The sequence below is a fragment of the Streptococcus mitis genome (assembly GCF_946190275.1).
Taxonomy (GTDB): Bacteria; Bacillota; Bacilli; order Lactobacillales; family Streptococcaceae; genus Streptococcus; species Streptococcus mitis_DC.
On sequence record NZ_CAMHZQ010000004.1, the window covers coordinates 1 to 56,118 of the forward strand.

The 56,118-nt window shown below is 40.5% G+C and carries 60 protein-coding genes, 1 tRNA gene and 1 pseudogene (1 of these 62 only partly in view); 47 read left to right on the forward strand and 15 right to left on the reverse strand.

Annotated features, from left to right (window positions below; genetic code table 11):
- The 4 genes from N8M20_RS10755 to N8M20_RS03305 all read left to right on the forward strand — a co-directional run.
- Positions 1-93 (forward strand): phage upper tail fiber protein (locus N8M20_RS10755; protein WP_419991751.1); only part of this gene is annotated, 93 nt, incomplete at its 5' end.
- 8 nt (positions 94-101) lie between these two features.
- Positions 102-458 (forward strand): hypothetical protein, encoded by a 357-nt coding sequence (locus tag N8M20_RS03295; protein WP_261079051.1) that lies wholly within the window; start codon positions 102-104, stop codon positions 456-458.
- A 14-nt stretch (positions 459-472) separates the two neighbouring features.
- Positions 473-805 carry a phage holin gene (locus N8M20_RS03300; RefSeq protein ID WP_261079052.1) on the forward strand — a complete coding sequence of 111 codons (333 nt, stop codon included), beginning with the start codon at positions 473-475 and terminating at the stop codon, positions 803-805.
- 2 nt (positions 806-807) lie between these two features.
- Positions 808-1,764: an N-acetylmuramoyl-L-alanine amidase family protein gene (locus N8M20_RS03305; protein ID WP_261079053.1), complete on the forward strand. Its 957-nt coding sequence runs from the start codon at positions 808-810 to the stop codon at positions 1,762-1,764.
- 480 nt (positions 1,765-2,244) lie between these two features.
- Here N8M20_RS03305 and N8M20_RS03310 read toward each other — a convergent pair.
- Positions 2,245-2,332, reverse strand: a tRNA-Ser gene (locus tag N8M20_RS03310).
- Between the two features lie 161 nt (positions 2,333-2,493).
- Here N8M20_RS03310 and N8M20_RS03315 point away from each other — a divergent pair.
- The 4 genes from N8M20_RS03315 (at position 2,494) to N8M20_RS03330 (ending at position 8,480) form a co-directional block, all read left to right on the forward strand.
- Positions 2,494-3,234, forward strand: coding sequence for a DeoR family transcriptional regulator (locus N8M20_RS03315; protein ID WP_172930857.1), 741 nt, complete (start codon positions 2,494-2,496; stop codon positions 3,232-3,234).
- Positions 3,231-4,142: a 1-phosphofructokinase gene (gene pfkB / locus N8M20_RS03320; RefSeq protein WP_139658474.1), complete on the forward strand. Its 912-nt coding sequence runs from the start codon at positions 3,231-3,233 to the stop codon at positions 4,140-4,142. Before N8M20_RS03315 ends, pfkB begins: the two co-directional genes overlap by 4 nt.
- Entirely contained in the window at positions 4,139-6,091 is a 1,953-nt protein-coding gene (locus N8M20_RS03325) for a fructose-specific PTS transporter subunit EIIC (RefSeq protein ID WP_261079054.1), read from the forward strand. Before pfkB ends, N8M20_RS03325 begins: the two co-directional genes overlap by 4 nt.
- An 85-nt stretch (positions 6,092-6,176) precedes the next feature.
- A complete protein-coding gene (locus N8M20_RS03330; RefSeq protein ID WP_314726172.1) occupies positions 6,177-8,480 on the forward strand; it encodes a DNA translocase FtsK in 2,304 nt (767 codons plus the stop codon).
- Between the two features lie 44 nt (positions 8,481-8,524).
- Here N8M20_RS03330 and N8M20_RS03335 read toward each other — a convergent pair whose 3' ends face one another.
- Entirely contained in the window at positions 8,525-8,959 is a 435-nt protein-coding gene (locus N8M20_RS03335) for a DUF6556 family protein (protein ID WP_261079056.1), read from the reverse strand.
- 138 nt (positions 8,960-9,097) lie between these two features.
- Here N8M20_RS03335 and N8M20_RS03340 point away from each other — a divergent pair, with 138 nt between their 5' ends.
- The 9 genes from N8M20_RS03340 to N8M20_RS03380 all read left to right on the forward strand — a co-directional run bounded on the left by N8M20_RS03340 (position 9,098) and on the right by N8M20_RS03380 (position 18,076).
- The gene (locus tag N8M20_RS03340; protein WP_261079057.1) at positions 9,098-10,240 is read left to right on the forward strand and encodes a cysteine desulfurase family protein; all 1,143 of its coding nucleotides are present in this window, start codon (positions 9,098-9,100) and stop codon (positions 10,238-10,240) included.
- A gap of 8 nt (positions 10,241-10,248) precedes the next feature.
- Positions 10,249-11,463, forward strand: coding sequence for a tRNA uracil 4-sulfurtransferase ThiI (gene thiI, locus N8M20_RS03345; RefSeq protein WP_261079058.1), 1,215 nt, complete (start codon positions 10,249-10,251; stop codon positions 11,461-11,463).
- A gap of 135 nt (positions 11,464-11,598) precedes the next feature.
- Positions 11,599-12,423 carry an alpha/beta hydrolase gene (locus N8M20_RS03350; protein ID WP_261079059.1) on the forward strand — a complete coding sequence of 275 codons (825 nt, stop codon included), beginning with the start codon at positions 11,599-11,601 and terminating at the stop codon, positions 12,421-12,423.
- A gap of 18 nt (positions 12,424-12,441) precedes the next feature.
- The gene (locus N8M20_RS03355) at positions 12,442-13,182 is read left to right on the forward strand and encodes an esterase family protein (protein WP_033683867.1); all 741 of its coding nucleotides are present in this window, start codon (positions 12,442-12,444) and stop codon (positions 13,180-13,182) included.
- Positions 13,183-13,194: 12 nt separating this feature from the next.
- Complete coding sequence (locus tag N8M20_RS03360) at positions 13,195-14,361, forward strand: ATP-grasp domain-containing protein (protein ID WP_261079060.1); 1,167 nt, start codon at positions 13,195-13,197, stop codon at positions 14,359-14,361.
- A gap of 159 nt (positions 14,362-14,520) precedes the next feature.
- The gene (gene gla / locus N8M20_RS03365) at positions 14,521-15,390 is read left to right on the forward strand and encodes an aquaglyceroporin Gla (protein WP_049491488.1); all 870 of its coding nucleotides are present in this window, start codon (positions 14,521-14,523) and stop codon (positions 15,388-15,390) included.
- 123 nt (positions 15,391-15,513) lie between these two features.
- Positions 15,514-16,239, forward strand: a complete 726-nt coding sequence (locus N8M20_RS03370) for a CppA family protein (protein WP_261079061.1) — start codon at positions 15,514-15,516, stop codon at positions 16,237-16,239.
- Positions 16,236-17,171, forward strand: coding sequence for a serine hydrolase domain-containing protein (locus N8M20_RS03375; RefSeq protein WP_261079062.1), 936 nt, complete (start codon positions 16,236-16,238; stop codon positions 17,169-17,171). The genes N8M20_RS03370 and N8M20_RS03375 overlap by 4 nt, the downstream gene beginning before the upstream one ends.
- Positions 17,172-17,179: 8 nt before the next feature.
- Positions 17,180-18,076 (forward strand): DMT family transporter, encoded by an 897-nt coding sequence (locus tag N8M20_RS03380; RefSeq protein WP_261079064.1) that lies wholly within the window; start codon positions 17,180-17,182, stop codon positions 18,074-18,076.
- A 147-nt stretch (positions 18,077-18,223) separates the two neighbouring features.
- Here the strand turns inward: N8M20_RS03380 and N8M20_RS03385 are convergent, their stop codons facing one another.
- Complete coding sequence (locus N8M20_RS03385) at positions 18,224-18,922, reverse strand: GntR family transcriptional regulator (protein ID WP_000936183.1); 699 nt, start codon at positions 18,920-18,922, stop codon at positions 18,224-18,226.
- 141 nt (positions 18,923-19,063) lie between these two features.
- Here N8M20_RS03385 and guaA point away from each other — a divergent pair, with 141 nt between their 5' ends.
- From guaA to N8M20_RS03435, 10 genes are all read left to right on the forward strand, one after another.
- Positions 19,064-20,626 carry a glutamine-hydrolyzing GMP synthase gene (gene guaA, locus N8M20_RS03390; protein ID WP_261079066.1) on the forward strand — a complete coding sequence of 521 codons (1,563 nt, stop codon included), beginning with the start codon at positions 19,064-19,066 and terminating at the stop codon, positions 20,624-20,626.
- A 357-nt stretch (positions 20,627-20,983) separates the two neighbouring features.
- The gene (locus N8M20_RS03395) at positions 20,984-22,270 is read left to right on the forward strand and encodes a peptidase U32 family protein (RefSeq protein WP_000169065.1); all 1,287 of its coding nucleotides are present in this window, start codon (positions 20,984-20,986) and stop codon (positions 22,268-22,270) included.
- A gap of 313 nt (positions 22,271-22,583) precedes the next feature.
- On the forward strand, positions 22,584-22,784 hold the full coding sequence (locus N8M20_RS03400) for a F0F1 ATP synthase subunit C (RefSeq protein WP_001054559.1): 201 nt from the start codon (positions 22,584-22,586) through the stop codon (positions 22,782-22,784).
- A 32-nt stretch (positions 22,785-22,816) separates the two neighbouring features.
- Positions 22,817-23,530 carry a F0F1 ATP synthase subunit A gene (atpB, locus tag N8M20_RS03405; RefSeq protein WP_000392863.1) on the forward strand — a complete coding sequence of 238 codons (714 nt, stop codon included), beginning with the start codon at positions 22,817-22,819 and terminating at the stop codon, positions 23,528-23,530.
- A 13-nt stretch (positions 23,531-23,543) separates the two neighbouring features.
- The gene (gene atpF, locus N8M20_RS03410; protein ID WP_000558549.1) at positions 23,544-24,038 is read left to right on the forward strand and encodes a F0F1 ATP synthase subunit B; all 495 of its coding nucleotides are present in this window, start codon (positions 23,544-23,546) and stop codon (positions 24,036-24,038) included.
- Positions 24,038-24,574, forward strand: coding sequence for a F0F1 ATP synthase subunit delta (locus N8M20_RS03415; RefSeq protein WP_261079067.1), 537 nt, complete (start codon positions 24,038-24,040; stop codon positions 24,572-24,574). Before atpF ends, N8M20_RS03415 begins: the two co-directional genes overlap by 1 nt.
- A gap of 14 nt (positions 24,575-24,588) precedes the next feature.
- On the forward strand, positions 24,589-26,094 hold the full coding sequence (atpA, locus tag N8M20_RS03420) for a F0F1 ATP synthase subunit alpha (protein ID WP_000996629.1): 1,506 nt from the start codon (positions 24,589-24,591) through the stop codon (positions 26,092-26,094).
- A gap of 15 nt (positions 26,095-26,109) precedes the next feature.
- The gene (locus N8M20_RS03425) at positions 26,110-26,988 is read left to right on the forward strand and encodes a F0F1 ATP synthase subunit gamma (RefSeq protein ID WP_000301215.1); all 879 of its coding nucleotides are present in this window, start codon (positions 26,110-26,112) and stop codon (positions 26,986-26,988) included.
- A 199-nt stretch (positions 26,989-27,187) separates the two neighbouring features.
- Positions 27,188-28,594: a F0F1 ATP synthase subunit beta gene (gene atpD, locus N8M20_RS03430; protein ID WP_000094357.1), complete on the forward strand. Its 1,407-nt coding sequence runs from the start codon at positions 27,188-27,190 to the stop codon at positions 28,592-28,594.
- A gap of 10 nt (positions 28,595-28,604) precedes the next feature.
- Positions 28,605-29,024 carry a F0F1 ATP synthase subunit epsilon gene (locus N8M20_RS03435; RefSeq protein ID WP_000068043.1) on the forward strand — a complete coding sequence of 140 codons (420 nt, stop codon included), beginning with the start codon at positions 28,605-28,607 and terminating at the stop codon, positions 29,022-29,024.
- A gap of 43 nt (positions 29,025-29,067) precedes the next feature.
- On the opposite strand, the gene N8M20_RS03440 is transcribed toward N8M20_RS03435, so the two are convergent.
- Positions 29,068-30,081, reverse strand: coding sequence for a lactonase family protein (locus N8M20_RS03440; protein ID WP_261079069.1), 1,014 nt, complete (start codon positions 30,079-30,081; stop codon positions 29,068-29,070).
- A gap of 196 nt (positions 30,082-30,277) precedes the next feature.
- Between N8M20_RS03440 and N8M20_RS03445 the strand changes: the two genes are divergently transcribed.
- The 6 genes from N8M20_RS03445 to N8M20_RS03470 all read left to right on the forward strand — a co-directional run bounded on the left by N8M20_RS03445 (position 30,278) and on the right by N8M20_RS03470 (position 37,043).
- Entirely contained in the window at positions 30,278-32,272 is a 1,995-nt protein-coding gene (locus tag N8M20_RS03445; RefSeq protein ID WP_261079071.1) for a peptide ABC transporter substrate-binding protein, read from the forward strand.
- A 117-nt stretch (positions 32,273-32,389) separates the two neighbouring features.
- The gene (locus N8M20_RS03450; RefSeq protein ID WP_261079072.1) at positions 32,390-33,556 is read left to right on the forward strand and encodes an AI-2E family transporter; all 1,167 of its coding nucleotides are present in this window, start codon (positions 32,390-32,392) and stop codon (positions 33,554-33,556) included.
- Positions 33,546-34,775 (forward strand): tetratricopeptide repeat protein, encoded by a 1,230-nt coding sequence (locus tag N8M20_RS03455; protein ID WP_261079073.1) that lies wholly within the window; start codon positions 33,546-33,548, stop codon positions 34,773-34,775. The genes N8M20_RS03450 and N8M20_RS03455 overlap by 11 nt, the downstream gene beginning before the upstream one ends.
- Before the next feature lie 138 nt (positions 34,776-34,913).
- Positions 34,914-35,555 (forward strand): amino acid ABC transporter permease, encoded by a 642-nt coding sequence (locus N8M20_RS03460; RefSeq protein ID WP_261079074.1) that lies wholly within the window; start codon positions 34,914-34,916, stop codon positions 35,553-35,555.
- A gap of 9 nt (positions 35,556-35,564) precedes the next feature.
- On the forward strand, positions 35,565-36,194 hold the full coding sequence (locus tag N8M20_RS03465) for an amino acid ABC transporter ATP-binding protein (RefSeq protein WP_000891754.1): 630 nt from the start codon (positions 35,565-35,567) through the stop codon (positions 36,192-36,194).
- Positions 36,195-36,203: 9 nt separating this feature from the next.
- Positions 36,204-37,043 carry an amino acid ABC transporter substrate-binding protein gene (locus N8M20_RS03470; RefSeq protein ID WP_261079075.1) on the forward strand — a complete coding sequence of 280 codons (840 nt, stop codon included), beginning with the start codon at positions 36,204-36,206 and terminating at the stop codon, positions 37,041-37,043.
- 61 nt (positions 37,044-37,104) lie between these two features.
- Here the strand turns inward: N8M20_RS03470 and lysS are convergent, their stop codons facing one another.
- The 5 genes from lysS to N8M20_RS03495 all read right to left on the reverse strand — a co-directional run bounded on the left by lysS (position 37,105) and on the right by N8M20_RS03495 (position 41,569).
- Complete coding sequence (lysS, locus tag N8M20_RS03475; protein WP_261079076.1) at positions 37,105-38,595, reverse strand: lysine--tRNA ligase; 1,491 nt, start codon at positions 38,593-38,595, stop codon at positions 37,105-37,107.
- A gap of 137 nt (positions 38,596-38,732) precedes the next feature.
- Positions 38,733-39,350 carry a histidine phosphatase family protein gene (locus tag N8M20_RS03480; protein WP_261079077.1) on the reverse strand — a complete coding sequence of 206 codons (618 nt, stop codon included), beginning with the start codon at positions 39,348-39,350 and terminating at the stop codon, positions 38,733-38,735.
- Positions 39,350-39,832, reverse strand: coding sequence for an aminoacyl-tRNA deacylase (locus N8M20_RS03485; RefSeq protein ID WP_261079078.1), 483 nt, complete (start codon positions 39,830-39,832; stop codon positions 39,350-39,352). The genes N8M20_RS03480 and N8M20_RS03485 overlap by 1 nt, the downstream gene beginning before the upstream one ends.
- A complete protein-coding gene (locus tag N8M20_RS03490) occupies positions 39,832-40,674 on the reverse strand; it encodes a DUF368 domain-containing protein (RefSeq protein ID WP_261079079.1) in 843 nt (280 codons plus the stop codon). The genes N8M20_RS03485 and N8M20_RS03490 overlap by 1 nt, the downstream gene beginning before the upstream one ends.
- 94 nt (positions 40,675-40,768) lie before the next feature.
- Positions 40,769-41,569 carry a glycoside hydrolase family 25 protein gene (locus N8M20_RS03495; RefSeq protein ID WP_261079080.1) on the reverse strand — a complete coding sequence of 267 codons (801 nt, stop codon included), beginning with the start codon at positions 41,567-41,569 and terminating at the stop codon, positions 40,769-40,771.
- 156 nt (positions 41,570-41,725) lie between these two features.
- Between N8M20_RS03495 and glmU the strand changes: the two genes are divergently transcribed.
- From glmU to N8M20_RS03530, 7 genes are all read left to right on the forward strand, one after another.
- Positions 41,726-43,105, forward strand: a complete 1,380-nt coding sequence (gene glmU, locus N8M20_RS03500) for a bifunctional UDP-N-acetylglucosamine diphosphorylase/glucosamine-1-phosphate N-acetyltransferase GlmU (RefSeq protein ID WP_261079081.1) — start codon at positions 41,726-41,728, stop codon at positions 43,103-43,105.
- A 9-nt stretch (positions 43,106-43,114) separates the two neighbouring features.
- On the forward strand, positions 43,115-43,660 hold the full coding sequence (locus tag N8M20_RS03505; RefSeq protein ID WP_261079082.1) for an NUDIX hydrolase: 546 nt from the start codon (positions 43,115-43,117) through the stop codon (positions 43,658-43,660).
- 11 nt (positions 43,661-43,671) lie between these two features.
- Positions 43,672-43,983, forward strand: a complete 312-nt coding sequence (gene macP, locus N8M20_RS03510) for a cell wall synthase accessory phosphoprotein MacP (RefSeq protein WP_000517861.1) — start codon at positions 43,672-43,674, stop codon at positions 43,981-43,983.
- Between the two features lie 16 nt (positions 43,984-43,999).
- On the forward strand, positions 44,000-44,692 hold the full coding sequence (locus tag N8M20_RS03515) for a 5'-methylthioadenosine/adenosylhomocysteine nucleosidase (RefSeq protein ID WP_261079083.1): 693 nt from the start codon (positions 44,000-44,002) through the stop codon (positions 44,690-44,692).
- Between the two features lie 76 nt (positions 44,693-44,768).
- Positions 44,769-45,260, forward strand: coding sequence for a chromosome segregation protein RocS (rocS, locus tag N8M20_RS03520; RefSeq protein WP_000021242.1), 492 nt, complete (start codon positions 44,769-44,771; stop codon positions 45,258-45,260).
- A gap of 251 nt (positions 45,261-45,511) precedes the next feature.
- The gene (locus tag N8M20_RS03525) at positions 45,512-46,102 is read left to right on the forward strand and encodes a 3'-5' exonuclease (RefSeq protein WP_237446799.1); all 591 of its coding nucleotides are present in this window, start codon (positions 45,512-45,514) and stop codon (positions 46,100-46,102) included.
- Between the two features lie 8 nt (positions 46,103-46,110).
- Positions 46,111-47,874: a glycerophosphoryl diester phosphodiesterase membrane domain-containing protein gene (locus N8M20_RS03530; RefSeq protein WP_261079084.1), complete on the forward strand. Its 1,764-nt coding sequence runs from the start codon at positions 46,111-46,113 to the stop codon at positions 47,872-47,874.
- A gap of 70 nt (positions 47,875-47,944) precedes the next feature.
- On the opposite strand, the gene N8M20_RS03535 is transcribed toward N8M20_RS03530, so the two are convergent.
- A complete protein-coding gene (locus N8M20_RS03535) occupies positions 47,945-48,244 on the reverse strand; it encodes a YbaB/EbfC family nucleoid-associated protein (RefSeq protein ID WP_000981526.1) in 300 nt (99 codons plus the stop codon).
- 192 nt (positions 48,245-48,436) lie between these two features.
- A complete protein-coding gene (locus N8M20_RS03540) occupies positions 48,437-49,693 on the reverse strand; it encodes a CAP domain-containing protein (RefSeq protein ID WP_261079085.1) in 1,257 nt (418 codons plus the stop codon).
- 247 nt (positions 49,694-49,940) lie between these two features.
- Between N8M20_RS03540 and N8M20_RS03545 the strand changes: the two genes are divergently transcribed.
- Together N8M20_RS03545 and N8M20_RS03550 are read left to right on the forward strand one after the other, a co-directional pair.
- On the forward strand, positions 49,941-51,338 hold the full coding sequence (locus tag N8M20_RS03545; RefSeq protein ID WP_261079086.1) for an N-acetylmuramoyl-L-alanine amidase: 1,398 nt from the start codon (positions 49,941-49,943) through the stop codon (positions 51,336-51,338).
- Between the two features lie 167 nt (positions 51,339-51,505).
- A pseudogene (locus tag N8M20_RS03550) lies at positions 51,506-51,949 on the forward strand (imelysin family protein); the annotation flags it as partial.
- A gap of 153 nt (positions 51,950-52,102) precedes the next feature.
- Here the strand turns inward: N8M20_RS03550 and N8M20_RS03555 are convergent.
- The 4 genes from N8M20_RS03555 to N8M20_RS03570 all read right to left on the reverse strand — a co-directional run bounded on the left by N8M20_RS03555 (position 52,103) and on the right by N8M20_RS03570 (position 54,199).
- Positions 52,103-52,462, reverse strand: coding sequence for a type II toxin-antitoxin system RelE/ParE family toxin (locus N8M20_RS03555; RefSeq protein ID WP_164226585.1), 360 nt, complete (start codon positions 52,460-52,462; stop codon positions 52,103-52,105).
- Positions 52,452-52,736, reverse strand: a complete 285-nt coding sequence (gene relB / locus N8M20_RS03560) for a type II toxin-antitoxin system RelB/ParD family antitoxin (RefSeq protein ID WP_023941319.1) — start codon at positions 52,734-52,736, stop codon at positions 52,452-52,454. The genes N8M20_RS03555 and relB overlap by 11 nt, the downstream gene beginning before the upstream one ends.
- A 189-nt stretch (positions 52,737-52,925) precedes the next feature.
- Entirely contained in the window at positions 52,926-53,168 is a 243-nt protein-coding gene (locus N8M20_RS03565; RefSeq protein ID WP_000710764.1) for a type B 50S ribosomal protein L31, read from the reverse strand.
- A gap of 95 nt (positions 53,169-53,263) precedes the next feature.
- Positions 53,264-54,199: a DHH family phosphoesterase gene (locus N8M20_RS03570; protein ID WP_261079087.1), complete on the reverse strand. Its 936-nt coding sequence runs from the start codon at positions 54,197-54,199 to the stop codon at positions 53,264-53,266.
- A gap of 103 nt (positions 54,200-54,302) precedes the next feature.
- Between N8M20_RS03570 and N8M20_RS03575 the strand changes: the two genes are divergently transcribed.
- From N8M20_RS03575 to rplS, 5 genes are all read left to right on the forward strand, one after another.
- Positions 54,303-54,746 (forward strand): flavodoxin, encoded by a 444-nt coding sequence (locus N8M20_RS03575; RefSeq protein WP_001162128.1) that lies wholly within the window; start codon positions 54,303-54,305, stop codon positions 54,744-54,746.
- Between the two features lie 115 nt (positions 54,747-54,861).
- Entirely contained in the window at positions 54,862-55,128 is a 267-nt protein-coding gene (locus N8M20_RS03580) for a chorismate mutase (protein WP_261079088.1), read from the forward strand.
- Positions 55,125-55,499, forward strand: coding sequence for a fluoride efflux transporter CrcB (gene crcB, locus N8M20_RS03585; RefSeq protein WP_261079089.1), 375 nt, complete (start codon positions 55,125-55,127; stop codon positions 55,497-55,499). The genes N8M20_RS03580 and crcB (N8M20_RS03585) overlap by 4 nt, the downstream gene beginning before the upstream one ends.
- Positions 55,493-55,822, forward strand: coding sequence for a fluoride efflux transporter CrcB (gene crcB, locus N8M20_RS03590; protein ID WP_033676994.1), 330 nt, complete (start codon positions 55,493-55,495; stop codon positions 55,820-55,822). The genes crcB (N8M20_RS03585) and crcB (N8M20_RS03590) overlap by 7 nt, the downstream gene beginning before the upstream one ends.
- 118 nt (positions 55,823-55,940) lie before the next feature.
- Positions 55,941-56,118, forward strand: the 5' portion of a protein-coding gene (rplS, locus tag N8M20_RS03595; RefSeq protein WP_001068669.1) for a 50S ribosomal protein L19. Its footprint extends 170 nt past the window's final position; the window shows 178 of its 348 coding nt (coding positions 1-178); its start codon is at positions 55,941-55,943; the stop codon falls past the right edge of the window.

Genomic DNA, 56,118 nt, shown 5'->3' on the forward strand with positions numbered 1-56,118 from the left:
CAACAAGCCCTCAAGTATTGGGCAGGAACACAAGCGCAGTACGATGCCCTTCCAACCAAAGATCCTAACACGATTTATGACATCTTTAAGTAGGTGTAGTTATGAAAGATAGAATAAGGATAATGTTAGGCGATCAGGAGATTGCCAAGAGATATATAGGTAGTAGACTGGTGTGGGAGAGCTTGAAAAGTGTTACCATAAAAAACGCGTATCTCTCTTTTTATGAAGATTATCGTATTTGGGTATCTAATAGAGATATAAAAACAACTCTTGAAAATAAGAAAATAACAAAAGTAAGAATAGGTACAAGCGAATTCCCGTTAATCACGACAAAATCGCCGTATATCTCTGATAGTTCGTGCATTTTTTATCTGAGTAGCGAAACAATTGAAAACTTCAAACGCGTAGGAGTCACAACGAGGATTATTAGCCTTGATATCACATTCTACTATGAATAAGAAAGGAAAAACACATGTCACAATTTAATGAATTGATTATCGCTTTTGCGACAGGCTTTTTAGCGGTAGCCGCAGGCAGTATCGTGAAAGCAGTGAAAGACTACCTTTTGCAAAAAGGTGGAGAAAAAGCTGTAAAAATCGCTGAAATTCTAGCTAAAAATGCAGTTCATGCAGTAGAGCAGGTAGCTCAAGAAACGGGCTATAAGGGTGATGAAAAGCTAGAACAGGCAAAAGTATACATGATTTCAGAGCTTAAAAAGTACAATGTCACTATGACGGATAAAGAGCTTGAAGTGTTTGTAGAGTCAGCAGTGAAGCAGATGAATGATGCGTGGAAAGGACAGTAATCATGGATATTGATACAAGTAGACTACGTACGGACTTGCCGATTGTTGGGTTTGAGCCGTACCGTCAAGTGCATGCTCACTCTACAGGGAACCGTAACTCAACCGCTCAAAATGAGGCGGATTATCACTACAGAAAGGACCCTGAACTTGGGTTCTTTTCTCATGTCGTTGGTAATGGTCGTGTTATGCAGGTAGGCCCTGTAAACAATGGCTCATGGGATGTTGGCGGCGGTTGGAATGCTGAAACTTATGCAGCAGTTGAATTGATTGAAAGCCATAAGACACAAGAAGAATTCGACCGTGATTATAGGTTATACGTTCCGCTTTTGCGAAATCTTGCGGACGAAGCAGGCTTGCCAAAAACGCTTGATACAGACGACTTGGCAGGTATCAAAACGCATGAATACTGTACCAATAACCAACCAAACAACAACTCAGACCACGTTGACCCGTATCCCTATCTTGCGAAATGGGGTGTTAGCCGTGAACAGTTTAAGCGAGATATTGAGAACGGCCTGGGCGCCGAAACAGGCTGGCAGAAGAACGATACAGGCTATTGGTACGTACACTCAGACGGAAGCTATCCTAAAGACAAGTTTGAGAAGGTTGATGGTACTTGGTACTACTTCGACGGGTCAGGCTACATGCTTGCAGACCGATGGAAGAAGCACACAGACGGCAATTGGTACTGGTTCGACAACTCAGGCGCAATGGCTACAGGTTGGAAGAAAATCGCTGAGAAGTGGTACTACTTCGATGTAGAAGGTGCTATGAAGACAGGTTGGGTCAAGTACAAGGACACTTGGTACTACCTAGACGGTAAAGACGGTAACATGGTATCAAATGCCTTTATTCAATCGGCTGATAAAAAAGGTTGGTACTACCTTAAAGCAGACGGAACAATGGCAGACAAGCCAGAGTTCACGGTTGAGCCAGAAGGCTTGATTACAACTAAATAATTTTAAAAAATAAAATGAAAGGAAACTTTCTAAATTGTTCTTTCTACCGCAAGCTCAGGCTTGCGGTTTTTTTGTTTGCTTAAAAATGGATTTAAAATCCAAGAAATGTAAATCGAATAAACGCATTTCAAATGCGTAAAATCATCTGCTTGTGAGAGTAGTGGTTTTGTTAAAAATAAAAACAGTGAGCAATCGCGTTTTTTTGTTCAAGAGTTATAAAAGGAGTTATAAAATTAAATATAGCTTGATTTAATAATGTACCAGAGACTCCCACCGGCTCCATTATTCCTTTGCATTCTTTTGCATTCCTTGGTAAAACGTTGTTAAATCAACGTTTTTTGTTTTTGTCTTTGGTATTCCTTGGTATTCTTTTGCGAAAAAAGGAGTCATAAACAGACCCTAAAACAGACCCTATTTTTAAAAAAGCGATAAAAAAAGATACAACATTTGTTGCATCCTAGAAATAATTTTTCTTTTCTACGGAAGACATGGGATTCGAACCCACGCACGCTGTTACACGCCTACCGCGTTTCCAACACGGCCTCTTAAGCCTCTTGAGTAATCTTCCAATACTTACTCAAATAGTCTACCATAAAGGCTCTTATCTTGCAATAAAAATTCTGGAAATAAGAAAAATGATAGATTTTGAAAGAAAATGATAAAAAATGCTTGACTTTGAAAGAAAGTGTGATAGAATGAATAGTGTAAACGATAACAGGAGGTGATTCAGTGTTAAAAACAGAGCGGAAACAACTGATTTTAGAGGAGTTAAATCAACATCATGTAGTTTCTCTAGAAAAATTAGTTAGTTTGCTAGAGACCTCAGAATCAACGGTTCGAAGAGACTTGGATGAGTTGGAAGCGGAAAACAAGCTTCGTCGCGTGCATGGCGGAGCAGAATTGCCCCATTCCTTGCAGGAAGAAGAAACCATTCAAGAAAAATCTGTCAAAAACCTTCAAGAGAAGAAATTGCTAGCTCAGAAGGCAGCCTCTCTCATTAAAGAAAAAGATGTCATCTTTATCGATGCTGGAACAACAACTGCTTTTTTGATTCATGAATTGGTCAATAAGAATGTTACAGTCGTGACCAACTCGATTCACCATGCCGCTCAGTTGGTTGAAAAGCAGATTCCAACTGTCATGGTTGGAGGAAGTGTCAAGATGGCGACAGATGCTAGTATCGGGGGCGTTGCTCTTAACCAGATTAACCAATTGCACTTTGACCGTGCCTTTATCGGGATGAATGGTGTGGACGATGGTTATTATACGACTCCTGATATGGAGGAGGGAGCTGTGAAGCGTGCTATTTTGGAGAATGCTAAACAGACCTACGTCTTAGTGGATTCATCAAAAATAGGACAAACTTGCTTTGCCAAGGTAGCACCACTCAAACGAGCTATTGTTATCACAAGTCAAGGGCATGAGCTCTTGCAGACTATTAAGGAGAAAACGGAGGTAATAGAAGTATGATTTATACAGTCACACTCAATCCATCCATTGACTATATCGTGCGTTTGGACCAAGTTCAAGTCGGTAGTGTCAATCGTATGGACAGTGATGATAAGTTTGCTGGTGGGAAAGGAATCAATGTCAGTCGTGTCTTGAAACGCTTGGATATTCCAAATACAGCGACTGGATTTATCGGTGGCTTTACTGGTAAATTTATCACAGATACTTTGGCAGAGGAAGAAATCGAGACACGTTTTGTCCAAGTAGCAGAAGATACTCGTATCAATGTCAAAATTAAAGCAGACCAAGAAACAGAAATCAACGGAACGGGTCCAACTGTTGAACCAGCCCAGCTAGAAGAGTTGAAAGCTATTTTATCTAGTTTGACTGCAGAAGATACAGTTGTATTTGCTGGTTCAAGTGCTAAAAATCTAGGCAATGTTATCTATAAAGATTTGATTGCCTTGACGCGTCAGACGGGTGCGCAAGTCGTTTGTGACTTTGAAGGACAGACCTTGATTGATAGTTTGGACTATCAGCCACTTTTGGTCAAACCAAATAATCACGAGCTTGGAGCTATCTTTGGAGTGAAACTCGAAAGTTTAGATGAAATCGAGAACTATGCTCGTCAGTTACTGGCCAAAGGAGCTCAAAACGTCATTATCTCCATGGCTGGGGACGGTGCACTTCTTGTCACATCTGAGGGAGCATACTTTGCTAAACCAATCAAGGGAACAGTGAAAAATTCAGTCGGAGCTGGTGATTCTATGGTCGCTGGATTTACAGGTGAATTTGTCAAATCTAAAGATGCAGTAGAAGCCTTCAAATGGGGAGTGGCTTGCGGAACGGCAACCACCTTCTCAGACGACTTGGCAACGGCGGAATTTATTAAAGAAACATATGAAAAAGTTGAGGTAGAAAAACGATGAAAATTCAAGACCTATTGAGAAAAGATGTTATGTTGCTGGATTTGCAGGCAACTGAAAAAACAGTTGTCATCGAAGAGATGATTAAAAGCTTGACAGACCACGGTTATGTGACAGATTTTGAAACTTTTAAAGAAGGAATTTTGGCGCGTGAAGCTCTGACTTCTACAGGTTTGGGTGACGGAATTGCTATGCCTCACAGCAAAAACGCTGCTGTCAAAGAAGCGACAGTTCTCTTTGCTAAGTCAAATAAGGGTGTTGATTATGAGAGCTTGGATGGACAAGCAACTGACCTCTTCTTCATGATTGCGGCTCCAGAAGGTGCTAATGATACCCACTTGGCTGCCTTGGCAGAATTGTCTCAATACTTGATGAAAGACGGCTTTGCTGATAAACTTCGTCAAGCAACATCAGCTGACCAAGTCATTGAACTTTTTGACCAAGCTTCAGAAAAAACTGAGGAACCTGTTCAAGTACCTGCCAATGACTCTGGTGACTTTATCGTTGCTGTTACAGCTTGTACGACAGGTATTGCCCACACTTACATGGCCCAAGAAGCTCTTCAAAAAGTGGCTGCTGAAATGGGGGTTGGTATCAAGGTCGAAACCAACGGTGCTAGCGGTGTTGGAAACCAACTAACTGCTGAAGACATTCGTAAGGCTAAAGCTGTTATCATCGCAGCAGACAAGGCAGTTGAAATGGATCGTTTCGATGGCAAACCATTGATCAATCGTCCGGTTGCTGACGGGATCCGTAAGACAGAAGAGTTGATTAACTTGGCTCTTTCAGGAGATGCGGAAGTCTACCGTGCCGCTAATGATGCAAAAGCTGCAACAGCCTCTAACGAAAAACAAAGCCTTGGTGGTGCCTTCTACAAACACTTGATGAGTGGTGTATCGCAAATGTTGCCATTCGTTATCGGTGGTGGTATCATGATTGCCCTTGCCTTCTTGATTGATGGTGCTTTGGGTGTTCCAAATGAAAATCTTGGTAATCTTGGTTCCTACCATGAGCTAGCTTCTATGTTCATGAAAATTGGTGGTGCAGCCTTTGGTTTGATGCTTCCAGTCTTTGCAGGTTATGTTGCCTACTCTATCTCTGAAAAACCAGGTTTGGTAGCTGGTTTCGTGGCTGGCGCTATTGCCAAAGAAGGTTTTGCCTTTGGTAAAATCCCTTATGCAGCAGGTGGTGAAGCAACTTCAACTCTTGCAGGTGTCTCATCTGGTTTCCTAGGTGCCCTTGTTGGTGGATTTATCGCAGGTGCTTTAGTTCTTGCTATCAAGAAATACGTTAAAGTTCCTCGCTCACTTGAAGGTGCTAAATCAATCCTTCTCTTGCCACTTCTTGGAACAATCTTGACTGGATTTGTCATGCTAGCTGTTAACATTCCAATGGCAGCAATCAACACTGCTATGAATGACTTCCTAGGCGGTCTTGGAGGAGGTTCAGCTGTCCTTCTTGGTATCGTCCTTGGTGGAATGATGGCTGTCGATATGGGTGGACCAGTTAACAAAGCGGCTTATGTCTTTGGTACAGGTACACTTGCAGCGACTGTTTCTTCAGGCGGTTCTGTAGCTATGGCAGCGGTTATGGCTGGAGGAATGGTGCCACCACTTGCAATCTTTGTCGCAACCCTTCTTTTCAAAGATAAATTTACTAAGGAAGAACGCAACTCTGGTTTGACAAACATCATCATGGGCTTGTCATTTATCACTGAAGGAGCGATCCCATTTGGTGCAGCTGACCCAGCTCGTGCGATCCCAAGCTTCATCCTTGGTTCAGCAGTAGCAGGTGGACTCGTTGGTCTTACTGGTATCAAACTCATGGCGCCACACGGAGGAATCTTCGTTATCGCCCTTACTTCAAATGCTCTCCTTTACCTCGTTTCTGTCTTGGTAGGAGCAATCGTAAGTGGTGTGGTCTATGGTTACCTACGCAAACCACAAGCATAAAAAATAGAAAAATGAAAAGATTGGACCGTTTGGTGCAGTCTTTTTCTCTTTCCGAAATGCCTGTGAAATATGGTATAATAGAAGAATGGCAAACAAGAATACAAGTAAAACAAGACGGAGACCGTCTAAAGCAGAACTCGAAAGAAAAGAAGCGATTCAACGAATGTTGATTTCGTTGGGAATCGCGATTTTATTGATTTTCGCAGCCTTGAAATTAGGAGCTGCAGGTATCACTCTTTACAATTTAATTCGCTTGCTGGTGGGTAGCCTAGCTTATCTAGCAATATTTGGTATTCTGCTCTACCTCTTCTTTTTCAAGTGGATACGAAAACAGGAAGGGCTCCTATCTGGCTTTTTCACCATATTTGCTGGCTTGCTCTTGATTTTGGAGGCCTACTTAGTTTGGAAATATGGTTTGGATAAGTCCGTTCTAAAAGGAACCCTGGCTCAGGTTGTGACGGATTTGACTGGTTTTCGAACGACCAGTTTTGCTGGAGGGGGCTTGATTGGTGTTGGACTCTATGTGCCAACTGCCTTTCTCTTTTCAAATATCGGCACTTACTTTATTGGTTCTATCTTGATTTTAGCAGGCGCTCTCCTAATCAGTCCTTGGTCTGTTTACGATATTGCTGAATTCTTCAGTAGAGGATTTACCAAATGGCGGGAAGGGCATGAGCGTCGAAAAGAGGAACGCTTTGTCAAACAAGAAGAAAAAGCTCGCCAAAAGGCTGAGGAAGAGGCTAGATTAGAAAAAGAAGAGGCTGAGAAAGGCTTGCTTAATATGCCTCCTGTCGATATGGAAACAGGTGAAATTTTGACAGAAGATGTTGTGCTTGACGTTCCACCTATTCCAGAAGAAGAGTGGGTGGAACCAGAAATCATCTTGCCTCAAGCTGAACTTGAATTCGCTGAACAGGAAGATGGCTCTGATGATGAAGATGTTCAGGTCGATTTTTCAGCCAAGGGGGCTCTTGAATACAAACTTCCAAGCTTACAACTCTTTGCCCCAGATAAACCAAAAGACCAGTCTAAAGAGAAGAAAATCGTTCGTGAAAACATCAAAATCCTAGAAGAAACCTTTGCTAGCTTTGGTATCAAGGTAACGGTTGAACGGGCCGAAATTGGGCCATCAGTGACCAAGTATGAAGTCAAGCCAGCAGTAGGTGTAAGGGTCAACCGCATTTCCAATCTCGCAGATGACCTCGCTCTAGCCTTGGCAGCCAAGGATGTCCGAATCGAAGCACCTATCCCTGGGAAATCTCTAGTCGGAATTGAAGTCCCTAACTCTGAGATTGCGACAGTTTCTTTCCGAGAACTATGGGAACAATCTCAAACGAAAGCAGAAAATCTCTTGGAAATTCCTTTAGGGAAGGCAGTTAATGGCACCGCAAGGGCTTTTGACCTTTCCAAAATGCCCCACTTGCTCGTCGCAGGTTCAACGGGTTCAGGGAAGTCAGTAGCGGTTAACGGCATTATCGCTAGCATTCTCATGAAGGCGAGACCAGATCAGGTTAAATTTATGATGGTTGACCCTAAGATGGTTGAGTTGTCTGTTTACAATGACATTCCCCATCTCCTGATTCCAGTTGTGACCAATCCACGCAAAGCCAGCAAGGCCCTGCAAAAGGTTGTGGATGAAATGGAAAATCGTTATGAACTCTTTGCCAAGGTGGGGGTTCGTAACATTGCAGGTTTTAATGCTAAGGTAGAAGAGTTCAATTCCCAGTCTGAGTATAAGCAGGTTCCGCTACCGCTCATTGTCGTGATTGTGGATGAGTTGGCTGATCTCATGATGGTGGCCAGCAAGGAAGTGGAAGATGCCATCATCCGTCTTGGACAGAAGGCGCGTGCTGCAGGTATCCACATGATTCTTGCAACTCAGCGTCCATCCGTTGATGTCATTTCTGGTCTGATCAAGGCCAATGTCCCATCTCGAGTGGCTTTTGCGGTATCATCAGGAACAGACTCCCGTACGATTTTAGATGAAAATGGAGCTGAGAAACTGCTTGGTCGAGGAGATATGCTCTTTAAACCGATTGATGAAAATCATCCAGTTCGTCTACAAGGCTCCTTTATCTCGGATGATGATGTTGAACGCATCGTAAACTTTATCAAGGCTCAGGCAGATGCGGACTACGATGAGAGTTTTGATCCAGGTGAGGTTTCTGAAAATGAAGGTGAATTCTCAGATGGTGAAACTGGTGGAGATCCGCTTTTTGAAGAAGCCAAGGCTTTGGTCATTGAGACCCAGAAAGCTAGTGCGTCCATGATTCAGCGTCGTTTGTCAGTTGGATTTAACCGTGCGACCCGTCTCATGGAAGAGCTTGAGATGGCAGGTGTTATTGGTCCAGCTGAAGGTACCAAACCAAGAAAAGTTTTACAACAATAAAAAAATAGCTTCTTTCCAAATTTGGAAGGAGGCTATTTTAGTGATTATTGATTAGTTTTATTTTCCGAAGTTGGGGTATTGGACTGTTTTTCGTTTTCAGTAGCAGGTTTACTTGGAGTAGGAGCAGGAGTAGAAGAATCCTGAGTTGATGTTTTCTGCTCTTCTTTTTTCTCTTCCTTGACGCTAGATTTTGGTGTTTCTTCTTGTTGTGCTTTTTCTTGAGAAGTGTTGTTTTCCTTATTGGGACTAGTGTTTTCCTTAGGGGATTCCTTTTGAATTTCTTTGACAATGGTTGTCGTCTGGCTTGTCGCAGGTTCTTTTTTAGTATTTTTGTTATTATCCAAGGCGTTCATGATCGTGATACTTGCGGTAATCAAGCCAAGGATACTAGCGATAGTCGCAACGATTTTTTGAAAGACTGTAAAGCCTTTTTTGATGTGTTCTGTTTTTGGTTTTGAAGTTCTACGATAATTAGACATGCATTCTCTCCTTTAATTAAAATTTATTATACCGCATTTCTTTAAAAAAATCTTAAAAAAAGAGGAATTGCCCTTTCTTGTCGCAAGCTCCGTTTCATGATACAATAGAAGGAGTGATTTTAGAAAGCGTGAGAAAACATGATTTACTTTGATAATTCGGCGACGACCAAGCCCTATCCTGAAGCCCTTGAAACTTATATGCAGGTCGCTTCAAAAATTTTAGGAAATCCATCTAGTCTCCATCGTTTGGGAGACCAGGCAACACGGATCTTAGATGCTTCTCGCCAACAGATTGCAGATTTAATCGGTAAGAAAAGCGATGAAATCTTCTTTACTTCTGGTGGGACAGAAGGAGATAACTGGGTCATCAAGGGTGTGACCTTTGAAAAGGCTCAGTTTGGAAAACACATCATTGTATCAGCCATTGAACATCCGGCAGTCAAAGAGTCAGCCCTCTGGTTGAAAAGTCAAGGATTTGAAGTAGATTTTGCTCCAGTTGATAACAAAGGATTTGTAGATGTTGAAGCGTTATCAGATTTGATAAGACCTGATACGACCCTCGTCTCTGTCATGGCAGTGAACAATGAAATCGGCTCTATCCAACCTATTGAGGCTATTTCAGAACTCTTGGCAGACAAGCCAACTATTTCCTTTCATGTTGATGCAGTTCAGGCACTTGCTAAAATTCCGACTGAAAAGTATCTAACTGATAGAGTGGATTTCGCGACTTTTTCTAGTCACAAGTTCCACGGAGTTCGTGGTGTTGGTTTTGTCTATATCAAGTCTGGTAAGAAAATTACGCCACTGTTGACTGGTGGTGGTCAGGAGCGTGATTACCGTTCGACAACTGAAAATGTGGCAGGGATTGCTGCGACAGCCAAGGCTCTCCGTTTGTCTATGGAAAAGCTAGATATCTTTACTAGCAAGACTGGGCAGATGAAGGCAGTGATTCGCCAAGCTCTTCTCGACTATCCGGATATTTTTGTCTTCTCTGATGAGGAAGATTTTGCCCCTCATATCCTGACTTTTGGAATTAAGGGTGTTCGTGGTGAGGTCATTGTTCACGCCTTTGAAGACTATGATATTTTCATTTCCACAACCTCGGCTTGTTCATCCAAGGCTGGGAAACCTGCAGGCACCTTGATAGCCATGGGAGTGGATAAGGATAAGGCCCAGTCAGCTGTGCGTCTTAGCCTAGACCTTGAAAATGATATGAGTCAGGTCGAGCAGTTCTTGACCAAGCTAAAATTAATTTATAATCAAACTAGAAAAGTAAGATAGGAGCATTCATGCAGTATTCAGAAATTATGATTCGCTACGGAGAGTTGTCAACCAAGGGTAAAAACCGTATGCGTTTCATCAATAAACTTCGTAATAATATTTCGGACGTTTTGTCTATCTATCCCCAAGTTAAGGTAACAGCAGATCGCGACCGTGCCCACGCTTACCTCAATGGAGCTGATTACACAGCAGTAGCAGAATCACTCAAGCAAGTCTTTGGAATTCAGAATTTTTCTCCAGTGTATAAGGTTGAAAAATCTGTAGAAGTTCTGAAGTCTTCTGTGCAAGAGATTATGCAGGACATCTACAAGGAAGGTATGACCTTTAAGATTTCTAGTAAGCGTAGCGACCACAACTTTGAACTTGATAGTCGTGAACTCAACCAAACGCTTGGAGGGGCTGTTTTCGAAGCAATTCCAAATGTGCAAGCTCAGATGAAAAATCCTGACATCAATCTTCAGGTGGAGATTCGTGAGGAGGCGGCTTATCTTTCCTATGAAACCATTCGAGGAGCAGGTGGATTACCTGTGGGAACTTCTGGTAAAGGCATGCTCATGTTGTCAGGAGGGATTGACTCACCTGTAGCAGGTTATCTAGCTCTTAAACGTGGGGTAGATATTGAGGCCGTTCACTTTGCCAGCCCACCCTACACTAGTCCAGGCGCCCTCAAGAAAGCGCAGGATTTGACTCGTAAATTGACCAAGTTTGGTGGCAATATCCAGTTTATCGAAGTACCTTTCACTGAGATTCAAGAGGAAATCAAGGCTAAAGCTCCAGAAGCCTATCTTATGACCTTGACCCGTCGTTTTATGATGCGGATTACCGACCGTATCCGTGAGGTCCGAAATGGTTTGGTTATTATCAATGGGGAAAGCCTTGGTCAAGTAGCTAGCCAAACCCTCGAAAGCATGCAGGCTATCAATGCAGTTATCAACACTCCCATCATTCGTCCTGTGGTTACCATGGACAAGTTGGAAATCATTGACATCGCCCAGGAAATCGATACCTTTGACATTTCAATCCAACCGTTTGAAGACTGTTGTACGATTTTTGCACCAGATCGCCCAAAGACTAATCCTAAGATTAAGAATGCAGAGCAGTATGAAGCACGTATGGATGTTGAAGGCTTAGTTGAGCGAGCTGTGGCTGGAATCATGATTACTGAGATTACACCTCAAGCTGAAAAAGATGAAGTAGATGACTTGATTGACAATCTGCTCTAATCAGAAAATCCAAAAGAATTTAGAAAATTAAATGAAAAAGTTAGTTTTTAATCCAAAAATGGAAGAAAAACTGACTTTTTTTCTTAAACTGTGATATAATAAGAATAAATTTTGAATATAGAGAGTTTTCTGACAATGAATCAATCCTACTTTTATCTAAAAATGAAAGAACACAAACTTAAAGTTCCTTATACAGGTAAGGAGCGCCGTGTACGTGTTCTTCTGCCAAAAGATTATGAGAAAGACACGGACCGTTCCTATCCTGTTGTATACTTTCATGACGGGCAAAATGTTTTTTATAGCAAGGAGTCTTTCATTGGTCATTCATGGAAGATTATCCCAGCTATTAAGCGTAATCCTGATATCAGTCGCATGATTGTCGTAGCGATTGATAATGATGGTATGGGGCGGATGAATGAGTATGCAGCTTGGAAGTTCCAAGAATCTCCTATCCCAGGGCAGCAGTTTGGCGGTAAGGGTGTGGAGTATGCCGAGTTTGTCATGGAGGTGGTCAAGCCTTTTATTGATGAAACTTATCGTACAAAAGCAGACCGCCAGCATACAGCCATGATTGGTTCCTCACTAGGAGGCAATATTACTCAGTTTATCGGTTTGGAATACCAAGACCAAATTGGTTGTCTAGGTGTCTTTTCATCTGCCAACTGGCTTCACCAAGAGGCCTTTAACCGCTATATCGAGCGCCAGAAACTATCGCCTGACCAGCGGATCTTTATCTATGTAGGAACAGAAGAAGCGGATGATACGGACAAGACCCTGATGGCTGGCAATATCAAGCAAGCCTATATTGACTCATCGCTTCGCTATTACCATGATTTGATAGCAGGGGGAGTTCATTTGGATAATCTTGTCTTAAAAGTTCAGTCTGGTGCCCTACATAGTGAAATCCCTTGGTCGGAGAATTTACCAGACTGTCTGAGATTTTTTGCAGAAAACTGGTAAAGTAAGAAAGGAGAAAATATGCATATTGAACATCTTAGCCACTGGAGTGGCAATCTTAACCGTGAAATGTACCTCAACCGTTATGGTCATGCTGGGATTCCAGTTGTGGTCTTTGCTTCATCAGGTGGTAGTCACAACGAATACTATGATTTTGGCATGATTGATGCCTGTGCTTCCTTTATAGAGGAAGGCCGTGTCCAGTTCTTTACCCTATCTAGTGTGGATAGTGAGAGCTGGTTGGCCACTTGGAAAAACGGTCATGACCAAGCAGAGATGCACCGTGCCTACGAACGCTATGTGATTGAGGAGGCCATTCCTTTTATCAAGCATAAGACAGGTTGGTTTGATGGCATGATGACGACAGGTTGCTCGATGGGTGCCTACCATGCACTCAATTTCTTCCTCCAGCATCCAGATGTATTTACCAAAGTGATTGCCCTCAGTGGTGTTTACGACGCACGTTTCTTTGTCGGTGATTACTACAACGACGATGCTATTTACCAAAACTCGCCAGTTGATTATATCTGGAATCAAAACGACGGCTGGTTTATTGACCGTTACCGTCAGGCAGAGATTGTGCTGTGTACGGGTCTTGGAGCCTGGGAACAAGATGGTTTACCATCCTTTTACAAGCTCAAAGAAGCCTTTGACCAGAAACAAATTCCAGCCTGGTTTGCTGAATGGGGACATGATGTCGCCCACGACTGGGAATGGTGGCGCAAACAAATGCCTTATTTCCTTGGCAATCTCTATTTATAAAAGGAGTGACCTATGAATTACCTTGTTATTTCTCCCTATTATCCACAAAACTTTCAACAGTTTACTATTGAGCTAGCCAATAAAGGAATCACTGTCTTGGGAATTGGTCAGGAACCATACGAGCAATTGGATGAACCTTTGCGTAATAGCCTGACAGAATATTTCCGTGTTGACAATCTTGAGAACATAGATGAAGTCAAACGTGCAGTTGCTTTTCTATTTTATAAGCATGGCCCAATCGACCGTATCGAGTCCCACAATGAATATTGGTTAGAGTTGGATGCAAGTCTTCGTGAGCAATTCAATGTTTTTGGTGCCAAACCAGAGGATCTCAAAAAGACGAAATTTAAGTCTGAAATGAAGAAGCTTTTTAAAAAAGCAGGTGTCCCTGTGGTTCCTGGAGCTGTTATCAAGACGGAAGCAGATGTTGATCAAGCAGTGAACGAAATCGGCCTTCCAATGATTGCCAAACCTGATAATGGAGTGGGAGCAGCCGCAACCTTTAAACTTGAGACGGAAGACGATGTCAATCACTTCAAGACTGAGTGGGATCATTCAACTGTTTATTTCTTTGAAAAATTTGTCACTTCCAGCGAAATTTGTACCTTTGATGGTCTAGTGGATAAGGATGGAAAGATTGTCTTTTCAACGACCTTTGACTACGCCTATACACCGCTTGATCTCATGATTTACAAGATGGACAATTCTTATTACGTTCTCAAGGATATGGATCCTAAATTACGTAAATATGGTGAGGCAATTGTCAAAGAATTTGGTATGAGAGAACGGTTCTTCCATATTGAGTTCTTCCGTGACGGGGACGACTACATTGCCATTGAGTACAATAACCGTCCTGCAGGTGGTTTTACAATTGATGTTTATAATTTTGCTCATTCCTTGGACCTCTATCGTGGCTATGCGGCTATTGTCGCGGGAGAAGAGTTCCCAGTGTCAGAGTTTGAACCGCAGTATTGTTTGGCTACTTCTCGCCGTGCAAATGCTCACTATGTCTATTCTGAGGAGGACTTGCTTGCCAAATACAGTCAGCAGTTCAAGGTTAAAAAAATCATGCCAGCTGCCTTCGCAGAACTTCAAGGAGATTACCTTTATATGCTGACAACTCCGAGTCGACAAGAAATGGATCAGATGATTAAGGACTTTGGTCAGCGTCAGGCTTGAGAGACTAACGGATTAAGGAAATTCACTCCCTTAATCCTTTTGTTTTTTATAAGAAATAAAACCGCTTTCTTATATAATCTTTCGGAAAAGTAGTTGCTAAAAGATATAAAAATTGATAGAATAAGGATTGTCTAAAAAATTTTAAGGAGAATCTATCAAATGGATTTCACATGGGCAATTAAATATGCCACTGAATTTTTGGGAACTGCTATTTTGATCATTCTTGGAAATGGTGCAGTTGCCAACGTTGAACTTAAAGGTACGAAAGGTCACCAAAGTGGCTGGATCGTTATCGCTGTTGGTTATGGTATGGGGGTTATGATCCCAGCATTAATGTTTGGTAACGTATCTGGAAACCACATCAACCCAGCCTTCACTCTTGGACTTGCAATCAGCGGTCTTTTCCCTTGGGCACAAGTTGCGCCTTATATCATTGCACAAGTTTTGGGTGCTATCTTTGGTCAAGCCTTGGTTGTGGCAACACACCGCCCATACTACTTGAAAACTGAAAATCCAAACAACATTTTGGGTACTTTCTCAACAATTTCAAGTTTGGATAATGGTACAAAAGAATCACATTTTGCAGCAACTGTTAATGGTTTTGTAAATGAGTTTGTTGGATCATTTGTTCTTTTCTTTGCAGCCCTTGGAATGACTAAAAACTTCTTTGGTTCTGAAGTGCTTCAATACATGAAACAAATGGCTAGTCAAGCAGGTCAAAATGTTGACTTTTCTGATTTAGCAATCAAAGCCCAAGTAGCACCACATACTGCTTCAGGACTTTCAGTAGCTCACTTGGCACTTGGATTCCTTGTTATGGCTTTGGTAACATCACTTGGTGGACCTACAGGACCTGCCTTGAACCCAGCCCGTGACTTGGGACCACGTCTCCTTCATGCTTTCCTTCCAAAATCAGTTCTTGGTGAGCACAAAGGCGATTCAAAATGGTGGTATTCTTGGGTACCAGTAGTAGCACCGATCGCAGCAGCAATTGCGGCAGTAGCTATCTTCAAATTCCTTTACCTATAAGAAATTGAAACCGGGGAAATCCTCGGTTTTTTAGATGAAATTTTACGAAAAAAAGTAAATCTGAGCATAATTTCTTGTAAAAAATTCTAAAATCCTTTAAAATAAAAAGTGATGGAGGAATTTATGAATGTAAATCAGATTGTACGGATTATTCCTACTTTAAAAGTTAATAATAGAAAATTAAATGAAATATTTTATATAGGAACCCTTGGCATGAAGGCCTTATTAGAAGAGTCAGCCTTTCTGTCACTAGGTGATCAAACAGGTTTAGAAAAGCTGGTTTTAGAAGAAGCTCCAAGTATGCGCACTCGTAAGGTAGAGGGAAGAAAAAAACTGGCTAGATTGATTGTCAAGGTGGAAAATCCCTTAGAAATCGAGGCCTTATTAGCTAAAACAGATTCGATTCATCAATTATATAAAGGTCAAAATGGCTACGCTTTTGAGATTTTTTCACCCGAAAATGATTTGATTTTGATTCATGCAGAAGATGACAGAGCAAGTCTAGTAGAAGTAGAAGAAAAGCCTAGATTTCAAACAGATCTGGAGTCAATTTCTTTAAGTAAATTTGAGATTTCTATGGAATTACATTTCCCAACCGATATCGAAAGTTTCTTGGAATCATCTGAAATTGGGGAATCCCTTGATTTTATTCCAGCACAGGGGCAGGATTTGACTGTGGACAGTACGGTTACCTGGGACTTATCTATGCTTAAGTTCTTGGTCAACGAATTAGACATAGCAAGTCTTCGTAAGAAGTTTGAGTCTACAGAATATTTTATTCCTAAGTCTGAAAAATTCTTCCTTGGAAAAGATAGAAATAATGTTGAATTGTGGTTTGAAGAAGTATGAAGTGGACCAAGATTATTAAAAAAATAGAAGAACAAATCGAGGCAGGGATTTATCCCGGAGCCTCTTTTGCGTATTTTAAGGACAATCAATGGACGGAGTTCTATTTAGGCCAGAGTGACCCAGAGCATGGCTTGCAGACTGAGGCAGGACTCGTTTATGACATAGCTAGTGTCAGCAAGGTTGTTGGGGTTGGCACCGTTTTTACCTTCTTGTGGGAAAACGGTCAATTAGATATTGACAGACCAGTAACCGATTTTTTAGCTGAGAGTGATTATCCAGACATCACTATTCGCCAGCTCTTAACCCACGCTACAGATCTTGATCCTTTTATTCCCAATCGTGATCTTTTAACAGCTTCTGAATTAAAGGAAGCTATGTTTCATCTCAAGAGACGAAGTCAGCCAGCCTTTCTTTATTCGGATGTCCATTTTTTACTTTTGGGCTTTATTTTGGAAAGAATCTTTGATAAGGATTTGGATGAGATTTTACAGGAACAAGTTTGGAATCCTTGGAGAATGACGGAAACTCAATTTGGGCCTGTTGAGCTTGCTGTTCCAACCGTCAGAGGTGTCGAGGCAGGTCTGGTACATGATCCCAAGGCTCGCCTCCTGGGCAGACATGCAGGGAGTGCTGGTTTGTTTTCGACTGTAAAGGATTTACAAATCTTTTTAGAACACTATTTAGCAGATGATTTTGCAAGAGATTTGAGTAAAAATTTTTCTCCTTTGGATGACAAGGAACGTTCTTTGGCATGGAATGTGGAAGGAGATTGGCTAGACCATACGGGCTATACAGGTACCTTTATCATGTGGAATCGTCAGAAGCAAGAAGCGGTCATTTTCCTATCGAATCGTACCTATGAAAAGGATGAGAGGGCTCAATGGATTTTAGACCGCAATCAAGTGATGGACTTGATTCGCAAAGAAGAGTAAGGAGAGACATGTCAAATAGTTTAAAAGGGACTTTATTAACAGTTGTGGCTGGGATTGCTTGGGGCTTGTCAGGAACGAGTGGCCAATACCTGATGGCACACGGAATTTCGGCTCTGGTTTTGACCAACTTGCGTCTTTTAATCGCTGGTGGAATTCTCATGCTCTTGGCTTATGCTACTGCAAAGGATAGAATGCTGGCCTTTTTAAAGGATAGAAAAAGTTTGCTGTCTCTTCTCATTTTTGCTCTAATTGGCCTCTTCCTCAATCAATTTGCTTATCTAACTGCTATTCAGGAAACCAATGCAGGGACTGCGACGGTGCTTCAGTATGTTTGTCCTGTTGGAATTTTGATTTATAGCTGTATCAAGGATAAGGTGGCACCGACACTGGGAGAGATTGTTTCTATCATATTAGCCATAGGAGGAACCTTCCTGATTGCAACTCATGGGCAGTTGGACCAGTTATCCATGACACCTTCTGGCTTATTCTGGGGGCTCTTTTCTGCTCTGACTTACGCCCTTTATATTATTTTACCCATAGCCTTGATTAAGAAGTGGGGGAGCAGTTTGGTCATCGGTGTGGGAATGGTAATAGCAGGTTTGGTCGCCCTTCCTTTTACAGGGGTTCTACAGGCCAATATCCCGACTAGTCTTGATTTTCTCCTTGCTTTTGCGGGTATTATCCTTATCGGGACTGTCTTTGCCTATACAGCTTTCCTTAAAGGAGCCAGTTTGATAGGACCGGTCAAGTCAAGTTTGTTGGCTTCAATTGAGCCAATATCGGCGGTTTTCTTTGCCTTCTTAATAATGAATGAACAATTTTATCCCATTGATTTTCTTGGTATGGCAATGATATTATTTGCTGTAACCCTGATTTCGTTGAAAGATTTACTCTTAGAAAAATAAAAAGACTCTTTGTCCGTGACAGAGAGTTTTTGCATAGTATTTTATACTCAATGAAAATCAAAGAGCAAACTAGGAAACTAGCCGCAGGCTGTACTTGAGTACGGCAAGGCGACGTTGAAGCGGTTTGAATTTGATTTTCGAAGAGTATTAATTGTTTTCAAGATAAAATTCAAAGCGTTCGCCTACATACTGACTTTTTACGTATTCAAAAGCTGTCCCGTCTTCTAGGTAGGAAACCTGAGTCAGCCCAAGAATAGCATGTCCTTTTTCAACTTCCAAATAGTGAGCGATTTTTTCCTTAGCAAGGCGAGCATAGATGGTCTGTTGTGATTTGCCGATACGATAGCCATGTTTTTGTAGAGTCTGGAAGAAATGACTAGTAATTTCTTCTTTTTTAAAGTCCTTAATGAATTTTTCAGGAATAGAAGCAACTTCATAAACCAGAGGGACTTGGTCGGCATAGCGGACCCGTTCCATTCGGATAATATTCTCCGTTGGAGAAATTCCTAGCTTGGCAACTTCCTGCTCATTGGGAATAGTTTTTCTGTAGGAAATGAGTTGGCTAGAGGGTACTTTACCTTGGGACTTAACAATTTCAGTAAAACTGGTTGTCCCTCGCATCTTTTCTTGTACACGTGTACTGGATACAAAGGTGCCACTTCCAACTCTGCGCTCTAAAACACCTTCTTCGACCAAGAGGGAAATAGCTTGTCGGAGGGTCATGCGACTGACCGCAAACTGCTCTGCTAAGTCTCGTTCACTAGGAAGCCTCTCCCCAATAGCCCAACGATGTTCGTCAATATCCTTTTTAATCTGATCATGGATTTTCATATAAGCAGGTAGCATATTTTTCACTTCATTTCTATCTTTTCTCTATTGTACCTCAATAAACTAGAAAAAGTCAATCTTCGCCTTGTTTAGTTGGTAATTCGCCCTTATTTGTGATAGAATATTGAAAAAAGATATTTCTTTTGAGAAAGGAAAAAGATGAGCAACATTTCAACTGATTTGCAAGATGTAGAAAAAATCATCGTATTGGACTATGGTAGCCAGTACAACCAGCTGATTTCACGCCGTATCCGTGAGATTGGCGTTTTTTCAGAACTAAAAAGTCATAAAATTTCAGCTGCTGAAGTTCGTGAAATTAATCCTGTAGGAATCATCCTTTCAGGTGGTCCAAACTCTGTATATGAAGATGGTTCATTCGATATTGACCCAGAAATCTTCGAACTCGGAATTCCTATTTTGGGAATTTGTTACGGTATGCAGTTATTGACCCATAAACTTGGAGGAAAAGTTGTTCCTGCAGGTGATGCTGGAAATCGTGAATACGGTCAGTCAACCCTAACACATACACCATCAGCGCTTTTTGAATCAACACCTGATGAACAAACTGTATTGATGAGCCATGGTGATGCGGTTACTGAAATTCCTGCTGACTTTGTTCGTACAGGTACATCAGCTGACTGCCCATACGCAGCCATCGAAAATCCAGATAAACACATTTACGGTATCCAATTCCATCCAGAAGTTCGTCATTCTGTATACGGGAATGATATCCTTCGTAACTTTGCCCTTAACATCTGTAAGGCTAAAGGCGACTGGACAATGGATAACTTCATCGACATGCAGATCCAAAAAATCCGTGAGACTGTCGGTGGTAAACGTGTCCTTCTTGGTCTATCAGGTGGTGTTGACTCTTCAGTTGTTGGAGTTCTTCTCCAAAAAGCGATTGGCGATCAATTGATCTGTATCTTCGTGGATCACGGTCTTCTTCGTAAAGGAGAAGCGGATCAAGTTATGGACATGCTTGGTGGTAAGTTTGGTTTGAATATCGTCAAAGCAGACGCTGCTAAACGTTTCCTTGATAAACTTGCTGGCGTTTCTGATCCTGAACAAAAACGTAAAATCATCGGTAACGAGTTTGTCTATGTCTTCGATGACGAAGCAAGCAAGCTCAAAGATGTGAAATTCCTTGCTCAAGGTACCTTATACACAGACGTTATCGAGTCTGGTACAGATACAGCTCAAACTATTAAGTCACACCACAACGTGGGTGGTCTTCCAGAAGACATGCAGTTTGAATTGATCGAACCACTCAACACTCTTTATAAGGACGAAGTTCGTGCCCTAGGTACAGAGCTTGGTATGCCAGACCACATCGTATGGCGCCAACCATTCCCAGGACCAGGACTTGCTATCCGTGTCATGGGAGAAATTACTGAAGAAAAACTTGAAACAGTTCGCGAATCAGACGCTATCCTACGTGAAGAAATTGCCAAAGCTGGACTTGACCGCGATATCTGGCAATACTTCACAGTGAACACAGGCGTTCGTTCAGTCGGTGTTATGGGTGACGGTCGTACATATGACTACACAATTGCAATCCGTGCCATCACCTCTATCGATGGTATGACAGCTGACTTTGCCAAAATTCCTTGGGAAATCCTTCAAAAAATCTCAGTACGTATCGTAAACGAAGTGGACCACGTTAACCGTATCGTCTACGATATTACAAGTAAACCACCTGCAACCGTTGAGTGGGAGTAGTCATCTAAGGACTGATTTATGTAGTTTAACGAGCCAGTATCATTGGATACTGGTTTTTACTTTATCTGGATTTTTGACCACTTGTTAAAACTAGGTTAATTTTCGACAATTTATCAGTCATTATGAAAATCTTATACTCAATGAAAATCAAAAAGCAAACTAGGAAGCTAGCCGCAGGTTGCTCAAAACAGTGTTTTGAGGTTGCAGATGGAAGCTGATGTGGTTTGAAGAGATTTTCGAAGAGTATTAAAAGATTAGAATTGTCAAAACAATCTGTCTAGGCTTGATTTTATCGCTTATTTACTATAAAATGAGAAGGAAAAACGTCAAACTTTTATATTGCAAATAGGAGAAAACATGACAAAAACATTAAAACGTCCTGAGGTTTTATCACCTGCAGGGACTTTAGAGAAGTTAAAAGTAGCTGTTCAGTATGGGGCAGATGCTGTCTTTATCGGTGGTCAGGCCTATGGTCTTCGTAGCCGTGCAGGAAACTTTACCTTTGAACAGATGGAAGAAGGTGTCCAGTTTGCGGCCAAGTATGGTGCTAAGGTTTATGTGGCTGCCAATATGGTTATGCACGAAGGAAATGAAGCTGGTGCTGGTGAGTGGTTCCGTAAACTACGTGATATCGGCATTGCGGCAGTTATCGTGTCTGATCCAGCCTTGATTATGATTGCAGCGACTGAAGCACCAGGCCTTGAAATTCACCTTTCAACTCAAGCCAGTGCGACTAACTATGAAACTCTTGAGTTCTGGAAAGAACTGGGCTTGACTCGTGTCGTTTTGGCGCGTGAGGTTTCAATGGAAGAATTGGCAGAAATCCGCAAACGTACAGATGTTGAGATTGAAGCCTTTGTCCACGGAGCCATGTGTATTTCTTACTCTGGTCGTTGTACTCTTTCAAACCACATGAGTATGCGTGATGCTAACCGTGGTGGATGCTCTCAGTCATGCCGTTGGAAATATGACCTCTACGATATGCCATTTGGGAAAGAACGCAAGAGTTTGAAAGGTGAAATTCCTGAAGAATTTTCAATGTCAGCTGTTGATATGTCCATGATTGACCATATCCCAGATATGATTGAAAATGGTGTGGACAGTCTGAAGATCGAAGGACGTATGAAGTCTATTCACTACGTATCAACAGTAACCAACTGCTACAAGGCAGCTGTTGATGCTTATCTAGAAAGTCCAGAGAAGTTTGAAGCTATCAAGCAAGACTTGATTGATGAGATGTGGAAGGTTGCCCAACGTGAATTAGCAACAGGTTTCTACTACGGTACACCATCTGAAAATGAACAGTTATTTGGTGCTCGTCGTAAAATACCTGAGTACAAGTTTGTCGCTGAAGTGGTTTCTTATGATGATGCGACACAAACAGCAACCATTCGTCAACGGAATGTCATTAACGAAGGAGACCAAGTAGAGTTTTATGGCCCAGGTTTCCGTCACTTTGAAACTTATATCGAAGATTTGCATGATGCCAAAGGCAATAAAATTGACCGCGCTCCAAATCCGATGGAACTCTTGACAATCAAGGTTCCACAACCTGTTCAAGCAGGAGACATGGTTCGCGCTCTCAAAGAGGGTCTCATCAATCTTTATAAGGAAGATGGAACCAGCGTCACAGTTCGTGCTTAATAAACATGTAGGAGATGAAAGCTTTCTAGTTGCTTTCCCTTTAATCCTACTTACTAAAGAGCATTAGATTAAAGAAAATATATTAATTTTCATCCGAGATTACATCTCGGATTTTTCAATATTTTTCAGAAAGGTCTAGATAATGGTCGGATTTATTACAAGTTTTTTACAAAGTTTTCTATATAATAGGCTTAAAAATAGTAAAATTGTAAATAATTTTCATTAAACGCTTTCAATGTTAGTAAAAAGTTGACAAATCCAATTTTTAGGACTAAACTAAGTAAGTAAATTTTAATTAAAAGGAGAATTCGTCATGAATTTAACATTTTTCGGTCTATGTCTTGCCTGTATGGGTGTGTCTCTTGGTGAGGGTATGTTGATGAATGGTTTGTTGAAATCAGTAGCTCGCCAACCAGATATTATCGCTGAGTTTCGTAGCTTGATGTTTTTAGGGGTTGCCTTTATTGAAGGAACTTTCTTCGTAACTCTTGTCTTCTCATTTATTATTAAATAACGAAATATAAATTGGAGAAGGGAGAATGTTAGATGGAAGAAAGTATCAATCCAACCATCAATATTGGTCCTGTTACCTTTGATTTAACTTTGACAGCCTTGACTTTGCTGTCTGTGTTTCTGATTTTTGCATTTATCTATTGGGCAAGTCGTAATATGACCTTGAAACCCAAAGGTAAACAAAATGTACTAGAGTATCTCTATGATTTTGTAATTGGATTTACAGAACCTAACCTTGGTTCCCACTACATGAAAGATTACTCACTCTTTTACTTATGTTTATTTCTTTTTATGGTCATCGCCAATAATCTTGGTTTGATGGCTAAACTTCAAACAACAGATGGGACAAACCTTTGGACATCGCCAACTGCAAATCTTTCATTTGACCTTGTCTTGTCTTTCTGTATTATTGTGATGGCGCACATTGAGGGGATTCGTCGTCGTGGGATTAAACAATACCTAAAAGGTTTTGTAACTCCTGCATTTATGACACCGATGAATCTACTTGAAGAAGTCACGAATTTCCTTTCTCTTGCTTTGCGGATTTTTGGGAATATCTTTGCAGGTGAAGTAATGACAAGCTTGCTTCTCTTACTTTCACATCAGGCTATTTTTTGGTATCCAATCGCATTTGGGACAAACTTAGTTTGGACTGCATTTTCCGTGTTCATTTCTTGTGTACAGGCCTATGTCTTTACACTATTATCCTCTATGTACCTAGGAAATAAAATTAATGATGAAGAGTAGAAAGGAGTAACTGATGCACGTAACAGTAGGTGAATTAATTGGTAATTTTATTTTAATCGCTGGCTCTTTTATCCTTTTGCTAGTCTTGATTAAAAAATTTGCATGGTCTAATATTACAGGCATTTTCGAAGAAAGAGCTGAAAAAATTGCTTCAGATATTGACAGAGCTGAAGAAGCACGTCAAAAAGCAGAAGTATTGGCTCAAAAACGCGAAGATGAATTGGCTGGTAGCCGTAAAGAAGCTAAGACAATCATTGAGAATGCGAAAGAAACAGCTGAGAAAAGTAAAGCTAGTATTTTAGCAGATGCTAAACTAGAAGCAGGACGCTTAAAAGAAAAAGCAAACCAAGAAATTGCTCAAAACAAAGCTGAAGCTTTACAAAGCGTTAAGGGTGAGGTAGCAGATTTGACAATCAGCTTAGCTGGTAAAATCATCTCACAAAACCTTGACGGTCATGCCCATAAAGAACTCATTGATCAGTATATCGATCAGCTAGGAGAAGCTTAATGGACAAGAAAACAGTAAAGGTAATTGAAAAATACAGCATGCCTTTTGTCCAATTGGTACTTGAAAAAGGAGAAGAAGACCGTATCTTTTCAGACTTGACTCAAATCAAGCAAGTTGCTGAAGAAACAGGTTTACCTTCTTTTTTAAAAAAAGTGGCAGTAGACGAGTCTGATAAGGAAAAAACAATTGCTTTCTTCCAAGACTCTGTGTCACCTTTATTGCAAAACTTGATCCAGGTTCTTATCTACAATCACAGAGCAAACCTCTTTTATGATATGCTTGTAGATTGCTTGAACCGACTTGAAAAAGAAACAAATCGATTTGAAGTGACGATTACTTCTGCTCATCCTCTAACTGATGAACAGAAGAGTCGCTTGCTCCCTTTGATTGAGAAAAAAATGTCTCTTAAAGTAAGGAGTGTAAAAGAACAAATCGATGAAAGTCTCATTGGTGGTTTTGTCATTTTTGCCAATCACAAGACAATTGATGTGAGTATTAAACAACAACTTAAAGTTGTTAAAGAAAATTTGAAATAGAAAGTGGTGTTCTTTTGGCAATTAACGCACAAGAAATCAGCGCTTTAATTAAGCAACAAATTGAAAATTTCAAACCCAATTTTGATGTGACTGAAACAGGTGTTGTAACCTATATCGGGGATGGTATCGCGCGTGCTCATGGCCTTGAAAATGCCATGAGTGGAGAGTTGTTGATTTTTGAAAACGGCTCTTATGGTATGGCTCAAAACTTGGAGTCAACAGACGTTGGTATTATCATCCTAGGTGACTTTACAGATATCCGTGAAGGCGATACAATCCGCCGTACAGGTAAAATCATGGAAGTCCCAGTAGGTGAAAGTCTGATTGGTCGTGTTGTGGATCCGCTTGGTCGTCCAGTTGATGGTCTTGGAGAAATCCACACTGATAAAACTCGTCCAGTAGAAGCGCCAGCTCCTGGTGTTATGCAACGTAAGTCTGTATCAGAACCATTGCAAACCGGTTTGAAAGCTATTGACGCCCTTGTACCGATTGGTCGTGGTCAACGTGAGTTGATTATCGGTGACCGTCAGACAGGGAAAACAACCATTGCGATTGATACAATCTTGAACCAAAAAGGTCAAGATATGATCTGTATCTACGTAGCGATTGGACAAAAAGAATCAACAGTTCGTACGCAAGTAGAAACACTACGTCAGTACGGTGCCTTGGACTACACAATCGTTGTGACAGCCTCTGCTTCACAACCATCTCCATTGCTCTTCCTAGCTCCTTATGCTGGGGTTGCCATGGCAGAAGAATTTATGTATCAAGGGAAACATGTTTTGATCGTTTATGATGATTTATCAAAACAAGCGGTAGCTTATCGTGAACTGTCACTCTTGCTTCGTCGTCCTCCAGGTCGTGAAGCCTTCCCAGGGGATGTTTTCTATCTTCACAGCCGTTTGCTTGAGCGCTCAGCTAAAGTTTCTGATGAACTTGGTGGTGGATCTATTACAGCCCTGCCATTTATCGAGACACAAGCAGGAGATATCTCTGCCTATATCGCAACCAACGTGATTTCTATCACTGATGGACAAATCTTCCTTGGCGATGGTCTCTTCAATGCGGGTATTCGTCCAGCCATCGATGCGGGTTCATCTGTATCACGTGTGGGTGGTTCTGCACAAATCAAAGCTATGAAGAAGGTTGCTGGTACACTTCGTATCGACCTTGCTTCATACCGTGAGTTGGAAGCCTTCACTAAGTTTGGTTCTGACTTGGATGCAGCAACACAGGCTAAATTGAACCGTGGACGTCGTACAGTTGAAGTCTTGAAACAACCTGTTCACAAACCATTGCCTGTTGAGAAACAAGTAACCATTCTTTATGCTTTGACACATGGTTTCTTGGATACTGTTCCAGTAGATGATATTGTTCGTTTCGAGGAAGAGTTCCATGCCTTCTTTGATGCTCAACATCCAGAGATTTTGGAAACCATTCGTGATACAAAAGACTTGCCAGAAGAAGCAGTCTTGGATGCTGCGATTACAGAGTTTCTCAATCAAACCAGCTTCCAATAAGAATAGAGGTGTCAGATGGCAGTATCTCTAAATGATATTAAAACAAAAATCGCCTCAACAAAAAATACGAGTCAAATCACTAATGCCATGCAAATGGTATCGGCTGCTAAGCTAGGTCGCTCTGAAGAAGCAGCTCGTAACTTCCAAGTCTATGCTCAGAAAGTTCGCAAACTTTTGACAGATATTCTTCATGGTAATGGAGCTGGTGGTTCAACCAATCCGATGTTGATTAGCCGTCCCGTGAAGAAGACAGGCTATATCGTCATTACTTCAGATCGCGGTTTGGTTGGAGGTTATAATTCTTCTATTCTGAAAGCCGTTATGGAGTTGAAGGAAGAATACCATCCAGACGGTAAAGGTTTTGAAATGATCTGTATCGGTGGAATGGGAGCTGATTTCTTTAAGGCTCGTGGTATTCAACCACTTTATGAATTACGTGGCTTGGCAGACCAACCTAGCTTTGATGAAGTTCGTAAGATTATTTCAAAAACTGTTGAAATGTACCAAAATGAACTCTTTGATGAGCTTTATGTTTGCTACAACCACCATGTCAATACGCTAACCAGTCAAATGCGTGTGGAACAAATGCTTCCGATTGTTGACTTGGATCCCAATGAAGCGGATGAAGACTACAGCTTGACTTTTGAATTAGAGACAGGCCGAGAAGAAATTTTGGAGCAGTTGTTGCCTCAGTTTGCAGAAAGTATGATTTACGGGGCTATTATCGATGCCAAGACAGCTGAAAATGCTGCCGGTATGACAGCCATGCAAACAGCGACAGATAATGCTAAGAAAGTCATTAATGATTTGACAATTCAGTATAACCGTGCCAGACAGGCGGCGATTACACAAGAAATTACAGAAATCGTAGCGGGTGCTAGTGCCTTAGAATAGGCTCTAGTCCAGCTCGTATGAAAATGAACTTATACTCAATGAAAATCAAAGAGCAAACTAGGAAGCTAGCCGCAGGCTGCTCAAAACACTGTTTTGAGGTTGCAGATAGAGCTGACGTGGTTTGAAGAGATTTGCGAAGAGTATTAGGACCTAGTTGAGCTAGGAACCGACAGTATCTTATATAGAATAGGAGAAGGAGATGAGTTCAGGTAAAATTGCTCAGGTTATCGGTCCCGTTGTAGACGTCTTGTTTGCAGCAGGGGAAAAACTTCCTGAGATTAACAATGCACTTGTCGTCTACAAAAATGACGAAAGAAAAACAAAAATCGTCCTTGAAGTAGCCTTGGAGTTGGGAGATGGTATGGTCCGTACTATCGCCATGGAATCAACAGATGGGTTGACTCGTGGAATGGAAGTATTGGACACAGGTCGTCCAATCTCTGTACCAGTAGGTAAAGAAACTTTGGGACGTGTCTTCAACGTTTTGGGAGATACCATTGACTTGGAAGCTCCTTTTACAGAAGACGCAGAGCGTCAGCCAATTCATAAAAAAGCTCCAACTTTTGATGAGTTGTCTACCTCTTCTGAAATCCTTGAAACAGGGATTAAGGTTATCGACCTTCTTGCCCCTTACCTTAAAGGTGGTAAAGTTGGACTTTTCGGTGGTGCCGGAGTTGGTAAAACTGTCTTGATTCAAGAATTGATTCACAACATTGCCCAAGAACACGGTGGTATTTCAGTATTTACTGGTGTTGGGGAACGTACTCGTGAGGGGAACGACCTTTACTGGGAAATGAAAGAATCAGGTGTTATCGAGAAAACAGCCATGGTATTTGGTCAGATGAATGAGCCACCAGGAGCACGTATGCGTGTTGCCCTTACTGGTTTGACAATCGCTGAATACTTCCGTGATGTAGAAGGCCAAGACGTGCTTCTCTTTATCGATAATATCTTCCGTTTCACTCAGGCTGGTTCAGAAGTATCTGCCCTTTTGGGTCGTATGCCATCAGCCGTTGGTTATCAACCAACCCTTGCTACGGAAATGGGTCAATTGCAAGAACGTATTACATCAACCAAGAAGGGTTCTGTAACCTCTATCCAGGCTATCTATGTGCCAGCGGATGACTATACTGACCCAGCGCCAGCAACAGCCTTCGCTCACTTGGATTCAACAACAAACTTGGAACGTAAGTTGGTACAATTGGGTATTTATCCAGCCGTTGACCCACTTGCTTCAAGCTCACGTGCCTTGGCACCTGAAATCGTTGGAGAAGAGCACTATGCAGTTGCTGCAGAAGTAAAACGTGTCCTTCAACGTTACCATGAGTTGCAAGATATCATTGCTATCCTTGGTATGGATGAGCTTTCTGATGAAGAAAAGACCTTGGTGGCTCGTGCCCGTCGTATCCAGTTCTTCTTGTCACAAAACTTCAACGTTGCGGAACAATTTACTGGTCAGCCAGGTTCTTATGTTCCAGTTGCTGAAACTGTTCGTGGCTTTAAGGAAATCCTTGATGGTAAACATGACCACTTGCCAGAAGATGCCTTCCGTGGTGTAGGTTCTATCGAAGATGTGATTGCCAAAGCTGAAAAAATGGGATTTTAAGAGGTGATCTATGGCTCAGTTAACTGTCCAGATCGTGACACCAGATGGTCTCGTCTATGATCACCATGCCAGCTATGTATCGGTTCGAACTCTGGATGGTGAGATGGGGATCTTGCCACGACATGAAAATATGATTGCGGTTTTAGCAGTTGATGAAGTAAAGGTAAAGCGTATTGATGATGAAGATCACGTGAACTGGATTGCAGTAAACGGGGGCGTTATTGAAATTGCCAATAATACCATCACAATCGTTGCGGATTCTGCAGAACGTGCTCGTGATATCGATATCAGTCGTGCAGAACGTGCCAAACTTCGAGCAGAGCGTGAAATTGAAGAAGCACAAGACAAAAACTTGATTGATCAAGAACGTCGTGCGAAGATTGCACTGCAACGTGCCATTAACCGTATTAATGTCGGAAAAAGACTATAAGAAAAAATGAACTTGAGTTATCAAGTTCATTTTTTATGGTTTCTTAAGGGGCAAAACTGATGCAGACTGCTTCTGGAACATGGAAGTCATTAGAAAGTTCTGCTAGACGTCCAGTTTCAGAATTGCGTTTAAAGACGGTTACATTGTCAGAGTCCTGATGGACAGCAATGACAAATTCTTGGTCTGGTGTCAAATCAAAATCACGTGGAGTCTGACCATGTGTAGGAACGATTTCTAATAACTCTAAGCTACCGTCTGCAAGAATTGTATATACTGCGATAGAATCATGACCACGGTTAGAAGCGTAGAGGTATTTACCATCTTTAGAGAGACGAATAGCAGCAGTACCATTAAAGCCTTCATAACCGTCTGGTAGAGTTGAAATGACTTGCATGCGTTCAAATTCGCCAACACCATCGTAGATTAGAACCTCGATAGTGCTATTGAGTTCACAAATGAGATAAGCGATTTTATAATGGTTATGGAAAATAATATGGCGTGAGCCTGCTCCTGGCTGGCTATGATAGGTATAGAGCTTAGATAATTTTCCTTCTGGATCAAGATCATAAGTAATTACTTGGTCAGTACCCAAGTCGCAGGTCACTAGATAGTGGTCAGGTGTTAAATCTGTATAGTGAACATGTGGAGAAGCTTGATTTTCATGTGGACCTTGGCCACTGTGTTGATCAACATCACTAAGTAGAAGACGACCATCTTCCTGACGTTTATAAACAAGGACCTGTCCCTTGTGGTAGTTGGCCGCATAAACCAAATCACGCTTTTCATCAACGGCAACATAACAGTGGGGGGCTCCTTCTTCAACGACATGATTTAATAAAGTCCCGTCAGTTTGATAGGCTGCAATTCCTCCCTTATCGTCTTGACTACCAACAGTGTATAAATGTTGGTGCTGGTCAAAGGCAAGGTAGGTTGGGCTTGGCTCAGTAGCAAAAAGTTCTAGATTTGAAAGCTGACCAGTTTCTGTATCAAAGTCTGCCTTGTAAATCCCTTGAGAAGTACGACGTGTATAAGTTCCAAAATAAACAGTTTCTTTCATAACTTTACCTCTATATAAAGATAAGACTATTATATCACAAAAACAAGCCAATTAAAGACATCCAATTAGATGTAAGCACTTTAAAAAAATAATTGATTGTTTTTTTGAAAAATATAATAATATTGAGATTGTTTTCCTTACTTTTCTTCTTAAAAGTGCTATAATGAATCTATCAAATTTTAAAAGGAGTTTGACTATGAAAAATCGTGTTTTCTTAGCAGCAGGAGTTGCTGTACTCTCGGCAGCTGTCCTAGCAGCGTGTTCATCTGGTAATGGTAATAAAGAAGCAACTAAACCAGCAACTAAACCAGTTACTTATGCCTATGTATTCTCATCAGATCCTGTTACTTTGGATTATACAGTTTCTGGAAATGTCAGCACTAAACAGGTCACAGGTAACGTTATTGACGGTTTGCTTGAAAATGACCAATATGGGAATCTTGTTCCATCAGTTGCAGAAGATTGGACTGTTTCCAAAGATGGTTTGACCTATACCTATAAAATCCGTCAGGGTGTCAAATGGTATACCAATGAGGGGGAAGAGTATGGTGAAGTCAAGGCTCAAGACTTTGTAACTGGTCTGAAGCATGCAGCAAATAAAAAATCACAGGCTCTTTATCTCGTACAGGATTCTATCAAAGGATTGGATGACTATGTAAATGGGAAAACAACAGATTTTTCTACTGTTGGGGTAAAAGCAACTGACGATTATACTGTAGTCTATACTTTGAATCATCCAGAATCTTTCTGGAATTCAAAAACAACAATGGGAGTCCTTGCACCAGTTAATGAAGACTTTTTAGCTTCTAAAGGAGATGACTTTGGTAAACCAACGGATGTAACGAGCATTCTATACAATGGGCCTTATCTCCTCAAAGGTCTTACATCTAAGTCTTCTATCGAAATGACTAAAAACCAAAACTACTGGGATAAACAAAATGTCTTTATTGATGATATCAAGTTATCTTTCTTTGATGGTCAAGATGCAGACTCTCTAGGTCGCGGTTTTGATGAGGGACATTATCCAGCTGCTCCACTCTTTAAAAACTCTGCCAACTATGAACGTCTAAAAGAAAAGTACAAGGATAATATTGTATATGGTCAACAAAGAGGTGGCGTATTCTATATGTCTACTAATATTGATCGTGTGTCATACAATCACACTGCTAAAACAAGTGATACAGAAAAAACTTCTACTAAGAAAGCCTTGTTAAACAAAGATTTCCGTCAAGCCTTGGCTTTTGCGGTAGATCGTAAAGCAGGGATCTCTCAAGTATTTGGTGATGAAGTAGGACCTCGTAAGTTACGGACAAGTTTCACTCCTCCAACATTTGTTCAAGTAGGAGATCAAACATTTGGTCAAGTCACTAAGACAGAATTGGATAAATTGGATAATGTCTGGAAAGATGTTAGTCTTGATGATGCCCAAGATTCACTTCATAATGTAGACAAGGCTAAAGCTAAGTTTGAAGCTGCTAAGAAAACCCTTCAAGCTGATGGAGTCCAGTTCCCAATTCATTTAGATTTGCCAATTTCTTCATCAAATCCAGATTTTATTCGTCAGGTTCAGTCTTATAAACAATCCATTGAGGAAGCCTTAGGCTCTGACAATGTAGTTGTTGATATTCAACAAGTTTCTGATGACGAATTGGGCAGTATGACTGTCCTAGCTACTTCCAATACCAATACCGACTGGGATATTAATGCAGTCAGTGGTTGGACTCCAGACTTTGCAGATCCATCGACTTATCTAGATGTATTTGATCCAACTTCAGGTCCAAGTCTCCTAAGTGCTCTTGGTGTGGCACCAGGAACAGACAATCCAGTTATTAAAACAGTTGGATTGGATAAATACAAAGAACTGATTGATGATGCAAATAGTGAGAAAACAGACCTTCAAAAACGTTATTCCAAATATTCTAAGGCTCAAGCTTGGTTGTCAGATAGTGCACTTGTTATTCCAGTATACTCTGATGGTGCTCAAATGCTAGTGACGAAAATGGTTCCTGGCAGTGGTGCCGGTGGCTGGGTAGGTGACAAGACTAGTGAAAATAGCTACAAGTATCTGAAAATCCAAGATAAGATTGTCACTACTAAAGAAATGGATGAGTTCCGCAAGAAATTTGCTGATGAAAAAGCCAAATCCAATGCTGATTATCAGAAGAACTTAGACCGTCATATTCAAGACTAATCGAATCTCCTCTTTTGAGGAGATTTTTTATGTCGCGGTCTCCATGTAAGCACTTTAAAAAAGAGTTATTTTGATTTAAAAATGGTATAATGGGAGAACAATAGAAAGGAAGTATTTATGGAGCAAAAAGAGAAACATTTTAGCCTATCTTGGTTTTTCAAGTGGTTTTTGGATAACAAGGCCATTACGGTATTTTTGGTAACCTTATTATTGGGACTGAATCTTTTTATTTTAAGTAAGATTAGTTTTCTATTTTCACCTGTTTTAGACTTTTTGGCAGTCGTGATGTTGCCAGTTATTCTATCTGGTTTGCTATATTATTTATTAAATCCTATTGTTGATTGGATGGAGAAGCATAAGGTTAATCGTGTCATAGCAATCAGTACTGTTTTTGTGATTATCGCTCTTTTTATCATTTGGGGCTTGGCAGTAGCGATTCCAAATCTGCAACGTCAGGTCTTAACATTTGCAAGAAATGTACCAATCTACCTTGAAGATGCTGATAGGGTTATTGATGATTTGGTAACCAAGCGTTTACCAGATGATTTCAGGCCTCAGTTAGAACAAGTTTTGACAAACTTCTCTAGTCAGGCTACAGTTTGGGCGAGCAAGGTTTCTTCTCAGGCAGTAAACTGGGTGAGTGCCTTTATTAGCGGGGCTTCTCAAGTGATTGTTGCCTTGATTATCGTTCCGTTCATGCTCTTTTATCTCTTACGTGATGGAAAAGGACTACGTCACTATTTGACCCAATTCATGCCAACGAAATTGAAAGAACCTGTTGGACAAGTTTTATCAGATGTGAATCAGCAGTTGTCCAACTATGTTCGAGGGCAAGTGACAGTGGCTATTATTGTTGCGGTAATGTTTATGATCTTCTTCAAGATCATTGGTCTACGCTATGCGGTTACGCTGGGTGTTACTGCTGGTATTCTAAATCTGGTTCCTTATCTTGGTAGCTTCTTAGCCATGCTCCCTGCTCTAGTATTGGGTTTGATTGCTGGTCCAGTCATGCTTTTGAAAGTAGTGATTGTCTTTATCGTAGAACAAACTATTGAAGGCCGTTTTGTCTCTCCATTGATTTTGGGAAGTCAATTAAACATCCATCCTATTAATGTTCTCTTTGTCTTGTTAACTTCGGGCTCTATGTTTGGTATCTGGGGAGTCTTGCTTGGTATTCCGGTTTATGCCTCTGCTAAGGTTGTCATTTCAGCTATTTTCGAATGGTATAAGGTAGTCAGTGGTCTATATGAAGTAGAGGGAGAGGAAGTCAAGAGTGAACAATAGTCAACAGATGTTACAGGCTTTGGAAGAGCAAGATTTAGCCAAGGCTGAGCATTATTTCGCCAAAGCTTTAGAAAATGATTCAAGTGACCTTCTGTATGAGTTGGCAACTTATCTTGAAGGGATTGGTTTTTATCCTCAGGCCAAGGAAATTTACCTGAAAATCGTAGAGGATTTCCCAGAGGTTCATCTTAATCTAGCAGCAATTGCTAGCGAGGATGGTCAAATTGAGGAAGCCTTTGCCTATCTTGAGGAAATCCAAGCTGACAGTGACTGGTATGTTTCGGCTTTGGCTCTAAAAGCAGACCTTTACCAGTTGGAAGGTTTGACAGATGTGGCGCGTGAGAAATTGCTGGAGGCTTTGAGTTATTCAGATGATCCTCTCTTGATATTGGGTTTGGCAGAATTAGATAGTGAATTGGAAAATTACCAAGAGGCCATTCAAGGCTATGCCCAGTTAGATAATCGCTCGATTTATGAGCAAACGGGCATTTCCACCTATCAACGAATTGGCTTTGCCTATGCCCAGTTAGGGAAATTTGAAACGGCCACAGAGTTTTTAGAAAAAGCCCTGGAGTTAGAATACGATGATCTAACAGCTTTTGAGCTGGCCAGCCTTTACTTTGATCAAGAAGAATATCAAAAAGCTGTCCTCTACTTTAAGCAGATCGATACCATTTCTCCTGCCTTTGAAGGTTATGAGTATGGATATAGCCAGGCCTTACATAAGGAACACCAAGTTCAAGAAGCCCTGCGTATCGCTAAGCAAGGCTTGGAGAAAAATCCTTTTGAAACAAGACTCTTGTTAGTAGCTTCACAATTTTCCTATGAATTGCATGATGCTAGTGGAGCAGAGAACTACCTCCTTACTGCTAAAGAAGATGCTGAGGATACGGAAGAAATCTTACTCCGTCTAGCAACTATTTATCTGGAGCAGGAGCGTTATGAAGACATTCTAGACTTGCAAAGTGAGGAGCCAGAAAATCTCTTGACCAAGTGGATGATTGCTCGTTCCTATCAAGAAATGGACGATTTGGATACTGCCTATGAGCTTTACCAAGAGTTGGCAGAAGATTTAAAGGACAATCCAGAGTTTCTGGAACACTATATCTATCTCTTGCGTGAATTGGGCTACTTTGAGGAAGCAAAAGTCAATGCACAAGCTTACTTAAAACTGGTTCCAGATGATGTGCAAATGCAAGAATTGTTTGAGAGATTGTAAGAATATATTTTTAAAACTGTATCTTATCATTTTTGATAGATATAGTTTTTCTTTTTAAAGAGAATTTTTTTACAAAAATTCTTGGTTATTTTGTTTATTTATGCTATAATAGGAGCAATTATTTTTAGGAGGTGCAGTATGTCTTATTTGTTTGAGATATTACCGAGTTTATTGAGCGGTGCAAGCATGACTTTGCAGGTTTTTGCACTGGTCTTGATTTTTTCTATTCCCTTGGGTGTTTTGATTGCCTTTGCCTTGCAAGTCCATTGGAAGCTCCTCCATCATCTGATTAACATTTACATTTGGATTATGCGAGGCACACCCTTGCTCTTGCAATTGATTTTTATCTATTATGTTCTCCCAAGTGTTGGGATTCGTTTGGATCGTCTTCCTGCGGCTATTATTGCTTTTGTTCTCAATTATGCGGCTTACTTTGCTGAAATTTTCCGTGGAGGGATTGATACCATTCCTAAAGGTCAATATGAGGCTGCTAAGGTCTTGAAGTTTAGTCCTTTTGCCACAGTGCGCTATATTATTTTGCCTCAGGTGACCAAGATTGTTCTTCCTAGTGTCTTTAATGAAGTCATGAGTTTGGTCAAGGATACATCTCTGGTCTATGCTCTAGGAATTTCAGATCTTATCTTAGCTAGTCGAACAGCTGCAAATCGTGATGCTAGTCTGGTTCCTATGTTCTTGGCAGGTGCTATTTACTTGATTTTGATTGGTATTGTGACCATTCTTGCCAAAAAAGTTGAGAAGAAGTACAGTTACTATAGATAGGAGGCTGCCATGTTAGAATTACGAAATATCAATAAGGGATTTGGTGAAAAGCAAATTTTATCTAATTTCAGTCTAAACATTCCTGAAAAGCAAATCCTAGCTATCGTTGGACCTTCTGGTGGAGGTAAGACAACTCTCTTACGCATGCTTGCGGGTCTTGAAACCATCGATTCAGGGCAAATCTTTTATAATGGAGAACCTTTAGAACTGGATGAATTGGAGAAGCGCAATCTACTAGGATTTGTATTCCAAGATTTTCAACTTTTCCCTCATTTATCAGTTCTAGACAATTTGACCTTATCGCCTGTGAAAACAATGGGAATGAAGCAGGAAGAGGCAGAGAAGAAGGCGCGTGGTCTTTTGGAACAATTAGGACTGGCAGGACATGCAGATGCCTATCCATTCTCACTATCAGGTGGGCAAAAGCAGCGGGTGGCCTTGGCGCGTGCTATGATGATTGACCCAGAAATCATTGGCTACGATGAACCAACTTCGGCACTAGATCCAGAATTGCGCTTGGAAGTGGAAAAACTGATCTTGCAAAATAGGGAACTTGGGATGACGCAGATTGTGGTTACCCACGATTTACAATTCGCTGAAAATATCGCAGATCAGATTCTCAAGGTTGAGCCCAAGTAGGAGGTGCCGATGACTAATAAGAAAATTGCTTTGGTATTGGTTTCGTTCCTGACTCTCTTTTTAACGGCCTGTACTCAGAAGGCTAGCGATCCAAAGCAGGATAACTGGGATAAGTATCAAGAGCAGGGAATCATTACTATTGGTTTTGACAATACATTCGTACCTATGGGATTTGAAGAAAAGAATGGCCAATACACAGGCTTTGATATTGACTTGGCGCAAGCAGTTTCTGAAAAATTAGGTTTTAAAGTTCAATTTCAGCCAATTGACTGGGATATGAAGGAGACAGAACTGCAAAATGGAACTATTGATGCCATCTGGAATGGCTATTCTGCCACTGATGAACGCCGAGAGAAGGTTGCTTTTAGCATTCCTTATATGGAAAATCAGCAAGTTCTGGTTGCGAAGAAAAGCCAGAAAATTCATTCAGTAGAGGATATGAAGGATAAGACTTTGGGAGCCCAAGCCGGTTCCTCTGGTTATTTGGATTTTGAAGCCCAGCCAGACTTACTGAAAAATCGTGTAAAAGACCAGAAGGCTAATCAGTACCAGAGTTTTAATGAGGCCTTGATTGATTTGAAAAATGACCGGATTGATGCCTTGTTGATTGACCGAGTGTATGCTAATTATTACCTCCAGTCTGAGGGTATATTAAATGACTACAATGTCTTTTCAGCTGGATTTGAAAGTGAATCCTTTGCGGTCGGAGTTAGACCAGCTGACAAAAGATTACTGCAAGCTTTAAATCAAGCTTTTATCGCACTATACCAAGAAGGAAAGTTCCAAGAAATCAGCCAAAAATGGTTTGGAGAAGATGTAGCAACCAAAGAAGTGAAAAGTAGAGATTGAGTTTTTACTCAGTCTTTTTTTGCATCAAAAAATCCTCTGGCAAGTACCAGAGGATAAGTGATTATTTCATTGTTGGGAAGAGCAATACATCACGGATAGTTGTTGTATCAGTGAGGAGCATGCAGAGACGGTCAATACCGATTCCCAAACCACCTGTTGGTGGCATACCGTATTCAAGAGCTTCGATGTAGTCGTAGTCGATGCCTGTCGCTTCATCGTCACCAAGTTCTTTGGCTTTAGCTTGGGCTTCAAAGCGACTAAGCTGGTCGATTGGGTCGTTGAGCTCAGTAAAGGCATTACCGTACTCCTTAGTCATGATGAAGAGCTCGAAACGGTCAGTAAAGCGTTCGTCTTCAGGATTCTTCTTAGCCAGTGGAGATACAGCTACTGGATGGCCATAGACAAAGGTTGGTTGGATCAAGGTTTCTTCAACAAACTCTTCAAAGAAGGCATTGATAATGTGACCAACTTCAGTGTAGTGTTTCTCAACTGGAACTTTCTTCTCAGCAGCGATAGCTTTGGCTTCTTCCAAAGTCATTTCTTGCCAGAAATCGACACCAGTAATTTCTTTGATAGCATCCACCATGTGAACACGCTTAAATGGTTCGTTGATTTTGATTTCAGTACCTTGATAGTTGACTGGGCCATCGCCTTTGACAGCTTTAGCAGCATGTTGGATAATGCCTTCAGTCAAGTCCATGATGTCTTGGAAGTCTGCATAAGCTTGGTAGACTTCGATAGAAGTAAATTCAGGGTTATGAGTAGCATCCATTCCTTCGTTACGGAAGATACGGCCAATTTCATAGACACGTTCCATACCACCAACGATAAGGCGTTTCAAGTGAAGCTCAGTCGCGATACGAAGCACCATGTCAATATTTTGGGCATTGTGGTGGGTGATAAATGGACGGGCTGCAGCTCCACCAGCTTCGTTGTGAAGAACAGGTGTTTCCACTTCAAGGAAACCTTTTTGATCAAGGTAACGACGGATTTCAGAAATGATTTTTGAACGAGTGACAAAGCGCTCAAAACTTTCACGGTTAGAAATCAAGTCAAGGTAACGTTTACGGTAAATTGTTTCAACGTCTGTCAAACCGTGGAATTTCTCTGGTAGAGGACGAAGGGCCTTAGACAAGTGTGTGATGTGAGTAGCCTTGATAGAGAGTTCTCCCATATCAGTACGCATCACTTCACCTTCGACACCAAGGAAGTCACCAAGGTCTGCTTTTTTGAAGATTTCGTAGTTTTCTTCACCGACAGCATCCTTACGAACGTAGATCTGGATTTGACCTTCGCGGTCTTGAAGGTGGGCAAAACCTACTTTACCTTTACCACGTTTGGTTACCAAGCGTCCTGCGATAGTAGCTGTTTCGTTTTTATCGTGTAATTGTTCTTTATCGAGGTCTGCAAATTTATCTTTTAATTCTTGTGAATTTGCAGTGCGTTCAAAGCGTTTTCCGAAAGGATCAATTCCTTGTTCACGGAGCGCAGCCATTTTTTCACGGCGAACGATCTGCTGGTCATTTAGTTCTTCCATATGTTCTGTTGACATGGGATCCTCCTAGTTTTACTCAAAATTGAATACGATGAGTCATTTTTTGCGATACTCCCATTTTATCATAAATAAGTAAGAAATTCACGGATAATCTTTCAAAACTAAAAAGAACTTGACGCTAAAATCAAGTTCTGTTATTGATAGGAAGTATCATTCCAAATATTGAGAGTAAATGTTTCCAAATCAACGGTTTCTAGAATTGTCAGGCTGGCGTTTGCTAGACCGCCATCTTTACGAAGAAGTGGCTCTTTATATCCTAGAAGAGTACGAAGACTGGCAGTAAGATTGGCACCGTGACCGACAATTAGAATACGCTCAGCTGGACTATCTTTTAATGATTTGATAAATTGGATGGTCCGTTGTGTTGTGCTATAGAGGGATTCGGCTCCAAACATTTGAGTGTCAAATTGAGCAAGATTAGATCGGAAAGCTTTGATTTGTTGCGGGTAAATAGATTCCAAGGTTGCAATTTTCAAACCTTCCAACTTCCCCAGCTGCCATTCACGGAGATTAGGAACACTTTCTAAAGGACAGGGCGTTTTGAGTTGACTTTGGATAATCTCGGCAGATTTGACCGCTCGAGGTAAATCACTTGAATAAATCTGATCAAAAGGAATTTCCTTGAGATATTGGCCAAGTTTTTTGAGAATGTCAATGGATTCAGGAAGAAGGGGAGAATCTCCACTAGCACCTTGAAAGCGTCCTTCCTGATTCCAGACTGTGCGGCCATGGCGGACAAAGTAGAGTTTCATTATTGGCTGTCCTCCAAGATATCTGCAAAGTCAGCTTTTACAAAGTTAGCCAAGTCTTGGGGAGCAACGATAATGCTGTGACCAACTTCCCCAGCAGAGACAATCATTTGATCCAAGTCTAGAGCAATTTTATCGATAAAAATGGGATAATTGTGTTTCTGACGAATTCCGACGGGATTATTGGCTCCATGAATATAACCTGTTGTTTTTTCCAAGTCCTTTTGTGGAATCATGCTCACTTTTTTATTGCCAGAAATTTTGGCTAGTTTCTTTTCCGACAAGTGTTGAGTGATAGGGACAATTCCGATAATTGGTCCTGTCTTGTCTCCCAAAAGAGCCAAGGTTTTGAAAATCTGATCTCGTTCATAATCTTGAGGAAGTTCTCCTTCCAGGGCATTGATTTGAATCCCCTGATGTGGGATACCTGCTTTCGACAGAATTTGTTCTACTAATGTTTTTTTGACTTTAACTTTTTTTGCCATTATTTATACTTATCCTCCAATTGGCTCATCCAAATACCAAGCCAGATTCCCAGTGCAAAGAAGAAGGCAATGATGACATATCCAACAAGTGAAAGACCAGTGTATTGGATACTTTCAGCGTTTCCTGCATTTGGAATCAAGATCAAAAGAGTACTTGATAAGACGATTCCGATGATGAAATGATAGACGCGTGAGTGGTAGTTGTTTAAGGCATAATCCATCAATTTTGAAAAAACGATGAGAGTTGCACCTGCACCAATTCCAATCGGGAAGAAGGTTCCCAAGAGGTCAAAGGTTTTAAAACCAGTCAACATAGGAGCATAGAGACCCAAAATCAAAAGTAGATTTGATGGACTGAGGCCAGGAACTAATACGCCAAGAGCCAGCAGTGCACCAGCTAGGACGAAATTAAGAAAGCTGGCACTTAAGGCTCCAACAACAAAATTTAAGGCATAGAGACCTAGTCCAGAAATGATAAAGGTTGCCCAGAACCAAGCTAAATCAATCTTGTCTCGGTCAGATTCTCGAGTTGATTCTTTGAGAAGGCTAGGAACAGTACCAATGATAGCTCCCGCAAAGCTCCATAAGACAAAGACCTGATAATTTTCAAGCAGGTATTCAATCGGGTAGGAAAATAAGCCGATTCCCAGAAGCATACCGATGGCAACTGGAATAAAGTACAAAACATTTTCTTTAAAGTCTTTAAAGGGATGGGCCAGAAAGCCAATCATCCGTTCGTAAATGCCTAAGATTGCTGCTAGAACCCCTCCGGAAATTCCCGGTAGGATAAATCCAAGAGCAATCACAATCCCTTTAATAAAGCGTGCTAACCATGAGAGCATATTTTTCCTCCAACTATTTCTATTTCAAAAAATCCTTACTATATTGTATCACAATCAAACACAAAAAGAAAAAGCAAATGCTAAACAAATGCTTTTAAGGTTTTAAAAAGAGTTTTCTAAAGGTTTCTTCTTTGTTTTTTAAGGAAGAAATGACGTTGATATCCAAATCGTGGTCAAAGCCAGCAATTTTTCCTTTAGAAGTGTACTGGTGGATGTCGTAATCTAAGTCCGTATTAGGTTTGCTTTCGAAAAATCCAGTATTTGAACCATAGGAAGGAATCCAAACAGACGTAAACTTGTCTGTATCAATACTGTGTTCTTCCATGAAGTAGACCCCAACGTAGATGCCGATATTTTTTGCACCGAGTGATTCTAGTTTTGCTCGAAAGGCTTCAACACCTTCGTTCATATTGGACATGGTTTTATCTTCCACGTCTAGCCAATAGTAACTAGGGCTGTATGGCGATGAAGCGTTATAAAAAACTTCAGCAGCCTTTTCCATTTCTTGGACACTTTTTCCAGCTACATAGGCATAGACACCAACTGGTACATTTCGTTTTTGAAATTCGGTGATATGGGTTTTAAAGGCCTTATCTACCCCATTAACAAAGGCAGCATCGTTCTCTTTTGAAGACTGAGCGCCACTATGGACGCGAACGATAGCTCCAGAAATGTTTTGGGAGAGAGTATCGTAATTAATTTCCTCAGGACGTTGCCAACCAGAAACATCAATCACCGGTTTATCTATATTATGTAGCGCTTGCGTTTCTACTTGCGCGATATTTGACTTTGTTTTTACAGGATGGTCCTCAAAACGAGGGCGATTCAGGATTAAAATGAAAATCATAATCCCAAAAAAACCAAACAAAATAAGCGGATTTATTTTCTTTCTCATATCTCATAATTTTACCTTAAAAATGAAAAAAAATCAAAAAAAAAATACTCAAAAAATGGGTTAAGAAAGGACTTTAGAGCATTTTTTCATTCAAGAGCGCGGAATGATTTGAAATATGGTATAATAAAAGGGAATTTCTAGAGAAAAGAGAAGATTATGTCAAATTATGCCATTATTTTAGCAGCGGGTAAAGGGACTCGCATGAAATCTGATTTGCCAAAAGTGTTGCACAAGGTTGCGGGTATTTCTATGTTGGAACATGTTTTCCGTAGTGTGGGAGCTATCCAACCTGAAAAGACAGTAACAGTTGTCGGACACAAGGCAGAATTGGTTGAAGAGGTCTTGGCTGAACAGACAGAATTTGTGACTCAATCTGAACAGTTAGGTACTGGTCATGCGGTTATGATGACAGAGCCTATCTTAGAAGGTTTGTCAGGTCATACCTTGGTCATCGCAGGAGATACTCCTTTAATCACAGGTGAAAGCTTGAAAAACTTGATTGATTTCCACATCAATCATAAAAATGTGGCCACTATCTTGACTGCTGAAACAGATAATCCTTTTGGCTATGGACGAATTGTTCGTAATGAGAATGCTGAGGTTCTTCGCATTGTTGAGCAGAAGGATGCTACAGATTTTGAAAAGCAAATCAAGGAAATTAATACTGGAACCTATGTTTTTGACAACGAGCGTTTGTTTGAGGCTTTGAAAAATATCAATACCAATAACGCTCAAGGAGAATATTATATTACAGATGTCATTGGCATTTTCCGTGAAGCCGGTGAAAAAGTCGGCGCTTATACTTTGAAAGATTTTGATGAAAGTCTTGGGGTAAACGATCGTGTGGCTCTTGCGACAGCTGAGTCAGTTATGCGTCGTCGCATCAATCATCAGCACATGGTCAATGGTGTTAGCTTTGTCAATCCAGAAGCAACTTATATCGATATTGATGTTGAGATTGCTCCCGAAGTTCAAATCGAAGCCAATGTTACCTTGAAGGGGCAAACGAAAATTGGTGCTGAGACTGTTTTGACAAATGGTACTTATGTAGTGGATAGCACTATCGGAGCAGGAGCTGTCATTACCAATTCTATGATTGAAGAAAGTAGTGTTGCTGATGGAGTGACAGTCGGTCCGTATGCCCACATTCGTCCAGGTTCAAGTCTGGGTGCCCAAGTCCATATTGGAAACTTTGTTGAGGTGAAAGGTTCTTCAATCGGTGAGAATACCAAGGCTGGTCATTTGACTTATATTGGAAACTGTGAAGTGGGTAGCAAGGTTAATTTTGGTGCTGGAACCATTACAGTCAACTATGACGGCAAAAACAAATACAAAACAGTCATTGGTAACAATGTCTTTGTTGGTTCAAATTCAACCATTATTGCACCAGTAGAACTTGGTGACAATTCCCTCGTTGGTGCTGGTTCAACTATTACCAAAGACGTGCCAGCGGATGCGATTGCGATTGGTCGCGGTCGTCAGGTCAATAAAGACGAATATGCAACACGCCTTCCTCATCATCCTAAGAATCAGTAGGAGCCTATCATGGAATTTGAAGAAAAAACGCTTAGTCGAAAAGAGATCTATCAAGGACCAATTTTTAAACTGGTTCAAGATCAGGTTGAATTACCAGAAGGTAAGGGAACTGCCCAACGGGATTTGATTTTCCACAATGGGGCTGTCTGTGTTTTAGCAGTAACGGATGAACAAAAACTCATCTTGGTCAAGCAGTACCGCAAAGCCATCGAGGCTGTCTCTTACGAAATTCCAGCTGGAAAATTGGAAGTAGGAGAAAATACAGACCCTATCGCAGCAGCCCTGCGTGAATTAGAGGAAGAAACAGCCTATACAGGGAAGTTAGAACTCTTATATGACTTTTATTCAGCCATTGGCTTTTGTAATGAAAAACTAAAACTATACCTAGCAAGCGATTTGACAAAGGTGGAAAATCCGCGTCCGCAGGATGAAGATGAAACCTTAGAAGTCCTTGAAGTGAACTTAGAAGAAGCCAAGGAATTAATCCAATTAGGTCATATCTGTGATGCCAAGACAATTATGGCTGTTCAGTATTGGGAATTGCAGAAAAAATAGAGGAGGTCAGTATGGGTAAACCTTTATTAACGGATGAAATGATTGAAAGAGCTAATAGAGGCGAAAAAATTTCAGGTCCCCCTTTGCTAGATGATGAGGAGACTAAGATTTTACCAACCTCTTCTTCTCGTTTTGGTTATGCCAATCCTAAGGATCATGGCTTTAGCCAAGAAACCTTGAAGATTCAGGTCGAACCGTCTATTCATAAAAGCCGTCGCATTGAAAATACCAAGAGAAATGTCTTCAATTCTAAGTTGAATAAAATCTTATTTGCAGTCATCTTTCTCTTGATTTTGCTTGTCTTAGCAATGAAACTTTTGTAATAGAAAAGGAATTGAAATGAAAATAGGAATTATTGCAGCTATGCCAGAAGAACTAGCTTATTTGGTCCAGCATTTAGACAATGCCCAAGAGCAAGTTGTTTTGGGGAATACCTATCATACAGGCACCATTGCTTCTCATGAAGTCGTTCTTGTAGAAAGTGGAATTGGTAAGGTCATGTCTGCTATGAGTGTGGCGATTTTGGCTGATCATTTCCAAGTGGATGCTTTAATTAATACGGGATCAGCTGGGGCAGTAGCAGAAGGTATTGCTGTTGGGGATGTCGTGATTGCTAACAAATTAGCCTATCATGACGTGGATGTTACAGCTTTTGGCTATGCTTATGGACAAATGGCGCAACAACCGCTGTATTTTGAATCAGATAAAACCTTTGTCGCCAAAATCCAAGAGAGTTTATCTCAATTGGACCAAAAATGGCATCTTGGTTTGATTGCTACAGGAGATAGTTTTGTTGCAGGAAATGATAAGATAGAAGCGATTAAGTCCCATTTCCCAGATGTTTTGGCTGTTGAGATGGAGGGGGCAGCTATTGCTCAGGCAGCGCATGCTCTTAATCTTCCAGTCTTAGTCATCCGAGCTATGAGTGACAATGCAAATCATGAAGCAAACATCTCTTTTGATGAGTTTATTATCGAAGCTGGACGTCGCTCTGCCCAAGTCTTGTTAGCCTTTTTGAAGGCTTTAGATTAAGCGGAAATTTGACAGTTTTTCTAGCTTATGATAAGATTTAAGTAAAGAAAAGCTAGAAAACGTTTCAGAGGATATTATGAGTATTGAAATGACCGTCAGTGAGATTGCAGAGGTCTTAGGATTATCTCGCCAAGCAATCAATAACCGTGTCAAAGAATTACCAGAAGAAGACACAGATAAAAATGACAAAGGGGTAACAGTTGTTACCAGAAGTGGCTTGATTAAGCTAGAAGAAATCTATAAAAAAACGATTTTTGAAGATGAGCCTGTCAGTGAAGATGTCAAGCAACGTGAACTGATGGAGATTCTGGTTGATGAGAAGAATGCAGAAATTCTTCGTCTTTATGAACAATTAAAAGCCAAGGATCGTCAGTTATCAGAAAAAGACGAGCAGATGCGTATCAAAGACCGTCAGATTGCTGAGAAAGACAAACAACTCGATCAGCAGCAACAATTGACCCTTCAAGCCATGAAGGATCAAGAAAATCTTAAGCTAGAGCTGGACCAAGCAAAAGAAGAAGTCCAATCGACTAAGAAAGGCTTTTTTGCTCGTTTATTTGGAGGATAATCAAGGAGCTGTTTAGGTTAAATGCTAACCTGATGGCTTCTTTTGTTTCTAAATAGTATAGTTGCTCAATTAATACTCAATGAAAATCAAAGAGCAAACTAGGAAACTAGCCGCAGGCTGCTCAAAGCACTGCTTTGAGATTGTAGATAAGACTGACGAAGTCAGTTACATATATCTACGGCAAGGCGAAGCTGACGCGGTTTGAAGAGATTTTCGAAGAGTATAAAATAACAGTATAGGAGAGGTAGAGAATGGAACGATTAGAAGATTACATTGCTTTTGACTTAGAATTTAATCAGCACGAAGGACAAACACACTTGATTCAAGTATCGGCAGTGCGTTTTAGAGATGGTCAGGAAATCGATGCTTATGATTCCTATGTCCATACTAGTGTGCCTCTAAAGAGTTTTATCAATGGTTTGACTGGGATTACAGCTGAAACCTTAAAAGATGCTCCCCCAGTGGAGGAAGTTATAAAAGAATTCCAAGAGTTTGTGGGTTCTTTGCCGATGATAGGCTACAATGCTGTTAAAAGTGATTTGCCTATTTTAGAGGACCACGGTTTAGACTACAGCCAGCAGTACAAGGTAGATTTGTATGATGAAGCTTTTGAACGTCGGAGTTCGGATTTACATGGTATTGCCAATCTCAAATTGCAAACTGTTGCCTCATTTCTCGGATTTCAAGGACAGTCCCATAATAGCTTGGAGGATGCTCGTATGACGGCGCGTGTTTACGAGTCCTTCCTAGAGTCGGATCAAGCTAGAGAATTGTTAGAGACAGAAAGTAGCCTATCAAACAATCCTTTTGGAGGCTTGGACTTATCTCAATTATTTGACTAGGAGTGCCTATGAAACCTGAAAAACCTAAAAATCTAGGTTTTAGGAAAATCTACTTTAATCTAGATAAAATTCTCTTTCTCTTTTTCTTGATATTTATGATGATTGAGTTTGTCTGGTTACCACTTAATTCTTGGATTGCTGGACTTTTGCTCCGTCAGACAGGTTATCTTTTTCTTTCCTACAACAATATTTTTGCTATTATAAAGGGTTCGCCATTTGTTAGTCTTGCTTTATTTGTTCTGGTAATCGTTAATTTACTGATTGCCTATTACCAGCTAGGACTTCTCTTTATCGGAGCCCGGCACCTCCTCTATCATGAAAAGAGAACCCTACTGGAGTACAGTCGCAAGGTCTTTCGTCAAAGTTTCTTGTTTATGAAGCAAGTGACGATTTCCAAAATGGCCTTTATTTTCTTTTATGTCATGATGCTCTTTCCATTGATTCGAAAGATTTTAAAGATTTATTACCTCAATAAAATTGTCATTCCGGAATTCATAGTAGCCTATGTAGAAGATAAGTATTGGTTGGTCGGTTTGGTAATCACTGTTCTAGCCTTGTTGCTCTTTTACATTTCAATACGTTTGATGTTTGCCCTACCCCAGCTTTTGTTTGAGAAGAAAACAGTCAAAGAAGCAGTCAAATACAGTCTAGAGAAGACGAAAAGGCAATCTTGGTTTTATATTTGGAACTTGCTCTGGATTATCGTCAAAACCTATCTATTTTTCATTCTTCTCTTGATCCCAATCTTAGCAAGTCAGGTACTGATGGATGGTCTGACCCATAAGGAATCTCTTGTATTAGGAATCATTAATTTTGTCTTGATTAAGAATTTCCACTATATGGCCTTGACTTACTTTCTCATTAAGTTTGTTTCCTTTTTGACAGGAGAAGAGCTAGAAATCACACCAAGGAGAAAGAAAGACCACTGGATGAGATGGGGAGTGATGGGCTGTGCAGGTATCTTTTTCGCTCTTGAGGGCTATGTTTATTTGGAAGCGCCAGTAGCACATAGACCCTTGATTATCTCTCATCGCGGTGTTTCAGATAAAAATGGTGTCCAAAATACTGTCCAATCGCTAGAGAGGACAGCCCAACTAGAACCAGACTTTGTTGAGACGGATGTTCAGGAAACAAAAGATGGCCAGTTTGTCATGATGCATGATGCTAATATCAAGCATTTGACAGGAGTTAATGCCAATCCTCAGGATTTAACTTTGGATGAATTAACCAAACTTGATATTTCAGAAAATGGTTATCATAGCAAGGTGTCTAGTTTTGATGATTATCTTAACAAAGCCAATGAATTGCATCAAAAACTCCTTATTGAAATTAAAACCAGTCGGAAAGATAGTCCAGATATGATGAAACGCTTTATGGACAAATATGGAGTTATCATTAAACAGAATGGCCATCAAATGCAGTCCTTAGACTACCATGTGATTGACCAGGTGTTGGCCTACGACTCACAAATTCCAGTCTATTTCATCCTACCTTACAATAGTATTTTTCCAAGAACGAAAGCCACAGGCTACACCATGGAGTATTCAACTTTAGATGAAAATTTTGTTAACAAGCTTTGGAATACCGATCAAAAATTGTACGTGTGGACCATCAATAGTTCAGAGTCCTTTGATAAATCTGTTCAGTTAGGAGCAGATGGCATGATAACGGATGACTTGGAAATGATTCAAGAGCAAGTTACAATTGCCCAAGAAGACCCTGAGTACACGGATTTGCTTTTCAAACAGGCGATGGAATTCTTTAATTTTTAGTAAGCAAAAAGAGGAACAGTTGTTCCTCCCACGATAGGCAAGTATTCTCTTGAATGCTTGTTTTTTATGCTTAGAATGGCAATTTTCCAGCGAAAGCGCCTAGTTTTTTCTTGGTCGTTTCATCGATTTGTTCAAGAGCAGAGTTGATGGCCTGAACGGTCATATCAGAAAGAGTTTCAAGGTCTTCTGGATCAACGACAGCTGGATTGAAGTCGATGCTGACAACTTTTTTGTCACCAGTTAAGGTCGCTTGAACAAGGTCTTGAGCAGATTTGCCAACAAATTGCATAGCAGCAAGTTCAGCTTGGCTTTGTTCCATTTGTTTTTGAAGTTTTTGTGCTTGGCGCATCATATTTTGCATGTTCATCATGGTGATTTATAGTTTCCTTTTATCTTATTTTTCTTTTTATTTTATCAATTTTAAGGTTAAAAGTCTAATCTTTTTCAGAGTGAATCTAAGAATTGTGCTTAGCAGTGGACAATAAAAGTATATAAAAAAACAAAGGATATCATCTTTAAAATTAAATAATGATTGTCCTTTGTTTATTTTTGTTTTAGTTCATTATACCCACTCACCGTCGTAATTGACACGGTAGCCATCAGGGGTCGTTGTATTGATTGCGAGCGCTCCAGAGCTATAGGCATAGTACCATTTACCAGATACTTTCATCCAGCCTGTTTTCATAGCGCCTGAGTCTTGAAGGTAGTACCAGCTACCGTTATCTTTGAGCCAACCAGTCTTCATAGCACCTGAGTCGTCGAGATAGTACCAGCTACCGTCTTTCACCCAGCCTGTTTGCATCCAACCAGAGTTGTCAAAGTGATACCAAGTTCTATTTATTTTTTCCCAGCCGTTACTCGTGTATGAGCCGTCATTATGTTTAAACCACCAACGTCCGTTTGATCGAATCCAACTTCCGAAGTATTGGGAATGATCGAACCAACTTCTTAGTCGATTAAGAAATTCGGCAGGGTCATTGGTCTCATCGTCTAATTTCTGACTTGAATTTGTATTTGCAGTTTTGGTTTTATGAGTTCCGATGGCCTTCAAGTCTTTGTCAAAAAGATTCGCCTTAGTCGCAAATGTTTGAATCTGAGAAGAATTTGCTTCTGTGTATTGAATGGCTTTTCCATAACCACCAGCTAATTCTTCAGAGCCACCAGATGATGTTCCAAAACTTTGTGCAACGGTAACCCACCCATTTTGAGTGACAGGATTTTCAAAAGCTGCCAACCCCATATAGGTCAATTCTGGATTAATTAAGGATTCGTAGTGTCCGGTTTGACCAGAGACACTTGCCCCACTACGAGATTTGACGTAATCTGCTTTTTCCTCATACCATTGATTAATAGCCGTCATAAATCCGTCATAGTTCCAAGCTAAGTTTTCTGCTAGGGAGAAATTTCTTGTAGGCCAAGCGCTCCAAATGTTCTTTCTGGACAAACGTGTGTGATTAATGGTGATAGAAGCTTCTGCTGCACGAACAAAGGCTGTTTTTTCTAGTGCAGTTGACCATTTGATAGGAACGTAGCTAGTAACTAGGCCTTCATCTGCCGCCTCTTTTCGAATGGCATTGATACGGTCTAAAATAGCCTGCTTATCTGGCGTCAAGAAAGTCCCTTCAATTCCAACTAAGCTAGTACCGGCAGAACTACTAGTTACCTCTGAGTTCAAGATATGATAAGACTGACCATTGATTTCTTGAGTGGAAACCAGCCTATCATTAGCAGCAACGGATTGTGGTGCAAGACTTCCAGCTCCTAACAATGAAAGTGCTAGAACTGTAGCAAGTGTAAAGGCTTTAGCTTTTTGGTTCATTTTATCTCCTCCTATTTTTATTATAACATCTCCCTTGTACATAGTAAATCCAAATATAAAGTAGAAACCAGATACACAGATTTTACTTTTTTCAGTGACATAAAAAATAAGATGTATTAGCAGTTTTTGTTATATTTGATTGCATTTAGTGTATAATATAAAGAGAAAGTTATAATAAAAATTCCTTCATCAAGGAAGTTAAAGAACTCAATAACACAGGGATTCCATTCCCCTAGAAAGGTTATAAATGAAATCATATAAGAAATTTACGATTCTTGCTCTGGCTCTTCTTGGATTTACTAGCCAAACAGTTCTAGCTAATGATGCTAGTCATTCTACGAATAACTCTACCGGTAGTTCAGCTACTAGCTCTGCAAATGCTTCTCAAGCAATTACAGAAATTCAGCCAACTAGCCCTAGTTCGAGTGAGCAGGAGACAAAGCCAACTCTTCCTACTGAGTCTAAGCTACAAATTGGTTGGGTAAAAGAAGATGGGAAGTGGACTTATTATAGTCAAACGGGTGTCAAATTTACAGATACTCTTTATGAGGGCTACCTATTTGATAAGAATGGTTACTTACTTGAAAATAGCTGGTATCAGATGGCTAACAAGTGGTACTACGCCAATGGTTCGGGAAAATATCTGTCTAACCAATGGAGTCAAATCAATGGTAAATGGTATGCATTTGATCAAAATGGTGCCATGATGGCTAATACCTGGAAGGGAAATTATTACCTGAAGTCCAGTGGGGCTATGGCAGATAAAGAATGGGTGTACGATCCTAACTACTCAAGCTGGTTTTATCTCAAGTCAGGTGGGCACTATGCTGAACAGCAATGGGTTGGCTCTTACTATCTAAAATCTGGTGGCTACATGGCTCACAAAGAGTGGATTTATGATCAAGATTATAAAGCTTGGTATTATCTTAAAGAAGATGGCGTTTATGTCACTGGAACTTATACTATTAATGGAAGTAGCCATTTTTTCAAAGATAATGGTAAATGGGTTCAAGAACTTCCAAAAGAATTTGAAAAGGGGCGCTATACTAAAACTATCTTCCTAGATCCTGGGCATGGTGGACGTGATTCGGGCGCTTACTATTATGGAATAGCTGAAAAAGATTTGAATCTACAGGTCTCTCGTAAATTACGGAAACGTTTAGAAGAACTTGGCTATACAGTTTTAACATCTCGTGATAGTGATGTGGATGTTGACTTTGTGACAGAGCGTTCTCGTATGGTAAATAAGACGAATGCAGACTTCTTTATTAGTATTCATTTTAACGCTACTGGGAATGACACAACACTGAATCTGGGAATACAGACTTATTCTTATAAGGAAGATGCAGGTTACCCGAGCAAGATTAATCAGTACTGGCATAATAATCCAGACCGAATGAGTGAAAGTAATCGTTTGGCCGCTGACCTTCATTCATCTCTCTTGACCGAGACAGGAGCTAGAGATGCTGGACTTCTGCAAGCCACCTTCGCTGTTCTTCGTGAGACTGCGAAACCTGCTGTGTTATTAGAATTGGGTTATATGGATAATCCAGAAGAAAACCAACGAATCCGTAGTGATCAATACCAAGATAAGTTAGTTGAAGGCATTATTAAAGGAATTCAAAAATATTACGCTGGAAATTAAGAAACTAGATCAAACTAAGCTTTGGAGATTGTCCTAGGCTTAGTTTTTTGTATTTGTAATGCTATTCATAATATTAAATTTTCTGAAAATTTATTGAAAAATGAGTGAAACATGATATAATAAAACGTAAAATTAATTCAGGTTTCCTGGACCGATAGGAGTAAACAATGAAAAAACTAGGTTTTGTCCTTTTATCTTCAGTCTTGCTATTGACAGCTTGTGCTGTTAGGTTTGAAAAATCAGCAGATACAACTGGTTCATCTAAGGTTACAGCCTTATCTGAAGATAAGCAAAAAATGCTTGATAAGGCCACTGCTGATTATAAAACTTTTGTTCAAGAGCAAATCGATAAGCTATTGACAGATACGGAAGGCTTTGTCAAACTGTTGAAAGAAGGTAAGTTAGAAGAAGCTAAGAAGGTTTATCCACTGATTCGTATGTCCTATGAGCGTTCAGAACCGATTGCCGAGAGTTTTGGTGAGTCAGATGTCAAGATTGACTTCCGTTTAGCAGACTACATGGATGAAAACAAGACAGAAGAAGGTTGGTCAGGTTTCCACCGTATCGAGCGTATCCTTTGGGAAGACAATACAACTAAAGGAACTGAAAATCAAGATAAGGAAGAGTAAATCTGCTCTAATAAAAAAACTTTGTTCTCTAGAAACCATCGTGTGGCTAGTTAGAGTGCAAAGTTTTTTTGTTTTCTAGTTAAAATGAAGACTGTATTCTTTATAATCACAAGGCTATTAAGGGAGCAGTTGACATCAAAATGATGATTTTGAATTTTTATTATTTTTGCTTTGTAGCAAAGTAACATAGTCGCTTTTGGTGTGGAATAAGTGGGAAAGAAAAACAGTTCTTTGAGTTTGGTCGATAAAGTAAAGCAAGATATATTGCCCGATAATTTTTCCTCGTGTTGGGTACTTACTGTTGATTTTTAGTCCGATTTTTTCATCTGCATCAAAGCCAGCCTCAGGAAAGGTTTCTAAACTTTTTAAGCCGTCTAAAATTTTGGCCACAGTATTTTTAGCCGACTGGGGTGATAAAAGAACAGTAGTAATGTAATCATGAATACTGTCAATTGCTTGACTCACTTCGGTAGATAGAATCACTTTATAAGTCATATCGTAGCCTCATATCGTCTAGGGAAGTTCCTTGTCCAGATTCATATTCTCTTAAGGCACGTTCAGATTGGGCTTGTAGTTCCTGAATCAATCGTTCACGGTGTAAATCTTCTGCAGTTTTTATTGGCAAATCTTGTTCGAGAACAATTTGCTCGATAAAAAGACTAATAGCATCCGTCATAGTCATTCCTTTTTCCTTGATGATAGCTCTAGCTTGTTCCATTGATGACTCATTGATTTTAAAATTGTATTGCTTAGTAAGTGATGTAGTCATGGTATATCTCCAATCTATACTATATATAGCTAGTATAGATCTTTTATACTTTTTAGGCAAGAAAAAACTTTGTTCTCTAGAAACCATCGTGTGGCTAGCTAGAGTGCAAAGTTTTTTTGAGTTTGGAACATGAAAACAGCAGTTGATTTCAAGAAACAAAAAAGAACAGCCGAAGCTGTCTTTTTATCATTATTTGAGACCGTATTTTTTGTTGAAACGATCCACGCGTCCATCTGCTTGAGTGAACTTTTGACGTCCAGTGTAGAATGGGTGTGAGTCTGATGAAATTTCCACACGGATCAATGGGTAAGTTTCGCCTTCGAACTCAACTGTTTCGTTAGAGCGTTTTGTTGAACCGCTAAGGAATTGGTAACCAGTAGTTGTGTCCATGAAGACAACTGGGCGATATTCTGGATGGATATCTTTTTTCATTTTGCAATATTTCCTTTCTGCCATGGTCTCTTTGCGAGCCATAGATTGTTACCATACTAGTCTATCAGATTCTGAAAAGTTTGGCAAGTATTTTATCAGTTTTTAAGCAAGTTTTTTAACTTTTGGTAGATGATTTCGTTTTCTTCTAGGCTATAGGAATTAGCACCGCTTGCTAGAGGGTGGCCTCCACCATCATGTTCCTTGGCGATTTCATTGATAGGATGGATTTTACTGCGTAAGCGAACGCGGTAGTGGCCATCAGCCTGCTCCACAAAAATTCCCCAGAGACTGACGCTGTCAATCCGACCAGGAGCTCCCACAATAGCAGCAGTCTCAGCATCGGTAACATTGAATTGTTTCAAGACTTCTTGATTCAGGATAATGCGAGCTGCTCCATTTTCATCCACTTCCAGATGGTCGTAGATGTAGCCTTGAAGTTTTGCAATTTTGTAGCTCATAGTGTCCATTTTTCGGGTGAGAGCTGCAAAGTCAAAGTTATGTTCTCTCAAATAAGCAGCCAGGCGAAGAGTCCGTGCAGTCGTAGAAGGGTAGAGGAAGCGACCTGTATCACCAATAATTCCTGCAAAGAGTAACTCAGCAGCGCAATCTGACAAGGCCAGCTGGGTTGTTTCTGCAAATAGGGTAATCATCTCACTAGCGCTACTTGAACTAGTATCCACCCAAGATAGGTCACCATATACATCGTCATTTGGATGGTGGTCAATCTTAATGAGAAAATCACCTTGATTATAGCGCTTATCATCGATACGAGCAGTATTCGCCGTATCACAGACGATGACAAGGGCGCCTTGGTAGGCACTATCTTCAACAAGATCCATCTCAGCCATCCAAGTAAGAGTTGGTTCATCATAACCTACGGCTTTGATGGTTTTTTCTGGAAAATGATGTTTGAGAAGAGCTTTCAATCCCACTTGACTTCCCAAGGCATCAGGGTCTGGTTTCATATGACGGTGAATGATAATCGTGTCGTATTCTTTGATTTTTTCTAAAATTTGATGGCAAATGTCCATAAATAACCTCAATTCTTTCTCATTTCATTGTAGCACAAGAATTTTTATTTTTAAAATGAAAAAGATGTGATATAATGGAGAAAGATAAATTGAGGAGGACGATATGGCATTAGCAAAAATTGTATTTGCCAGTATGACCGGTAATACCGAAGAAATTGCAGATATTGTAGCAGACAAATTACGTGACTTGGGCTTGGATGTCGATGTTGATGAATGTACAACTGTTGACGCTTCAGACTTCTTAGAAGCAGACATCGCTATCGTTGCGACCTATACTTATGGTGATGGTGAATTGCCAGATGAGATGATGGACTTCTACGAAGACCTAGCAGATCTCAACTTGAATGGTAAAATCTACGGAGTAGTCGGCTCAGGAGATACCTTCTACGATGAATTCTGTAAAGCTGTTGATGACTTTGACCGTGTTTTTGTGTCAACAGGAGCAGAAAAAGGTTCAGAATGTGTCAAAGTTGACCTTTCTGCCGAGGAAGAAGATATTGAACGCTTAGAACAATTCGCAGAAGAATTGGCTGCTAAAGTAGGATAAGCACAAAAGTGCGCTGATGTAATCAATCAGTGCATTTTTCTTATCGTGAGTTGGGATTTTACTAGCCTATTTGGTGGCTTTTTGATACAATAATTCAAATAAAGGAGGAGACTGTATGGATTTAGATATTATTCGCCAAGAAATTGATCAAATCGACGACCAAATCGTCAAGCTCTTAGAAGAACGAATGCATTTGGTTGAGGGTGTAGTTGCCTATAAGAAAGCTTCAGGTAAACCGATTTTAGATACTAAGAGAGAAGAAGCTATTTTTGAAAAGGTTAGAAGTCGTGTAGAGGACAAGCGCTATCAGGAGACTATTGTCTCGACTTTTTCTGATATACTCAAACGTTCGCGTGATTATCAGGATCAAAATATCAAATGAAAAAAGAACAATTTTATCCGCTAGGGATTTTTCTAGCTGCTATGGTGGGCGGACTTGTTCGCTACCTAGTTTCCACTTGGTTACCAGCCAGTCCTGACTTTCCTTGGGGCACTCTCTTTGTCAACTATCTGGGAATTTTCTGTCTGGTTTATCTTGTCAAGGGCTATCTGGTCTATAAGGGAACTAGTAAGGGCTTGGTTTTAGCGCTGGGGACGGGTTTTTGCGGAGGTCTAACAACCTTTTCTAGTCTCATGCTTGATGCTGTGAAACTGCTTGATACAGGGCGTTATTTTAGTTTAGTCCTGTATTTACTTTTGAGCATCGGTGGAGGTATGCTTTTAGCTTACTATTTAGGGAGGAAGAAATGGTAATCGTCTATCTTGCAATTGCTTGTGGTTTCGGAGCTTTAGTGCGCTATTTCTTTTCCCGCTATAATCAATCTTCTAAATTGCCACTTGGAACGCTTATAGCAAATCTTTTAGGGTGTTTTTTGATTGGATTATTCTACAATCATGTAGAGTCTAAGGAAGTCTATGCTATTTTAGTGACGGGTTTTTGTGGAGGTTTAACAACTTTTTCTACCTTGAATGATGAACTTCAAAGACTGTTAAGCGATAAGAAGGTTTTTTACGTTTACCTGACTTTGACCTACCTAGGTGGTTTGGTTGCGATTTTTTTAGGAATTCTGCTATAAATTTCTTTACTTTTTTGTGGAAATTTGGTAAACTGTATCTTGTGTGTAATGGACGCACAAAAATACAGTTTATCCGCTGAGGAAGGTTCCTCAAGATTGACAAAGATAGGAGAATAAAATGAATCCATTAATCCAAAGCTTGACTGAAGGTCAACTTCGTACAGATATCCCATCATTCCGTCCTGGTGACACTGTTCGTGTACACGCGAAAGTTGTCGAAGGTAACCGTGAACGTATCCAGATTTTTGAAGGTGTTGTTATTGCACGTAAAGGTGCTGGTATCTCAGAAAACTACA

What these genes read in the sequence shown, in the direction of transcription:
- N8M20_RS03295 (WP_261079051.1), top strand. Translation starts at nt 102, where the DNA reads ATGAAAGATAGAATAAGGATAATGTTAGGCGATCAGGAGATTGCCAAG.
- N8M20_RS03300 (WP_261079052.1), top strand. Translation starts at nt 473, where the DNA reads ATGTCACAATTTAATGAATTGATTATCGCTTTTGCGACAGGCTTTTTA.
- N8M20_RS03305 (WP_261079053.1), top strand. Translation starts at nt 808, where the DNA reads ATGGATATTGATACAAGTAGACTACGTACGGACTTGCCGATTGTTGGG.
- pfkB (WP_139658474.1), top strand. Translation starts at nt 3,231, where the DNA reads ATGATTTATACAGTCACACTCAATCCATCCATTGACTATATCGTGCGT.
- N8M20_RS03325 (WP_261079054.1), top strand. Translation starts at nt 4,139, where the DNA reads ATGAAAATTCAAGACCTATTGAGAAAAGATGTTATGTTGCTGGATTTG.
- N8M20_RS03330 (WP_314726172.1), top strand. Translation starts at nt 6,177, where the DNA reads ATGGCAAACAAGAATACAAGTAAAACAAGACGGAGACCGTCTAAAGCA.
- N8M20_RS03335 (WP_261079056.1), bottom strand. Translation starts at nt 8,959, where the DNA reads ATGTCTAATTATCGTAGAACTTCAAAACCAAAAACAGAACACATCAAA.
- N8M20_RS03340 (WP_261079057.1), top strand. Translation starts at nt 9,098, where the DNA reads ATGATTTACTTTGATAATTCGGCGACGACCAAGCCCTATCCTGAAGCC.
- thiI (WP_261079058.1), top strand. Translation starts at nt 10,249, where the DNA reads ATGCAGTATTCAGAAATTATGATTCGCTACGGAGAGTTGTCAACCAAG.
- N8M20_RS03350 (WP_261079059.1), top strand. Translation starts at nt 11,599, where the DNA reads ATGAATCAATCCTACTTTTATCTAAAAATGAAAGAACACAAACTTAAA.
- N8M20_RS03355 (WP_033683867.1), top strand. Translation starts at nt 12,442, where the DNA reads ATGCATATTGAACATCTTAGCCACTGGAGTGGCAATCTTAACCGTGAA.
- N8M20_RS03360 (WP_261079060.1), top strand. Translation starts at nt 13,195, where the DNA reads ATGAATTACCTTGTTATTTCTCCCTATTATCCACAAAACTTTCAACAG.
- gla (WP_049491488.1), top strand. Translation starts at nt 14,521, where the DNA reads ATGGATTTCACATGGGCAATTAAATATGCCACTGAATTTTTGGGAACT.
- N8M20_RS03370 (WP_261079061.1), top strand. Translation starts at nt 15,514, where the DNA reads ATGAATGTAAATCAGATTGTACGGATTATTCCTACTTTAAAAGTTAAT.
- N8M20_RS03375 (WP_261079062.1), top strand. Translation starts at nt 16,236, where the DNA reads ATGAAGTGGACCAAGATTATTAAAAAAATAGAAGAACAAATCGAGGCA.
- N8M20_RS03380 (WP_261079064.1), top strand. Translation starts at nt 17,180, where the DNA reads ATGTCAAATAGTTTAAAAGGGACTTTATTAACAGTTGTGGCTGGGATT.
- N8M20_RS03385 (WP_000936183.1), bottom strand. Translation starts at nt 18,922, where the DNA reads ATGCTACCTGCTTATATGAAAATCCATGATCAGATTAAAAAGGATATT.
- guaA (WP_261079066.1), top strand. Translation starts at nt 19,064, where the DNA reads ATGAGCAACATTTCAACTGATTTGCAAGATGTAGAAAAAATCATCGTA.
- N8M20_RS03395 (WP_000169065.1), top strand. Translation starts at nt 20,984, where the DNA reads ATGACAAAAACATTAAAACGTCCTGAGGTTTTATCACCTGCAGGGACT.
- N8M20_RS03400 (WP_001054559.1), top strand. Translation starts at nt 22,584, where the DNA reads ATGAATTTAACATTTTTCGGTCTATGTCTTGCCTGTATGGGTGTGTCT.
- atpB (WP_000392863.1), top strand. Translation starts at nt 22,817, where the DNA reads ATGGAAGAAAGTATCAATCCAACCATCAATATTGGTCCTGTTACCTTT.
- atpF (WP_000558549.1), top strand. Translation starts at nt 23,544, where the DNA reads ATGCACGTAACAGTAGGTGAATTAATTGGTAATTTTATTTTAATCGCT.
- N8M20_RS03415 (WP_261079067.1), top strand. Translation starts at nt 24,038, where the DNA reads ATGGACAAGAAAACAGTAAAGGTAATTGAAAAATACAGCATGCCTTTT.
- N8M20_RS03425 (WP_000301215.1), top strand. Translation starts at nt 26,110, where the DNA reads ATGGCAGTATCTCTAAATGATATTAAAACAAAAATCGCCTCAACAAAA.
- atpD (WP_000094357.1), top strand. Translation starts at nt 27,188, where the DNA reads ATGAGTTCAGGTAAAATTGCTCAGGTTATCGGTCCCGTTGTAGACGTC.
- N8M20_RS03435 (WP_000068043.1), top strand. Translation starts at nt 28,605, where the DNA reads ATGGCTCAGTTAACTGTCCAGATCGTGACACCAGATGGTCTCGTCTAT.
- N8M20_RS03440 (WP_261079069.1), bottom strand. Translation starts at nt 30,081, where the DNA reads ATGAAAGAAACTGTTTATTTTGGAACTTATACACGTCGTACTTCTCAA.
- N8M20_RS03445 (WP_261079071.1), top strand. Translation starts at nt 30,278, where the DNA reads ATGAAAAATCGTGTTTTCTTAGCAGCAGGAGTTGCTGTACTCTCGGCA.
- N8M20_RS03450 (WP_261079072.1), top strand. Translation starts at nt 32,390, where the DNA reads ATGGAGCAAAAAGAGAAACATTTTAGCCTATCTTGGTTTTTCAAGTGG.
- N8M20_RS03460 (WP_261079074.1), top strand. Translation starts at nt 34,914, where the DNA reads ATGTCTTATTTGTTTGAGATATTACCGAGTTTATTGAGCGGTGCAAGC.
- N8M20_RS03465 (WP_000891754.1), top strand. Translation starts at nt 35,565, where the DNA reads ATGTTAGAATTACGAAATATCAATAAGGGATTTGGTGAAAAGCAAATT.
- N8M20_RS03470 (WP_261079075.1), top strand. Translation starts at nt 36,204, where the DNA reads ATGACTAATAAGAAAATTGCTTTGGTATTGGTTTCGTTCCTGACTCTC.
- lysS (WP_261079076.1), bottom strand. Translation starts at nt 38,595, where the DNA reads ATGTCAACAGAACATATGGAAGAACTAAATGACCAGCAGATCGTTCGC.
- N8M20_RS03480 (WP_261079077.1), bottom strand. Translation starts at nt 39,350, where the DNA reads ATGAAACTCTACTTTGTCCGCCATGGCCGCACAGTCTGGAATCAGGAA.
- N8M20_RS03485 (WP_261079078.1), bottom strand. Translation starts at nt 39,832, where the DNA reads ATGGCAAAAAAAGTTAAAGTCAAAAAAACATTAGTAGAACAAATTCTG.
- N8M20_RS03490 (WP_261079079.1), bottom strand. Translation starts at nt 40,674, where the DNA reads ATGCTCTCATGGTTAGCACGCTTTATTAAAGGGATTGTGATTGCTCTT.
- N8M20_RS03495 (WP_261079080.1), bottom strand. Translation starts at nt 41,569, where the DNA reads ATGAGAAAGAAAATAAATCCGCTTATTTTGTTTGGTTTTTTTGGGATT.
- glmU (WP_261079081.1), top strand. Translation starts at nt 41,726, where the DNA reads ATGTCAAATTATGCCATTATTTTAGCAGCGGGTAAAGGGACTCGCATG.
- N8M20_RS03505 (WP_261079082.1), top strand. Translation starts at nt 43,115, where the DNA reads ATGGAATTTGAAGAAAAAACGCTTAGTCGAAAAGAGATCTATCAAGGA.
- macP (WP_000517861.1), top strand. Translation starts at nt 43,672, where the DNA reads ATGGGTAAACCTTTATTAACGGATGAAATGATTGAAAGAGCTAATAGA.
- N8M20_RS03515 (WP_261079083.1), top strand. Translation starts at nt 44,000, where the DNA reads ATGAAAATAGGAATTATTGCAGCTATGCCAGAAGAACTAGCTTATTTG.
- rocS (WP_000021242.1), top strand. Translation starts at nt 44,769, where the DNA reads ATGAGTATTGAAATGACCGTCAGTGAGATTGCAGAGGTCTTAGGATTA.
- N8M20_RS03525 (WP_237446799.1), top strand. Translation starts at nt 45,512, where the DNA reads ATGGAACGATTAGAAGATTACATTGCTTTTGACTTAGAATTTAATCAG.
- N8M20_RS03530 (WP_261079084.1), top strand. Translation starts at nt 46,111, where the DNA reads ATGAAACCTGAAAAACCTAAAAATCTAGGTTTTAGGAAAATCTACTTT.
- N8M20_RS03535 (WP_000981526.1), bottom strand. Translation starts at nt 48,244, where the DNA reads ATGATGAACATGCAAAATATGATGCGCCAAGCACAAAAACTTCAAAAA.
- N8M20_RS03540 (WP_261079085.1), bottom strand. Translation starts at nt 49,693, where the DNA reads ATGAACCAAAAAGCTAAAGCCTTTACACTTGCTACAGTTCTAGCACTT.
- N8M20_RS03545 (WP_261079086.1), top strand. Translation starts at nt 49,941, where the DNA reads ATGAAATCATATAAGAAATTTACGATTCTTGCTCTGGCTCTTCTTGGA.
- N8M20_RS03555 (WP_164226585.1), bottom strand. Translation starts at nt 52,462, where the DNA reads ATGACTTATAAAGTGATTCTATCTACCGAAGTGAGTCAAGCAATTGAC.
- relB (WP_023941319.1), bottom strand. Translation starts at nt 52,736, where the DNA reads ATGACTACATCACTTACTAAGCAATACAATTTTAAAATCAATGAGTCA.
- N8M20_RS03565 (WP_000710764.1), bottom strand. Translation starts at nt 53,168, where the DNA reads ATGAAAAAAGATATCCATCCAGAATATCGCCCAGTTGTCTTCATGGAC.
- N8M20_RS03570 (WP_261079087.1), bottom strand. Translation starts at nt 54,199, where the DNA reads ATGGACATTTGCCATCAAATTTTAGAAAAAATCAAAGAATACGACACG.
- N8M20_RS03575 (WP_001162128.1), top strand. Translation starts at nt 54,303, where the DNA reads ATGGCATTAGCAAAAATTGTATTTGCCAGTATGACCGGTAATACCGAA.
- N8M20_RS03580 (WP_261079088.1), top strand. Translation starts at nt 54,862, where the DNA reads ATGGATTTAGATATTATTCGCCAAGAAATTGATCAAATCGACGACCAA.
- crcB (WP_261079089.1), top strand. Translation starts at nt 55,125, where the DNA reads ATGAAAAAAGAACAATTTTATCCGCTAGGGATTTTTCTAGCTGCTATG.
- crcB (WP_033676994.1), top strand. Translation starts at nt 55,493, where the DNA reads ATGGTAATCGTCTATCTTGCAATTGCTTGTGGTTTCGGAGCTTTAGTG.